The organism is Pseudomonas sp. FW305-28 (assembly GCF_017351395.1).
Classification (GTDB): Bacteria; Pseudomonadota; Gammaproteobacteria; order Pseudomonadales; family Pseudomonadaceae; genus Aquipseudomonas; species Aquipseudomonas fluorescens_AA.
Window position 1 is genome coordinate 1 of record NZ_JACNDD010000051.1, and the last position, 42,382, is coordinate 42,382.

A 42,382-nucleotide genomic window follows, 5' to 3' on the forward strand; every position below is an offset into this window, starting at 1 on the left:
GGGGGCAGAGGTATTTGGCGAGCGGCTCGACCCGGTTCGGCAAGCCCCTTGCAAGTGTCTGGTCGAGGCACCTGGTTGGCTTGATCTGAGACAAGGCCTGCCAGCGTCGATAGCCGATCATTCGAACCCTGGTTTGTCGTACCTCGCTGACGGTTCAGCGAGGCAAAGGAGTGGTGTATGCAAGTGCTTGACCGTCGCAAGGCCATGGCCATCGCGCCGCTGTGGCGCCTGGCGTTTCGGCCGTTTTTTCTGGCCGGTTGCGTGCTGGCGCTGCTGGCCATTCCCTTTTGGCTCGCCGCGTTTACCGGGCGCTTGTCGGCCTGGCAGCCAGCCGGCGGTTGGTTGGCCTGGCACCGCCATGAACTGTTGTTCGGTTTCGGCCTGGCGATCATCGCCGGGTTCCTGCTGACGGCGGTGCAGACCTGGACCGGCACCCCGGGGCTCAGCGGCAAGCGCTTGGCCACGCTGGCGCTGCTGTGGCTGGGCGCGCGGTTGGCTTGGCTGGTCGATGCACCCTGGCCGTTGCTGACGCTGCTGGAACTGGGGTTTGCCCTGGCGGTCGCCGCGTTGATGGGGCTGACGTTGTGGCGTGTGCGGCAGAAGCGCAATTACCCGATTGTCCTGGTATTGCTGCTGTTGGCCGCCGCTGATGGTTTATCCGTGTACGGCCTGGTGCAGCACAACGAGGGCTTGCAGCGCCAGAGCGTGCTCACCGGCCTGTGGCTGGTAGCGGCGATGATGGGTTTGATCGGCGGGCGCGTGATTCCATTCTTTACCCAGCGTGGCCTCGGTCGGGTCGAGGGCGTGGCCCCTTGGCCGTGGCTCGATCGCCTGTTGCTGGCGGGGTCGGCGCTGGTGGCGTTGTTGTATGCCTTCGGCCCGGCACTGGTGGCTAGCGCCTGGGTCGGCCTGTTGTTCGCTGCATTGGCGGTGGGGCATGGGATTCGACTGGTGCGTTGGCATGATCGTGACTTGTGGCGGGTGCCGCTGCTGTGGTCGTTGCACCTGGCCTACGCTTGGCTGGCGGTGGCCTGCCTGGGCATGGCGCTGTGGCACTTCGGCGTGCCGGTGAACCCGAGCCTGGCGGTGCACGGCCTGACCATCGGCGCCATGGCCGGGTTGATCCTGGCGATGATTGCCCGCGTCAGCCTGGGCCATACCGGGCGCGCCCTGGAGCCACCGACGGGCATGACCCTGGCGTTCATCCTGCTGAACCTGGCGTGCCTGAGCCGCGTGCTGTTGGTGCTGCTGTTGCCGTTGGCCGGGCTGTGGCTCGCGGGGCTGTGCTGGACATTGGCGTTCGGTCTATACGCCTGGCGCTACGGGCCGATGCTGCTGAAGGCCCGGGTGGATGGGCATCCGGGATGAGTCGTGGGGGCGCAGGGGATCGATGATGTACGGAGTCTTGCTGGTCACGCACCTGTTGGCGGCCATCGCCTTCATTGGCACGTTGTTTTTCGAGGTTTTTATCTGGCATGCCGCCCGCCGGCCCCTGGTCCAAGGTGTCAAGGACGCCGCCGACCAGGCCATCGCCAAGCGCTCGCGACACGTCCTGCACGGCGTGGTGCTGTTGCTGTACGGCGCCGGCATGGCCCTGGCCTGGCAGCATCGCGGCGCATTGAGCCAGCCGCTGAGCAACAGCTTCGGCCTGCTGCTGAGCCTGAAGATCCTGCTGGCGCTGAGCATCATCGGTCACTATTTGTGGCTGGCGTACTGGCTCAAGAGCGGCCGCCTGACGCCGAACCGAGCCTGCTGGTTGCGCCGCAGTATCCTGGGGCACATGGTGTTGATCGTCGTGCTGGCCAAGGCGATGTTCTATTGGCAGTTTTGAGTAGGGATGAGAGCAACGAATGCCTGTGGGAGCAAAGCTTGCTCGCGATGGCGCAGTGTCAGTCGATATCAATGTTGACTGAACCATCGCTATCGCGAGCAAGCTTTGCTCCCACAGGCGTAATGGGCAATGTTTGAGGGTTAGCGGGTGGGCTTCATCGCATTGACGAACAGCACATTGTTTTCCAGGTGGATGTGCTGCATCAGGTCGTCGCGAAACTCCACCAGCCCGCGATACAGGGCGCGCCAGGTGTTGCAGGCGTCGGCGGGCGGGGTGATCTGGTCGGTCAGGGCGAGCATGGTTTCCAGGGCTTCACCGTGCTGGTCGTGTTCGTAGCGCAGCACCTGGATCGGCGCCGAGGCCCGTTCGCCCAGGCCCTGTTGCAGCATCGGGAACAGCACCTGTTCTTCCTTGAGCATGTGGCCTTCGAGTTCCTGATGCATGTCCTGCAAGTGATCGGCCAGGCCGTTGGGGCAACTGGGCCGCGCACCATGGACCTGCTCGACGCGACGGGCCAGGCGGATCAGTTCCGGCAGTTGGTCGCGATGGCGGGCGTGGTAGCGTTCCAGGATGTGGGCAATCAACAGTGCCTGGGGTTCGTCGCGCCAGTCATGGCCCAGTTCGCCGGCGGCTTGCAGGGTGCGCAGGGCGTCGGCGATCAGCAGCGGGTTCAGGCCTTTGACCAGGGCGGCTTCGCGCAGGGATTTTTGCCCGCCGCAACAGAAGTCGAGGTTGTAATGATGGAAGGTACGGGTGGCACCGGGAATGTCGCAGGCCAGTTGGCCGAGGCTTTGGTCCAGCAATTCGAGGCTCATCATGTTTCCTTGGGTTGAATCCCGGGAGGGACAGACGAGTGGACTTTGCAGCCGGCGTGCCAGATTTAACTGGCTGAAAGTAAACGAATAATTTTTTTCAGGGTGATTGTCACCCTGACTGCGAAGGGTCAAACGAACCCTGGAGGGTCATCACAACCATGCTGCGTGAAAGCCTGGCCGCCGACCTGATCGTCGAGCTGCCCAATGCGGTGCGATTGCAGCGCCTGGTGCAGACCCTGCGCGAATACTTCAACAGTGGCGCCGTGGGGTTGCTGCGCCTGGACGATGACAGCCTCAGGCCCGTGGCGACCGTGGGCCTGGTCCACGAGGCGCTGGGACGGCGCTTCGTGATTGCCCAGCACCCGCGCCTGGCGGCGATCATGGCCTCGCGCGAGCCCACCTGGTTCGAGCCTGACAGTCGCTTGCCGGACCCTTATGACGGCTTGCTCGACAACCACGTTGGTGAACCGCTGCCGGTGCATGACTGCATGGGCGTAAGCCTGTACGTGGAAGGCCGGCTGTGGGGCGCGATCACCCTGGATGCGCTGCACGCCGGCACCTTCGACAGCCGCGCCCGGGAGGAACTCAAGCGCTGTACCTTGCAGATCGAGGCGGCGGTGCGGGTCACTCGACTTGAACAGGAAAACCGTAGCCTGCGGGCATCGCGCAGCGACCAGACGGACCTGCGCTTGCCAGCCGAGGAGGGCGAGATCCTTGGCCGCAGTGAAGGTTTGCAGCAACTGCTCAACGAGCTGGATGTGCTGGCCGACTCCGAACTGCCGGTGTTGTTGCTGGGGGAAACCGGTGTGGGCAAGGAGCTGTTTGCCCGCCGCTTGCATCGCCTGTCCCGGCGCGGTCACAAGCCGCTGGTCCAGGTCAACTGCGCGGCGTTGCCCGAGTCCCTGGCCGAAAGCGAGTTGTTCGGCCACGTCAAAGGCGCGTTCTCCGGGGCGACCACCGACCGCGCCGGGCGTTTCGATGCGGCCAACGGTGGCACGCTGTTTCTCGATGAGGTCGGTGAATTGCCGTTGAGCGTACAGGCCAAGTTGTTGCGCACTCTGCAGAACGGCGAGATCCAGCGCCTGGGGGCGGACAAGCCGCTGCACGTCGATGTGCGGATCATCGCCGCCACCAACCGGCACTTGCCCGACAGCATTCGCGACGGGCTGTTTCGCGCCGACCTGTACCACCGGCTTTCGGTCTACCCGGTACCGATCCCGCCGTTGCGCGAGCGCGGCCACGATGTGTTGATGTTGGCCGGGCACTTTCTCGAACTGAACCGCACGCGACTGGGCCTGCGCGGCTTGCGCCTGTCACCGGCGGCCGAACAGGCGCTATTGGCGTACAGCTGGCCGGGTAATGTGCGGGAACTGGAACACGTGATCAGTCGCGCCGCGTTGAAGCAACTGAGTCGTGGTGCCAGTCGCAGCCTGATCATGACCCTGGAGCCGCAGGTGCTGGACTTGGATGTCAACGCCAATACCGCCACGGTCCATGCACTGCTGGAGGCACCCCTGGAGGCGCCCAATGCACCGATCCAGCCGTTGAGCGAAGCGGTCGATGGTTGCCAGCGACAGGTGATCCTCAACGCCCTGGAGCGTTGCGGGCAGAACTGGGCGGGGGCGGCGCGGCTGTTGGAAGTGGATCCGAGCAACTTGCATAAGCTGGCGCGGCGGTTGGGGCTCAAGTAGCCGTTGATCTGTTGGACCGCGTTGTCTTCATCGCGAGCAAGCTCGCTCCCACAGGGATCTTGTGAACACAGCAGATCACCTGTGGGAGCGAGCTTGCTCGCGATAGCGCCCTACAACTCACCACAAGAACCGGCATTGACAACGATCAAGGCCCGCCAACGCAGTCGACTCCACACTGGCCCAAACCCATAGTGGAGATCACCCTCATGCCCCTTTCCCTGGCCAAAATGCGCCGCCAGTACACCCTCGACGGCCTGGATGAAGCCCAGGCACCGGACGATCCCCTGATCCTGTTCGGGCTCTGGATGCAACAAGCCCGCGAGACCGAAAGCCCGCCGGTGGAAGCCAACAGCATGGCCCTGGCGACGGTGGACGAGCAGGGCCGGCCCCATTGTCGGGTGCTGTTGCTCAAGGGTTTCGACGCCCAGGGTTTTTCGTTTTTCGGCAACTATGAAAGCGCCAAGGGACAGGACCTGGCGACGAATCCCTGGGCGGCCATGACGTTTTTCTGGCCGGGGCTGGAGCGGCAAGTACGCATCGAAGGGCCGGTCGAAAAACTCGATCCGGCGCTGTCGGATGCCTATTTCGAGTCCCGTTCCGCAGGCAGTCGCCTGGGTGCCTGGGCGTCGCCACAAAGTCGCCCACTGGCAGATCGGGCCGCGCTGGCAACCTTGCTGGCGCAGACGGAACAACGCTTCGCCGATCAACCCGTGCCGCGTCCCGACCATTGGGGCGGTTATTGCCTGCGGCCCGAACGCCTGGAGTTCTGGCAGGGCCGCGCCGACCGTTTGCACGATCGCCTCGACTACCGTCTGCGCGATGGCGCCTGGCAGCGTAGCCGCCTGGCACCCTGATACCAAGGGAGGTACCTCCAAGGAGGAATAGGCCCGGCAACGATTGCGGTTCAGGCTGGGCCATCTTTTCTGACAGGACGGCTGATCATGGCCCATCTGACGCAACGCCTCTTTCAACCGCTGAACATCGCGGTCCTTACCATCAGCGATACACGAACCTTCGACACCGACACCTCGGGCCAGACCCTGGCGGACCTGCTGCAAACAGCTGGGCACGTGCTCATCGACCGCGGGCTGGTGAAGGACGATATCTACCAGATCCGCGCCCAGGTCTCCCAATGGATCGCCGACCCCAAGGTGCAGGTGGTGTTGATGACCGGCGGCACTGGTTTCACCCCGCGCGACAACACCCCCCAAGCCGTGGCGCCGTTGCTGGACAAGCAGGTGGACGGTTTCGGCGAGCTGTTCCGCCAGGTGTCGCTGGCGGAGATTGGCATGTCCACCCTGCAATCGCGGGCATTGGCGGGCATGAGCAATGGCGTGCTGGTGTGTTGCTTGCCAGGCTCGCCGGGGGCTTGTCGGACCGGTTGGAAGCAGATCCTGGCCGGGCAACTGGACAGTCGCACCGGCCCGTGCAATTTCACTCCGCACCTCAAGCCCCAGGACGGCATCGCCCCTGCCGCATGCGAGACGCGCTCGTGAGCGGTCGGGTGTGCGACAGCGGCGTGCTGATGCCGGTGGATGAGGCGATCCGGCATTTGCTCGACCAGGCACCGCCGCCACCGCCCGTGCAACGGGTCGGCCTGGACCAGGCCCTGGCGCGTGTGTTGGCTGCCGATATCCTGTGCCCGATGAATCTGCCGGCCTGGGACAACAGCGCGATGGACGGCTATGCCCTGCGGGCCGCTGACCTGCCGGTTGACGGCGGCTACCTGGCGTTGGCCGGGCGCATCGCCGCCGGTGACGAGCCGGGCAAACCGTTGCAGGCCGGGCAGGTCGTGCGGATTTTTACCGGTGCGCCGCTGCCACCGGGGGCCGACACGGTGGTGCCACAGGAGAGCTGCCAGGTCGATGGCGAGAGGGTCTGGTTGCCGTCGGTCAACGGCGGTGAGCATGTGCGCAAGGAAGGTGAGGAGCTGCGTCGAGGAGAGCGGCTGCTTGAAGCCGGCACGCGCCTGCGCGCCCAGGAGTTGGGTTTGCTCGCCGGTGCCGGAGTCCCTCAGGTGGACGTCTATCGCCCCTTGCAAGTGGGCTTGCTCAGCAGCGGCGATGAGCTGCGCGAGCCGGGCGAGCCACTGGCGCCGGGGCAGATCTATAACAGCAATCGCCATAGCCTCGCCGCGCTGTTGCGCGGCTGGGGCGTCGAGGTGCATGACTTCGGGGTCATGCCCGACCAGTTATTGGCCAGTCGGCAAGCGTTGCGCCTGGCCGCGGCCGAATGCGATGTGCTGATCACATCGGGCGGTGTTTCGGTGGGTGAAGAGGACCACCTCAAGCAAGCCATCGAAGCCTTGGGCAGCATCGACCTCTGGCGCCTGGCGATCCAGCCGGGCAAGCCCCTGGCCTTTGGCGATGTGGAAGGCAAGCCTTGGCTCGGGCTGCCGGGCAATCCGTCGGCGGCGTTGATTACCGCGCTGATCGTCGTGCGGCCGTTCCTGTTTCGGGCCCAGGGCATGGGCGATGTCCTGCCGGTGCCGTTGCAACTGCCGGCGGGGTTCGACTGGCTCAAGCGCAACCGGCGTCGACAGTACTTGCGCGCCAGGTTGGTGGCGGATGCCAACGGTCACCTGTGCGTGACGCTGCACCCGCAGCAAAGTTCGGCGATGCTGACGGCCGCGTGCTGGGCCGATGGGCTGGCGGTGGTGGAGTGCGAGGCGCAGTTGCACAAGCACGACAAGGTGCTGTACCTGCCATTCACTGACCTGATGCATTGACGGCAATTGATTGCCGTCAAGGTCGCCGGCCGAGGGCTGGCTAGACTGGCGGCGGCCTTAGTTTTCTCACGAGGATGCCCCATGCAACTGGTTTGCCCGGCAGGGAATCTGCCTGCCCTCAAAGCGGCGGTGCGCCAAGGCGCCGATGCCGTCTATGTCGGCTTTCGCGATGACACCAATGCCCGGCACTTCGCCGGGCTGAATATGGACGACAAACAGTTCGACGCCGCAGTCGCGCATATCCGTCAGCACCAACGCAAACTGTACGTGGCGGTCAATACTTACCCGCAACCCAAGGGCTGGGAGCGCTGGCAACGGGCCGTGGACCGTGCCGCCGATTTCGGCGTGGACGCCCTGATCGCCGCCGACCCCGGCGTGCTCGGCTACGCCAGCCAGCGCCATCCGAAACTGGCGCTGCACCTGTCGGTACAAGGCTCGGCGACCCACGCCGCGGCCCTGGCTTTTTACGCCCAGCGCTATGACATCCGTCGCGCGGTGCTGCCGCGGGTACTGTCCCTGGCCCAGGTGCGGCAGGTGGCGGCGGGCAGCCCGGTGCCTATCGAAGTCTTCGGTTTCGGCAGCCTGTGCATCATGGCCGAGGGCCGTTGCCACTTGTCTTCCTACATCACCGGCGAATCGCCGAACCTGTGCGGCGTCTGCTCGCCCGCCAAGGCGGTGCGCTGGAGCGAGGACGCCCAAGGCCTCAGCGCACGCTTGAGCGAGGTGCTGATCGACCGCTACACCCCCGAAGAACCGGCCGGTTACCCGACCCTGTGCAAGGGCCGCTTCCTGGTGGGTGGCAAACGCTTCCATGCGCTGGAAGAACCCACCAGCCTCGACACCCTCGACCTGCTGCCGGAACTGACCGCCATCGGCGTTGAAGCGGTGAAAATCGAAGGCCGCCAGCGCAGCCCTGCCTACGTTGAACAGGTGACCCGGGTCTGGCGCGCCGCGCTGGATGCCCACCAGGCCGCGCCGCAGCGGTTCCGGGTGCGGGAAGAATGGCGCCAGGTGCTGGCTGGTCTGTCCGAAGGCAGCCAGACCACCCTGGGCGCCTACCATCGATCATGGCAATGAAGGAGGCCAGATGAAACTCAGCCTGGGACCGGTCCTGTTTTATTGGGACAAAGCGCAACTGGGGAATTTCTATGCCGAGATGTCGGCCTTGCCGCTGGACGTGATTTACCTGGGGGAAACCGTGTGCTCGAAGCGCCGGGCGTTTTCCCTGGATCAATGGCTGGGCCTGGGGCGCGAGCTGCAAACGTGTAGCCAGGCGCAGATCGTGTTGTCGAGCCTGACGCTGATCGAAGCGGCCTCGGAGCTTTCTTCGCTACGACGCCTGTGTGACAACGGCCAATTGTTGGTGGAAGCCAACGACATGGGTGCGGTGCAGTTCCTGGCCGAACGCAAGCTGCCCTTTGTCGGCGGCCCGGCGCTGAACCTGTACAACGGCCATGCCCTGGGGCAATTGCTCGACAGCGGAATGATCCGTTGGGTGCCACCGGTGGAGTGCTCGGCGGCGCTGATCGGCGACGTGCTGGAGCAGGTGCGGGAGATGGACCGCGAGGTGCCTGAAGTGGAGATTTTTTCCTATGGTCATCTGCCCTTGGCGTACTCGGCGCGCTGCTTTACCGCCCGGGCCGAAAACCGACCCAAGGACGACTGTCAGTTCTGTTGCATCAACTACCCCGACGGCCTGGCGTTGAGCAGTCAGGAAGGCCAACAGTTGTTCACCCTCAACGGCATCCAGACGATGTCCGGCGAGGTGACCAACCTGCTGGCCGATTACCACGCGCTGCTGGCCTGCGGCGCCGACCTGCTGCGGCTGAGCCCGCGCGCCCAGGGCATGGCCGAGGTGGTCACGGCCTTCGACAAGGTTCGCCAGGGCGAGGCACCTCCGCTGTTCGTCGACGGGTGCAACGGCTACTGGCACGGCCATGCCGGCATGTTGAAGGTAGAGGAGGCGGGCCTGTGCTGAGTCCGAAGAAGTGGGTGCTCAAGGGCGCTGACCGCTTGCTGCCCCTGGTGGGCAAGGTGCCGTTCGTGGTGCAGCGCCTGGCGTTGCAGCAGGCGCTCAATCGCTGCCTGGCCGAGCCGCTGCGCGATGGCGGGTTCGATGTGCTGCGTGGGCGCTGGTTGTGCCTGCGGGTGCCCGACTTGAAATTGTGTTGGTACCTGACTCTGGCGCGGGATGGATTGCGCATCGCCGAGCGCGCCGAGGCCCAGGTCACCATCAGTGGCAACTGGCGCGAATTCCTGTTGCTGGCCAGCCGCCAGGAGGACCCCGATACGTTGTTCTTCCGGCGGCGGTTGGTGATCGAGGGCGACACCGAACTGGGGCTGGCTTTGAAGAACCTGATCGACAGCCTCGACCCGGACGTATTGCCGCCGTGGTTATGGCGCAATCTGGAACGGGCGGGCAAGGGGTTGGCAGCAGTGTGATGAAAGCCCCAAGCGTATTGCCCTTGGTGTACTCCTGTTCCGGTTGTTCCAACGTGGCGCAACTGGCCAACACCGTCGCCCTGCGCCTGGACCGCGCCGGCCTGGCCGAGATGTCCTGCATCGTTGGCGTGGGTGGGCATGTGGCGCCACTGGTCAACAAGGCGCGGTCGGGGCGACGGATCATTGCCCTGGACGGTTGCCCGTTACAGTGCGTGCAGGCGTGTTTGCAGCAGCATGACCTGGAGGCGGATGTGCATGTGATTTTGAGTCAGTTGGGCTGGCGCAAGCGTTTTGGGGTCGATTGCACGCAAGAGGAGGGCGATGCGTTGTTCGAGCGGTTGATAGCGATGATAGGGGGTGATCAAAGCCCCTGAGCCAAACACCGATCCCGTGGCGAGGGAGCTTGCTCCCGCTGGGTCCTGTAGGAGCTGGCGAAGCCTGCGATCTTTTGCTTGAGACTCAAGTGTCTGGGGAAAGATCGCAGCCTCGTTGCACTCGACAGCTCCTACTGCTGGTAAGCCTCCAGCGCCTCTTCGGCCAGGATGCGAATGTTGCGCCGCTCCATGGCGATCAGGCCGCCGTCCACCAGACGATGAAGAATCCGCGAAAAGGTTTCCGGCTGGATCCCCAGTTTGGAGGCCACCAGGCGTTTGGAAACCTGCAGGACCACCTGGCCGTCCCGTGGGTCGCGCTCCTGGAGCAAAAAGTTGATGACCCGCCGACTGGCGCTGGCCAGTGTGAGGTTATCGATGTCCTTGAGACGCTGGTGCAGGTGGATGCTCATGCTCGCCAGGATCGCCAGGCAGACCTTGGGCTGGTCCTCCAGGGCCTTGCGGTAATGGGTGCCTTCGATACTCACCAGCACACTCTCCTTGATCGCCGATGCGCTGACCGGGTAGCAACGGGCCTGGCTGAACAGCAGGGCCTCGGCGAAGGTCTGCCCGGGCTGGATGATTTCCACCAGGTTCTCCTGGCCCTCGCCAGTGACCCGGAACAGCTTGATCTGGCCGCTGACCAGCAAGAAAAACCGCTTGGCCGGATCGCCTTGGTGCATGAGCGTGCTGTTGCAGGCCAGGCGCTTGAGCACGGCGAGGTTGCAGACATCTTCAAAGACCCGCTCCGGCAACTGGCTGAACAGGTGATGACGACGCAACAGTAAAACGATGGAAGGGTGGGTCAGCATGGCGTACCTCCGCGTGCCGTCATGGTAGGGCCCAAGACGCCGCCGGCCTATGCCTCCGCAGGCCTACCTCGGAAGAGGGAGGGCCTCTCGATCAAGGCACAAACCCTGTGGGAGCGAGCTTGCTCGCGATGAGGCCATCCCTGACACAAAGCCATTCAGGGCTTGGCTTCAGCCCGTGGCCCCACCACCACCCACCACCGCGTGTGATGCTCGACCTGCACCGGCAAGGTCGGCAGCAGGGCGGCCAGCGCCAGGTCGGTGTCGTGCAGCGGGAAACTGCCGGTGATGCGCAAATCGGCCACTTGTGGCTCGACGCCCAGGTAGCCGCGACGATAGCGTCCCAACTCGTGGACCAGATCTTCAAGACGCGCGTTATCCACCACCAACATGCCGCGGGTCCAGGCATCGGCGCCGGGGCTCAGGGCAACGGTCGGCCCGAGGCCGTCGCGACGCATCAGCACTTGTTGGCCTTCGCGCAGGATCTGTTCGCTGTCCGTGGCCTGGGGATGCGCCGCCACGGCGGATTTCAACACGCTCAGGCGCGTGCCTTCGTCTTCACGCTTGACCAGGAATCGTGTGCCCAACGCGCGCAGGCGGCCTTCGCGGGTCTCGACGATGAACGGGCGCGGGTCGTCGTGGCCGGTTTCCACCAGGATTTCGCCTTCCTGCAGGACGATACGGCGCTGCTTGTCATCGAAACGCACGTCCAGCGCACTGTGGGTGTTGAGGTTGATCAGCGTGCCGTCGCTCAGGCGCAGGGTGCGTTGCTCGCCTGTCGCGGTGCGCTGATCGGCCAGCCAGTAATCCAGCGGCAGACGTTCACTGGCAAACAACGCCAGGCCGATGACCGCGACAACGCTGGCCAGGCCGCTGCCGATCTTGCGTATCCGTCGACGAATGCTCACCCGCGATTGCAGCAACGCCGCCCGCGCCGGCCCGTTGGCCACGCTGAAGCGCTGGTCGAGCATGCCCAATTGCCGCCAGGCCCGGGCGTGTTCTTCATCGGCGGCATGCCAGCGGGCGAACGCTTCATGCTCCTGGGCGTTGCTCGTGTCCAAAGACAACTGCCAGGCAATGGCGGCATCCAGCACGCTGGCCGAGACCGGTTTGGCATGGGCCTGGCTCATGTCGGTTCACCGTACAGGGCGATGTAGCACTGTCGGATGCCCTGGGCCAGGTACTGCCGTACCCGCGGCACCGAAACCCCCAGGCGCTCGGCGATTTCGGCGTGGCCGAGGCCGTCGAGGCGGTTATAGAGGAAGGCTGCACGGGCCTTGCTCGACAGTTTGCCGAGCAGGCGATCGATGGCCTTGAGGTCTTCCAGGATGATTTGCTGTTCTTCCACCGAGGGCTGCTCGGCCTCGGGGATCAGCATCAGTTCGGTGAGGTAAGCCTGCTCCAATGCCGCTCGACGGAAATAATCGAACAACAGGCCCTTGGCGATGGCCACCAGAAATGCCCGGGCCTCGCGGGGCGTCTTCAGGTCCTCGCGTCCCAGCAAGCGCACAAAAGTGTCCTGGCTCAGGTCTTCCGCCCGGTGCGCACACGCCACGTTGCGTCGCAGCCATGCCAATAGCCAAGCGCGATGGTCACGGTACAACGCACCAACCAAATCACTGTGGGGGCTAGGAACTGACGACACGGAGCATCACCGATGTTTTAAGTAACGAGAATTGTTCGCGATTGTGGCAGAGGCGGGGGCGGGAAAGCAATTGGCGCTGGTCGGGACCCGATCTGTGGGGCCGGCGTGAGTTTGTGGGTCTGCATGAGTCTGTGGGAGCAAGGCTTGCCCGCGATGCAGGCGACTCGGTCAGTCTCTCAATCCCAAGCGATGCCATCGCGGGCAAGCCTTGCTCCCACAGGGAACCACCCTCGGAGCAGAGGATTTAAAGCGAAGGCGCCTGCTGCCGCCGTTTCCACTGGCCCAGGCGCTGTTGCAGGTCAAGCGGGCTGTGGATCTGTTGCTGGCGGGCGCGGCTGAACAGGATCAGCGCCAGTTCCGCCGTGGCCAGGGCGTCGGCGCTGGCGTTGTGGCGGTCGAAGACTTGCAGCTTGAACCAGTCGATCCACTCGTCCAGGCCGGACTTGCGCAGGTTGGCTTGTGGACAAAGCATCGGGGCCAGGTCCGCCACGTCGAGGAACGGATGCTGCAGGCGATAGCCCAGATGGTCTTTCAAGGCGCGCCCGAGCATGTGGGAATCGAACGGCGCGTGAAAGGCCAGCAGCGGGCTGTCGCCCACGAACGCCATGAACGCCAGCAGCGCCTCGGCCGGGTCGCTGCCGGCGGCGATGGCACTGGGCGCCAGGCCATGGATCAACACACTGGGCCCGAGCTTTTGCTGATTGCACTGCAAGGTACGTTCGAATTGCTGGCTGAAGTCGATGGCACCGTCTTCGATGACCACCGCGCCGATGGACAGCACCTGGTCCTTGTTCAGGTTCAACCCGGTGGTTTCCAGGTCCAGGACGACCCAGCGTTGCGCCCGCAGGTCGCCTTCGCCCAGTGGCGAGGGCGCGGGCAGGCGCTCCAGGCGCTGTTGCAGTGCGTCGGGCAATGTCGGCTGGGCCGGGCGCAGCCAGGAAAACAGGTTCACAACTGGTACCTCAGCGTCAGGCTGCTTTGCAGGCGTTGGGCCTGGCGCAGGGATTCGCGCAGGATGCGTCGGTCCAGATGGTTGAGGCTGTCGGGGTCGACGCGGTTGGAATAGGGCAGGTTCTCGCGAGTTTGCAGTTGGTGTTGCTGCATGCGGGTCTGCTGGATGAAGTGATAGGCCTCTTCATAGGCCGCGCCATCGAGCGGTTCGATCACTTCCTTGACGACCAGTTGCCGCAGGCGTTCCAGGGTATTGTTGGCTTCGATGCCGTTGGCCAGGGCCAGCAGGCGGGCGCCGTCGACGAAGGGCGTCAGGCCCTGCACTTTCAAGTCCAGGGTCGCCTTTTCGCCATTCTTGCGGCTCAGCACGAAGTCCCTGAAGCGTCCCACCGGTGGGCGATGACGCAGCGCATTCTCGGCCATCATGCGCTGGAACAGGCGATTGTCGGCCACTTGACCAAGGATCTGCTGGCGCAACTGCTCGCAACCTTGCTCATCGCCCCAGACCACCCGCAAGTCGAAATAGATGCTCGAGCCCAGCAGGTTTTCCGGCGTCGCTTCGCGAATGAATGACGCGAAGCGCCGGGCCCATTCGGCGCGGGACAGGCACAGCTCGGGGTTGCCGGCCATGATGTTGCCCTTGCACAAGGTGAAGCCGCACAGGGCCAGGCTCTGGTTGATCTGTTGGGCGATGGGCAGCAGCAGGCCGCGGATCTGCGCGGCATGGGCGGCGTCCCGGGCTTCGAACAATATGCCGTTGTCCTGGTCGGTGTGCAGGGTTTGCTCGCGCCGGCCTTCACTGCCGAAACACAGCCAACTGAACGGCACACCCGGGTCGCCTTTGTCGGCCAGGGTCAGCTCGATGACGCGGCACACCGTGTGGTCGTTGAGCAGGGTGATGATGTGGGTGATCTGGGTCGACGACGCACCGTGGGCCAGCATGCGCTCCACCAGTTGGCCGATCTCGCCGCGCAGGGCCACGAGGTTTTCCACCCTGGGGGCGTTGCGGATGGTCCGGGCCAGGTGCACCAGGTCGACGCGCTGCAAGGAAAACAGATCGCGCTCCGAGACCACGCCACACAGGCGCTGGTCCTTGACCAGGCAGACGTGGGCGATGTGGCGCTCGGTCATGGCGATGGCCGCGTCGAAGGCGCTGTGGTCCGGCGAAAGGAAGAAGGGGGCCTGGGTCATGTGGCCTGCGATGGCCTGGGAAAAGTCCCCGGAACCATCGGCCACCACCTGCCGCAGGTCGCGCAAAGTGAAAATTCCCACCGGCGCCTTTTGCTCATTGACCACCACGATGCTGCCGACCTGCTGCTCGTGCATCAGTTTCACGGCTTCGCGCAGCGGCGTGTCCGGGCTGCAGCTCACTGGATGACGCATCGCCAGTTCACCCAGCCGCGTATTGAGGGAGTACTGGGTGCCCAGGGTTTGCGCGGATTTCTGCTGGACCTGTTGGTTGACCTGGTCGAGCAGGCTGCTGACCCCGCGCAGGGCGAAATCGCGAAACGGGGCGGACAGGGCGAAGAGCTTGATGAAGGCCAGTTTGTTCAGTTGCAGGCAGAACGTGTCTTCGCCGGCCCGGTGTTCGGTGCGCGTGGCCCGCTCGCCCAGCAGCGCGGCCAGGGGGAAACATTCGCCGGTGGTGATCTCGAAGGTGGTCTCGGTGCCACCCTTGGCCGAATGCGGGCGTTCGCCCACCACCCGGCCCTGCTTGACGATGTAAAAGTGCTCCACCGGGCCGTCGGCCGGTTTGATGATGGTGTCGCCCGGGGCGTAGAAACGCAGCAGACATTGCTCCACCAGATAGGCCAGGTGGGCATTTTCCATTTGATTGAACGGCGGAAAGCGCTGGAGAAACTGCAGCGTCCCCTGGATGTTTTGCAACACCGCGGTTTTCCCTGCCTGGATGAAGGCGTCCGCTTTTTTCATAACCATTACGCAGTCTTATTCGAATTGTTGTGGTCGGATCTGTTCTCCATGGTCGGCCCCTCAGCGCGGGGTGCCCATTGGACGTAAGTCTAGGTCGCGGCCTAAGGGCCGGACTCACAGAAAAGTCTTACGCCAAGCGTCAGAAAAATCTTCATTGAATGTTCTTGGAAAAAAATCCGACGAAGTGCACATTGAAGCGCCGCAGAACGATGTCTGACCACTGTGCCAGGGGATCGATTTAAAGAACGTAGAGAGCACCATGTCCGACCACGATATTTTGAGTGACGCCGAGCGCGAGGCGCTGAGTGCCGTCATGTTGGAACCTGACTTGCCGCCGCAGCGCGTCTTGATCGTTGATGACGATAAGGACGCCCGTGAGCTGTTGTCGGAGATCCTGGCATTGGACGGGATTCACTGCATGACCGCCGCCAGCGGCGAAACGGCACTCAAGATGCTGGAAACCAAGCCGTCGATCGGCCTGCTGATCACCGACCTGCGCATGGGCAATGTCGATGGCCTGGAACTGGTCCGCTTGGTGCGCGAGTCCGAGCGGGCAGCGCTGCCGATCATCATTGTGTCAGGCGATGCCGACGTGAAGGACGCCATCGAAGCCATGCACTTGAGCGTGGTGGACTTTCTGCTCAAGCCGATCGATACCGACAAACTGCTGGGGTTGGTCAAGCATGAGTTGGGGATGGATCTTTAAGACCGTCCGCCGAGGACTGGCGTCATTCAAATGTGGGAGCGAGCTTGCTCGCGATGGCGGCCTGACATTCAACATCTCCATTGACTGCCACACCGCTATCGCGAGCAAGCTCGCTCCCACAGGGGCATGAAAAAGCCCTGATCTTTCGATCAGGGCTTTTTTTGTGCCGCGTCTACCGCTCAATCACAAGCCATTGGCGGCCTTGAACTCGCGACGGCGACGGTGCAGCACCGGCTCGGTGTAGCCGTTAGGTTGCTTCGTGCCTTCGATCACCAGTTCGACCGCCGCCTGGAAGGCGATGTTGCTGTCGAAGTCTGGCGCCAGTGGACGGTACAGCGGGTCGCTGGCGTTCTGGCGGTCGACCACTGGCGCCATGCGCTTGAGGCTTTCCATCACCTGGTCTTGCGTAACGATGCCGTGGCGCAGCCAGTTGGCGATGTGCTGGCTGGAGATACGCAGCGTCGCACGGTCTTCCATCAGGCCGATGTCGTTGATGTCCGGCACCTTGGAGCAGCCGACGCCCTGGTCGATCCAGCGCACCACGTAGCCAAGGATGCCCTGGGCATTGTTGTCCAGTTCGTTCTTGATCTGTTCCGGCGTCCAGTTCGGGTTGACGGCCAGCGGGATGGTCAGGATGTCGTCCACCGAAGCGCGAGCACGCTTGGCCAGTTCGGCCTGGCGAGCGAACACGTCGACCTTGTGGTAATGCAGCGCGTGCAGGGCGGCGGCGGTCGGCGAGGGAACCCAGGCGGTGTTGGCACCGGCCAGCGGATGAGCGATTTTCTGTTCGAGCATCGCGGCCATCAGGTCCGGCATCGCCCACATGCCCTTGCCGATTTGCGCGCGACCTTGCAGGCCGGTGCTCAAGCCGATATCGACGTTCCAGTTTTCATAGGCGCCGATCCACTTCTCGGCTTTCATGTCGGCCTTGCGCACCATCGGGCCGGCTTCCATGGAGGTGTGGATTTCATCGCCGGTACGGTCGAGGAAGCCGGTGTTGATGAACACCACGCGTTCGCTGGCGGCCTTGATGCAGGCCTTGAGGTTGACCGTGGTACGGCGCTCCTCGTCCATGATCCCGACCTTGAGGGTGTTGCGCGGCAGGTTCAGCACGTCTTCGACGCGACCGAACAGCTCGTTGGTGAACGCGGCTTCTTCCGGGCCGTGCATCTTCGGCTTGACGATGTACACCGAGCCGGTGCGGCTGTTGCGGCGCGAGGTGTTGCCGTTGAGGCTGTGGATCGCCGCCAGGCTGGTGACCAGGCCGTCGAGGATGCCTTCCGGCACTTCGTTGCCGTGCTTGTCCAGGATCGCGTCGATGGTCATCAGATGGCCGACGTTACGCACGAACAGCAGCGAGCGGCCGTGCAGGGTCACGCCCGAGCCGTCGACGGCGGTGTAGACACGGTCAGGGTTCATGGTCCGGGTAAACCTCTGGCCGCCCTTGGCGACTTCTTCCGACAGGTCGCCCTTCATCAAGCCGAGCCAGTTGCGATAGATCACCACTTTGTCATCGGCGTCGACGGCGGCGACCGAGTCTTCGCAGTCCATGATGGTGGTCAGCGCGGCTTCCATCAGGATGTCTTTGACGCCGGCGGCATCGGTCTGGCCGACGGGCGTGCTGGCATCGATCTGGATTTCGAAGTGCAGGCCGTTGTGTTTCAGCAGCACGGCGGTCGGTGCCGAGGCATCGCCCTGGAAGCCGATCAACTGGGCATCGTCACGCAGGCCGCTGTTGCTGCCGCCCTTGAGGGCCACGACCAGTTTGCCGTCGACGATTTTATACGCGGTGGAGTCGACATGGGAGCCGGCCGCCAGGGGGGCCGCTTCGTCGAGGAAGGCGCGGGCGAAGGCGATGACCTTGTCGCCACGCACCTTGTTGTAGCCTTTGCCTTTTTCCGCGCCATCGGCTTCGCTGATGGCATCGGTGCCGTACAACGCGTCGTACAGCGAACCCCAGCGGGCGTTCGAGGCATTGAGGGCGAAACGGGCGTTCATCACCGGTACCACCAGCTGTGGACCGGCCATGCGGGCGATTTCGTCATCGACGTTCTGGGTCGTGGCCTGGAAATCCGCCGCTTCTGGCAGCAGATAGCCAATGTCTTGCAGGAAGGCTTTGTAAGCCACGGCGTCGTGGGCCTGGCCGGCACGGGCCTGGTGCCAGGCATCGATCCGCGCCTGGAAATCATCGCGTTTGGCGAGTAGGGCTTGGTTCTTCGGGGCCAGGTCGTGGATGACCTTGTCGGCACCGGCCCAGAATGCGCCGGCGGTGAGGCCGGTTCCGGGAATGGCTTCGTTATTCACGAAGTCGAACAGGACTTTGGCGACCTGCAGGCCACCGACTTGAACGTGTTCAGTCATTGCTTGCCTCACTCTGCTCAGCTATTTCGCTTTTCAGCTCTTCGATTTTGACAATGAAGCCTCGGGACATTTAAACCACAAACCCCGGAACCAGTACATGCCATCGCTGGCGGCTGGGTATTCAAGCCTTGCTGACGGGGCTTTTCAGGGATGCGACTGGCCTTAAGCAGACATCGGTACAACAGGGGTATCACGATTATGTAGTGCGCGCTGCGGCATACTACATGATCAATTGCGGTTGTGAAAATTAGACTAATTGCGTCGTTCCGCGACCGACTAAAGCAGTACAGTCACGGCGCGGCTTCTGATGTTCTCAAAAAAACTGTGGATTGTTCCAGATAAATATTAAAACTTGTACACGATTGGCGTGAGCACACAGCACTTGCGCGTCCTGCCTATACTGTTCCTTCCACCACAAGAGGACTGCGCCATGGACCACCTCGTCATCACTGTTTTCGCCCCGGACAAGCTCGGGCAGGTCGAGCGCATCGCCGAGTGCATTGCCGAACATGGCGGCAACTGGCTGGAAAGCCGCATGGCGCACCTGGCCGGGCAATTTGCCGGGATCGTGCGCTTCAGCGCCCCGGCCGAGGCCCATGAAGAATTGATCGAGGCCTTGCAGGGGCTGGCAGCCCACGGCATCCACGTATTGATCGCTGAAAGCGCCGTTGAGGAGTCCTGCACCTGGAAACCCATCACCATGGAGTTGGTGGGCAACGATCGTCCCGGTATCGTACGGGACATCACCCGGTTGTTGAGCGAGCAGGGCGTCAATGTCGAGCGTCTGGTGACCCATGTCCGGCCGGCACCGATGAGCAGTGAGCTGCTGTTTCATGCCGAAGCGATCCTGGGCGTGCCTTTGACCTTGTCCCTGGAGACCTTGCAGGAACGTCTGGAAACCTTGGCCGATGAGTTGATGGTGGAGCTCAAGCTCAGCGACGAAGTGTAATGAAGGTTATCCAAGGAAAAACTGCGCCTGCCTGTGGATAACCTGTAGAGACCCAGCTCCAGCCCAGGCCCGCCGGGGCTCAGCGGCCAATGATCAAAAAATCACCAGTTTTCAAGGGCTTGTGCACAAACGGCGGGGATCACGCTGTGGATAACCTTGGGAAGGATAAGCGCAGGCCACGGCGCACGTGGCCTGTAGAGGGTTGTGCGTTTTTTGATCAGCTGCGCCGGCGCATGCTGATCACCGCATCGACGCTGTACACCGCCAGCCCGGCCCAGATGAACAGGAACGCCACCAGCGTGCTGGACGACAGGTGCTCACCGAACAGCAGCACGGCGAGCAACAGCACCAGCGTCGGTGCGATGTACTGGAGAAACCCCAGGGTGGTGTAGGGCAAATGCCGGGCCGCGGCGTTGAAGCACACCAGTGGAACCAGTGTCACGGGGCCGGCCGCCACCAGCCACCAGGCTTCGGAGGTGGTCCAGAACGCGGCCTGGGCACTGGTGGCCGTGGGATTGAACAGCAACCAGGCGATGGCGATCGGCACCAGCATCCAGGTTTCCACCACCAGCCCCGGCAATGCCTTGACCGGCGCTTGTTTGCGGATCAACCCATAGAAACCGAAGGTCAGCGCCAGTACCAGCGACACCCACGGCAGGCTGCCCACTTGCCAGACCTGCTGCGCCACGCCGACGGCCGCCAGCCCCACCGCCAGCCATTGCATGCGGCGCAGGCGCTCGCCGAGGATCAACATGCCCAGCAACACATTCACCAGCGGGTTGATGTAGTAACCCAGGCTGGCTTCGAGCATGCGTTCGTTGTTCACCGCCCAGACGTAGGTCAGCCAGTTGGCTGCGATCAGTGTCCCGCTCAGGGCGAGAATCGCCAGGCGCTGTGGATTGTCACGCAGTTCGCGCCACCAGCCCGGGTGCTTCCAGACCAGCAGCAATGCCGCACCGAACAGGGCCGACCACAGCACCCGATGGATGATGATTTCCACTGACGGCACGCTGGCGATGGCCTTGAAGTAGATCGGGAACAGACCCCAGATGATGTAGGCACTCAGGCCCAGGATATACCCGCGACGCGGGTTGGCGGCTTGCATGCAGAATCCTTGCTTAGGCAGCTAACAAAGGGATGATTGTAAGGAGATTTGTCTGGTTGTGCTGTGAACCTTTGTGAGCGTTCCAGCGCAAATCCCTTTGTGGGAGCGAGCTTGCTCGCGATAGCGATGTGTCAGTCGACAGAGGTGTCGAGTGTTCGATCGCCATCGCAAGCTCGCTCCCACAGGGGGACCCGCTGTAGGTCAGAACAGCTTCAACGGCTCTTCATTGAGCGCCGCCAATTGCTCGCGCAATGCCAGCACCTGGTCGCCCCAGTAGCGTTCGCTGCCGAACCACGGGAAGCTGCGGGGGAACGCCGGGTCGTCCCAGCGCCGCGCCAGCCAGGCGCTGTAGTGCATCAGCCGTAGGGCCCGCAGCGGTTCGATCAGCGCCAGTTCACGCGGGTCGAAGTCGTGGAACTCACGGTAGCCGTCCATCAGTTCCGACAATTGCCCCAGGCACTCCTGGCGATCGCCGGCGAGCATCATCCACAAGTCCTGCACCGCCGGGCCCATGCGGCAGTCGTCCAGGTCGACGATGTGAAACACCTCGTCGCGGCACATCATGTTGCCGGGGTGGCAATCGCCGTGCATGCGGATGTTCTGGTGGGGCGTGGCGGCGTAGACCTCTTCGACGCGCTTGAGCAAGTCCCGGGCGACCGACTCGTAGGCCGGCAGCAGGCTGCGGGGAACGAAGCCGCTCGCCAACACGGTGGCCAGTGAATCGTGGCCGAAATTTTTCACGCCCAGGGCTTCGCGATGCTCGAACGGCCGGGTCGCCCCGAGCGCGTGCAGGCGTCCGAGCAATTGTCCCAGGCGATAGAGTTGGTCGAGATTGCCCGGCTCTGGCGCCCGGCCACCGCGACGAGGAAACAGGGTGAAACGAAACCCTGCGTGTTCATGCAGGCTGGCGCCGTTGTGGATCAGCGGCGCCACCACGGGCACTTCGTATTCGGCCAGCTCGAAGGTAAAGCTGTGCTCTTCCAGGATCGCTTCGTTGGTCCAGCGCTGGGGACGATAGAACTTGGCGATCAGCGGCTCGGAATCTTCGATGCCGACCTGGTAGACGCGGTTCTCGTAGCTGTTGAGGGCCAACACGCGGGCGTCGCTGAGAAAGCCGATGCTTTCAACGGCATCGAGCACCAGGTCGGGCGTGAGGGTTTCAAACGGATGGGACATGCTGACTCCTGCGCAGCGGCAGGGCTGCCGCGTCCGGCACAGCATGGTAGCGCAGACAGAGGCAGATAGGTGGCGGCTGTGCTGACGTTATCGCCAGCAAGCTCGCTCCCACAGGGATAGCGGATCCATTGGACTGACTCCAAAAGCCAGATGGGTGTCCAACTTTTTGGGGGCAGTCCAAATTGTGGGAGCGAGCTTGCTCGCGATGAGGCCCTGTCAGGCGCCGATGACCCCGCCATCGTCCCGGGTAATCACCATCACCGAAGACCGCGGCTTGCCGTTGGGCAGGTGCTCAGGGAAGGTCGAACCACCGTTTTCCCCTGGATGCTGGATCCCGACGAACAAGGCTTTCTGGTCCGGGGCAAAACTGATCCCGGTCACTTCGCAGCCCACCGGTCCGACCATGAAGCGGCGGATTTCGCCACTGCTAGGGTCGGCGCAGAGCATCTGGTTGTTGCCCATGCCGGCGAAGTCCCCGGCGTTGCTGGAGTCGCCGTCGGTGAGAATCCACAGCCGGCCAGCCTTGTCGAAGCCCAGGCCGTCGGGGCTGTTGAACATGTTCTGCGGGTTGATATTGGACGACCCGGCTTTCGGCGTGCCGGCGTGTACCGTTGGGTTGCCGGCGACCACGAACAGATCCCAGGAGAAGGTCTTGGCGGCATGATCGTCGCGGTCGGTGCGCCAGCGCAGGATCTGCCCGTAGACGTTCTTGGCCCGAGGGTTCGGCCCGTCCACCGGTTGGCCGTCCTCGCCGCGCTTGGAGTTGTTGGTCAGGGTGCAATAGACCTGGCCGTCTTTCGGGCTGACCACGATCCACTCAGGGCGGTCCATGCGGGTGGCACCCACGGCGCTGGCGGCCAGGCGCGCATGGATCAGCACCTCGGCCTGGTCGGCGAAGCCACTGCTGGCGTCGAGGCCGTTCTTGCCGTGGGTCAACTCGATCCACTGGCCCTTGCCTTTGGGATGGTCCGGGTTGCCGTCGCCGGCATCGAAGCGCGCCACGTACAAGGTGCCGTGGTCCAGCAGGTTGCGGTTGGCCTTGGCATTGCGATGATTGATGCGCTCGCGGCTGACGAACTTGTAGATGAACTCGCCGCGTTCATCGTCGCCCATGTACACCACGGCGCGACCGTCGTTGGTTTGTGCCAGGGCGGCGTTTTCGTGTTTGAAGCGGCCCAGGGCGGTGCGTTTCACCGGCGTGGATTCTGGATCGAACGGATCGATTTCCACCACCCAACCATGGCGATTGAGTTCGTTGGGGTTCTTCGCCAGGTCGAAACGCGGGTCGTACAGGTGCCAGTTGATCTCGCGGCTGGTGACGGTGGCGCCGTAGCGCTTTTGCGCCTCATCGAACTGCAGGTCGGTCTTGCTGCTGCCGAAGCAGTCGGTGAAGTTTTCTTCGCAGGTCAGGTAGGTGCCCCACGGCGTCATGCCGTTGGCGCAGTTCTGGAAGGTGCCCAGCACTTTCTTGCCGCTCTTGTCGGCACTGGTTTTCAGCAGGTCGTGGCCGGCGGCCGGACCACGCAGGCGAATCGGCGTGTTGCCGTGGATCCTGCGGTTGTAGCGCGATTCCTGGACGAACTGCCACTGGCCGCGACGACGCTGGACCTCGATCACCGACACCCCTTCGCTGGCCTGGGCCTTGTGCACGTCTTCGGCCGACTGCGGCTGGCCGCCGTGGGGGAAGAGGTAGCGGTAGTTGGTGTATTCGTTGTTGATCGCCATCAGCGCCCGGTTCTTGTCGCCGGGGAATTCGAACAGGCTCATGCCGTCGTTGTTGTCGCCAAACTGCACTTCCTGTGCACGGGCTGTTCCATTGCCACTGGGATCGAACGCCGGTGCATTTTTCTGCAGCGGCTGGCCCCAACTGATCAGCACCGAGGCCTTGTAGCCCGGCGGCAGCGTGATGGTGTCGGCCGTGGCGGCGGCGATGCTGTTGAAACCCAGCAGCCGGCTGTTGCCTTCGCTCACGGCGGCGGCCAGCACGCTGCGGCTCAGCAGGTTGCCGCCCAGGAACATCGCCGCGCCGCACAGGGCGCCGGCGCTGATGAAACTGCGCCGGCTCAGGCCGACGATCTTTTCCAGGTCGGTGGATTGGTTTTCTTCTAATAGGCTCATCATCAGGCTCCCTGCTGGTTTTGGCAGTCACCTTAAAGCGGGTCGATGAAGCTATTGTTGCAGCGCGCTACAGCGGTGTGCCGAGCAGCACATTTGTCGCTGAAAACGTCACTTGCACCGGTGAGCCGGCTGCCAGGTCCTGCGCTTGCAACTGAAGCGGGTCGGCCAGGGCGCACAGTGTCTGGCCGTTGGGCAGGCCGATGCGCACTTCGCTGGGGCCGTCTTCGGCGGCGTCGACCTGCTCGATCAGGCCGCGCAGCGTATTGATCCCCGGTTTTTCCGCTTGTTCGACGGGGTGCAATTCCAGCCAGCCGGCCTTGATCAGCGCCACCACATCGGTGCCGACAGCCAGCTCCAGGCGCAACGTGCTGTCATGGGTGATCCGCGCTTCGATGACCAGGCCCCGGGCCAGTTCCAGGCGTACCCGGTCGTTGTGCCCCTGGGCCTCGATGCCCAGGACCTTGCCATGCAATTGATTGCGGGCACTGGTGCGCAGCATCAGGCGACTGAGCAGGCCCAGGTCCCCGGCGTCTTCGCTGGCTTCCAGCAGTTGCGCCTGCAGCGCTTGCAGGCGCTGATACAGGCGCAGCACGCGTTGGCCTTCCTGCGACAGCCTCGCGCCGCCACCGCCCTTGCCGCCGACGCTGCGTTCCACCAACGGATGGTCGGCGAGGTTGTTCAACTCATCGATGGCATCCCATGCCGCCTTGTAGCTCAGGCCCGCGCTCTTGGCGGCGCGGGTGATCGAGCCCTGTTCGGCGATGTGCTGCAACAGGGCGATGCGTTGTGGTCGCCGGACGATGTGTTGGGTCAGGAGCGTGGGCAATGACATGACGGCAAACTGCGTGCAAAAGTCGATGAGCGGACGTTGGCGCCTTGGGCGCGGCACGTCAAGCCGGTTCACCGGGTTTCGGCGTGCGGGCCAGGCAATACACATCGACCCGCGCCGCGCCGGCATCGAGTAACAGGGCGGCCAGGGCCTGGGCGGTGGCGCCGGTGGTGAGCACGTCGTCGACCAACGCCAGGTGACGATTGCGTAACGTCGCCTGGGGCGCGAGGGCAAAGGCCTGGCGCAGGTTTTGGCGCCGGGCCCTGGCGTCGAGGGCCTGTTGGGCGGGCGTGTCCTGGGTTCGTCGCAGCAGGTTTTCTTCGCAAGGGATCGCCAGCGGCCCACTGAGCCAGCGGGCCAGCAGTGCCGCCTGGTTGAAACCGCGCTGGCGCAAACGCCGGGTTGCCAGTGGCACCGGTAGCAGTGCGTCGGGCCGTTCCAGCCCTTCGTCGAAATGATGTTGCAGCGATTGCGCCAGCAGTTCGCCCAGCAGCCGGCCAAGGGGCCATTTCGCCTGATGCTTGAAGCGGGTGATCAGGGTGTCTACCGGGAAGTCGTAGGCCCAGGGCGCCAGGACCCGCTCGAAGGCCGGCGGCCACGAGGCACATTGGCCGCAACGCAGTCCGGCCATGGGCAGTGGCAGGGCGCAAATGCTGCATTGATCGCCGAGCCAGGGCAGCTCGCTTTCGCAGGGGGTGCAGATGGGTTGTGGGGTATCCGTGCTTTCGCCGCACAGTAGACAGGATTGCTTGTTTTTTAACCAGATGTAAACCGGCCATTTGTATCGTGGTTGACAGCGCATGACTCTTCCTTAAATATGCCGAACATCCGTGTCGCGCCTGTGGGTATTGCATGCCCCAGGCGCCAGCCAAGCATAATCAAGGAAATGCCCATGAGCGCCAGCACCACTGCCAACCTGCGTCATGACTGGTCTTTGGCCGAAGTCAAAGCACTCTTTGTCCAGCCATTCAATGACCTGTTGTTCCAGGCGCAGACCGTGCACCGCGCGCACTTCGACGCCAACCGCGTCCAGGTTTCCACGCTGCTGTCGATCAAGACTGGTGCTTGCCCGGAAGATTGCAAATATTGTCCGCAGTCCGGTCACTACAACACCGGTCTGGATAAAGAGAAATTGCTCGAAGTGCAGAAGGTCCTCGAAGAGGCTGCGCGGGCCAAGGCCATCGGTTCGACCCGTTTCTGCATGGGCGCGGCCTGGAAACATCCGTCGGCCAAGGACATGCCGTATGTGCTGGAAATGGTCAAAGGCGTGAAGGCCATGGGCCTGGAAACCTGCATGACCCTGGGCCGCCTCGACCAGGAACAGACCGAAGCGTTGGCCCAGGCTGGCCTGGACTACTACAACCACAACCTCGATACCTCGCCGGAGTTCTACGGCAGCATCATCACCACCCGTACCTACAGCGAGCGCCTGCAAACCCTGGCCTATGTGCGTGATTCGGGGATGAAGATCTGCTCCGGCGGCATCCTGGGCATGGGCGAGTCCCTGGACGACCGCGCCAACCTGCTGATCCAGTTGGCGAACCTGCCGGAGCACCCGGAATCGGTGCCGATCAACATGCTGGTCAAAGTCGCCGGCACGCCGCTGGAGAATGCCGAAGACATCGATCCGTTCGATTTCATCCGCATGCTTGCCGTGGCGCGGATCATGATGCCCCAGTCCCATGTGCGCCTGTCCGCTGGTCGTGAAGCGATGAACGAGCAGATGCAGGCCCTGGCATTTTTTGCTGGCGCCAACTCGATTTTCTACGGCGACAAGCTGTTGACCACCGCCAACCCGCAAGCCGACAAGGACATGCAATTGTTCGCACGCCTGGGCATCCAGCCCGAAGCCCGGGAAGAACATGCCGACGAAGTGCACCAGGCGGCGATCGAACAGGCGCTGGTGGAGCAGAAGAGCAGCGAGCAGTTCTATAACGCCGCTGTCTGATTGCTCACCGATCCCCTGATTGGAATGCAAGACCTTGTGGGAGCGAGCTTGCTCGCGATGGCGGTATAACAGCCGACAGAGATGTTGAATGTCATGGCCTCATCGCGAGCAAGCTCGCTCCCACAGGGGATCTCACTCCGTCCATAAATGGTTCACCCCGAGGCCTGCATGCCCTTCGATCTCGCCGCACGCCTGGCTGCCCGTCGTGCCGACAACCTCTACCGCCAGCGCCCGCTGCTCGAAAGCCCCCAGGGCCCGGAAGTGGTAGTGGACGGCCAGCCGTTGCTGGCGTTCTGCAACAACGATTACCTGGGCCTGGCCAATCACCCGCAAGTGATCGAGGCCTGGCGCGCCGGCGCGGCGCGTTGGGGCGTCGGGGGCGGCGCCTCCCATTTGGTGATTGGCCACAGCAGCCCTCATCACGCCCTGGAAGAAGCGTTGGCCGACCTGACGGGGCGTCCGCGGGCGTTGCTGTTCACCACCGGTTACATGGCCAACCTCGGCGCGGTCACCGCGCTGGTGGGGCAGGGCGATACGGTGCTGGAAGACCGCCTCAATCATGCTTCGCTGCTCGACGCCGGGCTGTTGTCCGGTGCGCGTTTCAACCGATACCTGCACAACGATGCCCAGAGCCTGGCCAGTCGCCTGGAGAAAGCCACTGGCAATACCCTGGTGGTCACCGACGGCGTGTTCAGCATGGACGGCGACATTGCCGACCTGCCGGCCCTGGCCCGTGAGGCAAAGGCCCGGGGGGCCTGGCTGATGGTCGACGATGCCCACGGCTTTGGTCCGCTGGGGCCCCATGGTGGCGGTATCGTCGAACATTTCGGCTTGAGCCAGGACGATGTGCCGGTGCTGGTCGGCACCCTGGGCAAGGCCTTTGGCACCGCCGGGGCCTTCGTCGCCGGTAGCGAGGAACTGATCGAAAGCCTGATCCAGTTCGCGCGTCCCTACATCTACACCACCAGCCAACCGCCGGCCCTGGCCTGCGCAACGCTCAAGAGCCTGGAACTGCTGCGCGGCGAGCATTGGCGGCGTGAACACCTGCAGGTGCTGATCCGCCAGTTCCGCCAGGGTGCCGAGCAGATCGGCCTGCAATTGATGGACAGCTTCACGCCGATCCAGCCGATCCTGGTGGGCGATGCGGGTCGGGCCATGCGCTTGTCGCAGATGCTGCGTGAGCGCGGGCTGATGGTCACGGCGATCCGCCCACCCACCGTGCCGGCCGGCAGCGCTCGTTTGCGCGTGACCCTGACCGCCGCCCATAGCGAGGCCCAGGTGCAGCTATTGTTGAATGCACTGGCCGAGTGTTTTGCCCTGTTGGGACCGGAGCCAAGCCATGCGTGATCGACTGATTTTGCTGCCCGGTTGGGGCTTGGGCGTTTCACCGCTGGAACCGCTGGCGGCGGCCTTGCAAGGGCTCGACGAACACCTGCGGGTGGAAATCGAGCCGTTGCCGGCATTGCTATCGAGCGACCCCGATGAATGGCTCGAAGAATTGGACGCCACCGTGCCTCAGGACACCTGGCTGGGCGGTTGGTCCCTGGGCGGCATGCTGGCCTCGGCGCTGGCGGCGCGCCGGGGTGAGCGCTGCTGTGGCCTGCTGACCATGGCCAGTAATCCGTCCTTTGTCGCCCACGAGCAATGGCCGAGCGCGATGGACGGCCAGACGTTCGATGGCTTTCTCGCCGGCTGTGGGGCCGACCCACGCCAGACCCTCAAGCGTTTCAGTCTGCTGTGTGCCCAGGGCTGCAGCGATCCACGCGGGTTGTCGCGGTTGTTGTTGGCCGGGGCGCCAAGCACTTCGCCCGAAGTATTGATGGCCGGGCTCGAACTGCTGGCGCGATTGGACACCCGCGCTGCGTTGCAGAGTTTCCGAGGCCCGCAACTGCATCTGTTTGCCGGGCTCGATGCCCTGGTGCCGGCCGAAGCGGCGGGTGATTTGCTGGTCTTGCTGCCGGATGTCGAAATCGGTCTGATTGAACAGGCCGGCCACGGATTCCTTCTGGAAGACCCTCACGGTATAGCGGCGGCGATCCAGGTTTTTTTGCATGAGTCCGGCGATGACTGATTTGTCTCTCCCTCTATTGCCCGGTGCCTTGCCCGACAAACGCCAGGTAGCGGCTTCGTTTTCCCGGGCAGCGACCAGCTATGACAGCGTGGCCGAGCTGCAGCGCGACGTGGGGCAGCAATTGCTCGGTCGCTTGCCGCCTTCTTTCACGCCGCAACGTTGGCTGGACCTGGGCTGCGGCACCGGCTACTTCACTCGGGCCTTGGGTGCGCGTTTTGGTGCGACCACCGGCCTGGCGTTGGATATCGCCGAAGGCATGCTCAACCATGCGCGTCCCCAGGGTGGCGCCGCGTATTTTGTCGCCGGTGATGCCGAGCGGCTGCCTTTGCAGGCGGCGAGCTGCGACCTGGTGTTCTCCAGCCTGGCGGTGCAATGGTGCGCGGATTTCGCCACGGTGCTGAGCGAGGCCCATCGGGTGTTGAAGCCGGGTGGGGTGTTGGCCTTCACCAGCCTCTGCGTGGGCACTTTGTACGAGTTGCGCGACAGCTGGCGTCAGGTGGATGGCTTGGTGCACGTCAACCGTTTCCGTGCGTTCGAAACGTATCAGCACCTTTGCGCGGCCAGCGGGCTGAATGTCATCAGTCTTGAAATCCGTCCGCATGTGCTGCATTACCCTGATGTGCGCAGCCTGACACATGAATTGAAAGCTTTGGGTGCCCACAATCTGAACCCTGGTCGCCCCGGTGGCTTGACGGGCAGGGCGCGGATTCTCGCGCTGGTTGAGGCCTATGAGCAGTTTCGTCAGGCCCAGGGGCTGCCGGCAACTTACCAGGTGGTCTACGCCGTTTTGGAGAAACCGCTATGAGCAAGGCCTATTTCATTACCGGCACCGACACCGATGTAGGCAAGACCACCGTCGCGGCGGGCCTGCTGCATGCTGCGCGACAGGCTGGGATGAGCACGGCTGCCGGAAAACCCGTGGCCTCTGGCTGCGACGTGACGCCCAAGGGCCTGCGCAACGCCGATGCCTTGGCCTTGCTGGCCGAATGCTCGATACCGTTGACGTATGCACAGGTCAATCCGGTGGCGTTCGAACCGGCAATAGCGCCGCACCTGGCCGCCCGGGAAGCGGGCGTTGCCTTGACGGTGCAGTCGCTACTTGGCCCGATGCGCGAAGTGCTGGCGCTGAACGCTGATTTCACCCTGATCGAGGGCGCAGGTGGTTGGCGGGTACCGCTGGCCGGCCAGGACAATCTTTCCGATCTGGCGATCGCGCTGGGCTTGCCGGTGATTCTGGTGGTGGGCGTGCGCCTGGGTTGCATCAGCCACGCGTTGTTGACCGCCGAGGCTATCGCCCGTGATGGCTTGCAGCTTGCCGGTTGGGTCGCGAACATCATCGACCCGGCCACCTCGCGCCTGGAAGAAAACCTGGCAACCTTGGCCGAGCGACTTCCGGCGCCGTGCCTGGGCAGGGTGGCGCGGATCCAGAGTGTGACGGCCGAAGCCGTGGCCGGACACCTGCAACTGGATCTGCTGGACTGAGCCCCCGCCAAGGTTTTGCCTATGACACGGCACTGTGCCATTAGTGTTTTTGTCGGGCCTTTTCCCTGGGCTTCTGATTCAATGGCCACTGTGGACCCTTCAAGAAGACGAGCTCTGCCATGGAAATCTCAGGAAGTACCGCGTTCTATGCCGGTCTGAGCACGATTCAGACAGGGCAGAACCGCGTCGATCAGGCCTCCGGCCAGATCGCCAACAACACGATCGAGCGTTCGGTCACCAGCCAGTCGTCCGAAGTCCAGGTAGATCGCCTGCGTTCGGTGGATCGTAGCCAGCAGTCGGACCAGGCCGCCAACATGGTCGAAATGGCCCAGGGCAAGTTCCAGGTGCAACTGGGTGCCAACGTCGCCAAGGCATCCGACGAAATGCTCGGGACATTGATCGATACCTTTGCCTGATCCTGTTCTTCAGATTTGCCAAAACGCCGCGATTATTCGCGGCGTTTTTGTCTCTAACGTCTTATTGCTCAACTAATCTTTTCCTACGCGCATCGCGGATTCTTCAGGGCGATGGGTTTCCTGTGTCCGACATTTTTCTCAGGCTGATGACGAACGGCAAAAGATCGGCGCTTGACAAGATTTGGGCGTAAACGTATGTTTCAAACAACTGTTTGACCGCCACAACAAATCCACGCGGTCGTTCATTCCCGGTTACATCAGCAGAGGTTTATCGCTATGCCTGACTACAAGGCCCCCTTGCGTGATATTCGCTTCGTTCGTGACGAACTGCTTGGCTACGAAGCGCATTATCAGAGCCTTCCGGCTTGCCAGGATGCAACTCCGGACATGGTTGACGCCATTCTCGAAGAAGGCGCCAAGTTTTGTGAGCAGGTGCTGGCTCCGCTGAACCGTGTGGGCGACATCGAGGGTTGCACCTGGAGCGAGTCCGGCGTGAAAACCCCGACCGGTTTCAAGGAAGCCTACAAGCAATTCGTCGAAGGCGGCTGGCCGAGCCTGGCCCACGACGTCGAGCATGGCGGTCAAGGCCTGCCGGAATCCCTGGGCCTGGCGGTCAGCGAGATGGTCGGTGAAGCCAACTGGTCGTGGGGCATGTACCCGGGCCTGTCCCATGGCGCGATGAACACGATTTCCGAGCACGGTACGCCCGAGCAGCAAGAGGCCTACCTGACCAAGCTGGTTTCCGGTGAATGGACCGGCACCATGTGCCTGACCGAACCGCATTGTGGTACCGACCTGGGCATGCTGCGCACCAAGGCCGAGCCTCAGGCCGACGGTTCCTACAAGGTTTCCGGTACGAAGATCTTCATTTCGGCCGGTGAACACGACATGGCCGACAACATCGTCCACATCGTACTGGCACGCCTGCCGGATGCACCGGCTGGCACCAAGGGCATTTCGCTGTTCATCGTTCCAAAATTCCTGCCTAACGCCGACGGCTCCATCGGCCAGCGCAACGCGGTGAGCTGTGGTTCCCTGGAACACAAGATGGGCATCCACGGCAACGCCACTTGCGTGATGAACTTCGACGCGGCCACCGGTTACCTGATCGGCCCGGCGAACAAAGGCCTGAACTGCATGTTCACCTTCATGAACACCGCACGCCTGGGTACTGCGCTGCAAGGCCTGGCCCATGCCGAGATCGGCTTCCAGGGCGGCCTGAAATATGCCCGTGATCGCCTGCAAATGCGCTCCCTGACGGGCCCGAAAGCGCCAGACAAGGCCGCCGACCCGATCATCGTGCACCCTGACGTGCGTCGCATGCTGCTGACCATGAAGGCCTTCGCCGAAGGTAACCGGGCGATGGTGTACTTCACCGCCAAGCAGGTCGACATCGTCAAGTACGGCGTGGACGAAGAAGAGAAGAAAAAAGCCGATGCGCTGCTGGCGTTCATGACGCCGATCGCCAAGGCCTTCATGACCGAAGTCGGTTTCGAATCGGCCAACCATGGCGTGCAGATCTACGGCGGCCACGGCTTCATCGCCGAGTGGGGCATGGAGCAGAACGTTCGCGACAGTCGTATCTCGATGCTGTACGAAGGCACCACCGGCATCCAGGCCCTCGACCTGCTGGGCCGTAAAGTGCTGATGACCCAGGGCGAGGCACTCAAGGGCTTCACCAAGATCGTCCACAAGTTCTGCCAGAGCAACGAAGGCAACGAAGCGGTCAAGGAGTTCGTCGAGCCCCTGGCTGCGCTGAACAAGGAATGGGGCGAGCTGACCATGAAGGTCGGCATGGCGGCCATGAAGGATCGTGAAGAAGTGGGCGCGGCATCGGTGGACTACCTGATGTACTCCGGTTACGCGTGCCTGGCCTATTTCTGGGCCGACATGGCGCGCCTGGCAGCGGAAAAACTCGCCGCCGGCACCACCGAAGAAGCCTTCTACACCGCCAAGCTGCAGACCGCGCGCTTCTACTTCCAGCGCATCCTGCCGCGCACCCGTACCCACGTGGCAACCATGCTGTCGGGCGCGAACAACCTGATGGACATGAAAGAAGAAGACTTCGCGCTGGGTTACTAAGCCTTACGCGGTTCTTTGAAAAAAGCCGCTGCTTCTTCGGGAGCAGCGGCTTTTTTTTGCGCCGCCGACAAACACGCGCCTCAAGCACCAGCAGGCTTCAAGTCGCCGAATTTCCCACTGTGGAAATCCAGCCTCGTGCTTCAAATTCCGTCACCTGTCCCTGCAACGCGTCGAAACGGTCCATAGCGGCCCATTTGTTGTGGTTTTTGGAATAGATAAGTCAATTTCATCCCGTTTATTCACAGACGGTCAATCGACATCATGGGGTTGTGGGCTGACAACCTTCGCTCCATGTGGGTCGGCCGGTGCCGATCCCGTGAAACCAGCTTTATCGCACGTACCGGAAAGGAATTGACCATGAACGTGAACACCACTCTTGCGGCCTGGCGCCTGATCGCCATTGGCGATCGCTTCCTGCGTCGTATCGCCCTGTCTGGCCTCTTGACGTCACGGCGGGTACTTGCGACCCGGGAGGTGAGTCATGGCCAATAATGCATTTTTCACTCATCTGAAGGTGGTGGTGGGGGAGTCGGTCATTGCGTCATTCGCCGCCACCCTGAGCGTGATGGCGCTGGAGGTTCCGGTGTGGGCCATGTTTGTCGGGTGGATTTCATTCTTTACCCGCGGGCTCAACCTCAAGCAAGGGGCGATCAACCTGGCCTGCGTGCTGATCGGCGTCATTCTGGGGATCGGTGCGGCCCAGGCCATGGCTGCCCTGACGCCTGTTCTGGGCAGCTATGCCATCAGTGCAGTGGTGTTCGCCATCACGGTCATTGCGCTGTCTTTGGCCAAGGCGCCGGTGTTCAACAATCTGCTTGGTTTCTTCCTAGGGCTGGTGGCGTATTTCGCTTCGCACCAACCCCCGTCGCTCACAACCTTCGGGATGCTGGCCCTGGCCGGGACGCTGGGAGCGACAGCGGCCCTGCTGGCGCATTCGCTGCAAAAGCGGGTTCGCCAGGGCGCTGGTCATTGACGCGGGGAGTCCAGCATCTCGCCAGCAAGTGCCGGCCGCGTTAGCGGGTGGCTCTGAAAACCTCATTCACAAAAAGGACTACCGAGATGGACACGTCACAACGTAAATCCGCGATGACCTCCATGGAAACCACCGCCTCCCAAGAGCGCCTGCTGTTTCCGGCGCTGGATGGGCTTTACACCCGTGCGGAGCCCGTTTTGTATGCAGTGCTGCGGTTTGCGTTCGGCGTTGTCATGTTCACCCACGGCCTTCCAAAAGCCCTGGGGATATCCCACGGTTCCATGGCGGATCCCATGGCGGGCTCCATCAACCTGATCCAGAACGTCATGGGCCTGCCGTTCGCCGCGCAATGGGCGGTTCTGGTCATGCTTCTTGAAACGGTCGGTGCGGTCATGCTGGCTGTCGGTCTGTGGGCGCGCCCGGTCGCGTTCATGATGGCGGTGCAAATGGTGGCTATCAGCTACGCGCTTGGCCCCACTTGGCCGTGGATCGATCGCGGCATTGAGTTTCCCGTATTGATGGGATTTCTTGCGCTCTATATTGCCGTGCGCGGTAGCGGCCGCTTTGCCGTGGATCGCAAGCTCAGGTTTTCCATCTGAGCAGGCGCAGTTGTTTGCATGAAAATTCTGTAACAACAATTGCTCCGACAAAGCCTTAAGAAAACCTCCCGCCCTGCCGTTACAGCGATGGCAGTGTGACATCTGTCACATCTCGCGTGCCTTACTGTTCCAATTGCAGGCACAATGCCATCTTTGATCAGCCGGGTCGGAGCTTTACCCTTGCCGCGTTCTTCCGCTGTACGTTTGAGCCATTTCCTACCGTCGTTGCTGTTGTTGGTGGCGGGGCTTGCGGCTGCCTACGTCAAGGATCTCAACGTTTTCTTCACCTCGCTGTTCAACGTTCTCCCGACGCTGGTGCTGTTGCTAGGCGGGGCGTATTGCGCGGTCTACCGACGTCAACGTGAACTGTTTCTGATGGTCACGGTGTATATCGCCTACTTTCTCTTGGATACCCAAACCGACTTTTATCGCGATAACGGCAAGGTGCGCGAAGACGCGGCGGTGGTGTTCCATCTCGTCTGCCTGTTGTTGCCGCTGTTGTTCGGGCTGTTCGCCGCGTGGCAGGAGCGCACCCACCTGTTCCAGGACATGGTGGCGCGGTTTGCGGTGTTGCTGGTCTTTGGCAGTGTGGCGCTGGCCTTGGAGCAGAGTTTCCCCCAGGCCTTGTTGTTGTGGCTCTCGGAGATCCGCTGGCCCGCGTTGCACGGTGCCTGGATGAGCCTGATCCAATTGTCCTACCCGATGTTCGCCGCCGCGTTCCTGCTGTTGGCCTGGCAATACTGGCGCAATCCCCGGCCATTGCACGCGGCACAACTGGTGGGTTTGCTGGGGTTGTTCTGGATGCTGCCCAAGACCTTTATCCTGCCGTTCACCCTGAACATCATGTGCAGCCAGGTCATGTTGATGATCGCCGCGGCGGTCGCCCACGAGGCCTATCAGATGGCCTTCCGTGACGAACTCACCGGCCTGCCGGGCCGGCGGGCACTGAACGAACGCATGCAGCGCCTGGGGCGCAACTATGTGTTGGCGATGAGTGACGTGGACCATTTCAAGAAATTCAACGACACCCATGGCCACGACGTGGGCGATCAGGTGCTGCGCCTGGTCGCCAGCAAGTTGTCGAAGATCGGCGGTGGCGGTAGGGCGTATCGCTACGGCGGTGAGGAATTTGCCCTGGTGTTCGCAGGCAAGACCATCGACGAGTGCATGCCCCATCTGGAAGTCATCCGCCAGTCCATCGAGACGTATGCCATCCAGCTGCGCAATCCCGATAGCCGTCCCCAGGACGATCAGCAAGGCCGCCAGCGTCGCTCCGGCGCGGGTGCTTCCAGCGTATCGGTGACGGTCAGCATCGGTGTCGCGGAGCGCCTTGAGCAGCGCACGCCCGAAGAAGTGCTCAAGTCCGCCGACCAGGCGCTGTACAACGCCAAGGGCGCGGGGCGTAACTGTGTGGTTGCCTTCGGCCAGAACCGCCGCGGCGCGGTGCGCATGGAAGCCGCCGCGGGTTGAGTGATGACGGCGCATTCAGCGTCTGGACTGTGATTGTGGGCCAGGGTGGCCGGCAGTAGGTTGGAACGATCTGCTACCGGAGAAAACCACCATGCCCGAGTACAAAGCCCCCCTGCGCGACATGCGCTTTCTGATCGATCACGTCTTCGATTTCCATGGCCGTTATGCCGAGCTGGGTGCCAGCGATGCCAGCCCGGACATGGTCAGCGCGATCCTCGAGGAAGGCGCCAGATTCTGTGAAAATGTGCTGGCGCCGCTCAATCGCTCCGGTGACGAAGAGGGCTGCCATTTCGACAACGGCGTGGTCACCACGCCTACAGGCTTCAAGCAGGCTTTCGCACAGTACGTGGAAGGCGGCTGGCACGGCTTGGCGGCAGATCCGGCGTATGGTGGCCAAGGCTTGCCCAGCTCCCTGGGCCTGGTCATCAGCGAGATGATCGGTTCCAGCAACACGTCCTGGGGCATGTACCCGGGTCTGACTCACGGTGCCATGTCGGCCATTCATGCCCACGGCACTGAAGAGCAGAAACAGGCCTACCTGAGCAAACTCACCGCCGGCCAGTGGACCGGCACCATGTGCCTGACCGAAGCCCACTGCGGCACCGACCTGGGCATCATCAAGACCCGCGCCGTGCCCCAGGCCGACGGCAGCTACGCGATCTCCGGCAGCAAGATTTTCATCTCCGCCGGCGAACATGACATGAGCGATAACATCATCCACCTGGTGCTGGCCAAGCTGCCGGACGCCCCCGCCGGGACCAAGGGCATCTCGTTGTTCATCGTACCCAAGTTCCTGCCCGAGGCCAGCGGTGAGGCGGGGGGGCGCAATGGCGTTTCCTGTGGCTCGATCGAACACAAGATGGGCATCAAGGCCTCGGCCACTTGCGTGTTGAATTTCGATGGGGCCAAGGGTTTCCTGATCGGCGAGCCGAACAAGGGCCTCAACTGCATGTTCACCATGATGAACCACGCCCGGCTTGGCACCGGCATGCAGGGCCTGTGCCTGGGGGAGGCGAGCTTCCAGGGCGCGATCAAATACGCCAACGAGCGTCTGCAGATGCGCGCGCTGACCGGCCCCAAGGCACCGGAAAAAGTCGCGGACCCGATCATCGTCCATCCCGATGTGCGCAGGATGTTGTTGACCATGAAGGCCTTCAACGAAGGCAACCGGGCGCTGACGTATTTCACCGCGCAACTGCTCGATACCGCCCACCTGAGCCCGGACGACACCGCGCGCCAGGAGGCCGAGGACCTGCTGGCGTTTCTTACCCCGATCTGCAAGGCCTTCATGACCGACACCGGGCTGGAGGTAACCAACCACGGCATGCAAGTGTTTGGCGGCCACGGCTTCATCCGCGAGTGGGGCATGGAGCAGTTGGTGCGCGACTGCCGCATCGCGCCGATCTACGAGGGCACCAACGGTATCCAGGCCCTGGATCTGCTGGGGCGCAAGGTGCTGGGTAGCCAGGGCAAGTTGTTGCTTGGCTTCACCAAGATTGTCCATAAGTTCTGCGCTGCCAATGCGCAACATCCGCAGCTCAAGGAGTACGTCGCGCAACTCGACGGGCTCAACCAGCAGTGGGGCGAGCTGACCACTCGGGTTGGCATGGCCTCCATGAAGAATCCGGATGAAGTGGGTGCCGCCTCGGTGGACTACCTGATGTACAGCGGCTACATCATCCTGGCCTATCTGTGGTTGCGCATGGCCTTGGTGGCCCAGGCGCAACTCGACAGCGGCAAGGGTGACGGCGATTTCTGCCAGGCCAAACTGGCGACCTGCGAGTTCTACTTCAAGCGCCTGCTGCCACGTACGACCGCCCATCGGGCTGCGGTCGAGGCCGGGAGCGAGTGTTTGATGAAGCTGCCGGCAGCGTTGTTTGCCCTCTGACGGAACCGTGGCGAGGGCGCTTGCTCCCGCTGGGCTGCGCAGCAGCCCTTTTTTTGTGAGTGCTGCGCACTCGAGCGGGAGCAAGCTCTCTCGCCACGGTTAATCTCTAAAATCCTGCGGTGACTAAAAATAACAAAACAGTCATGGGTTGACCCTATGTGTCGCAAAAGTTGTTGAGGTACACTCGGGTCATTGCGAAACCGTCTTTTACGAACCCAACTGTTTAGATCCTGCGAGGTTTGCCATGGCTGACTACAAAGCGCCCCTGCGCGATATGCGCTTCGTCCTCAATGAAGTGTTCGAGGTCGCGAAGCTCTGGGCCCAATTGCCGGTACTGGCCGACACCGTGGACGCTGAAACGGTCGAAGCGATCCTCGAAGAAGCCGGCAAAGTCACCAGCAAAAGCATCGCCCCCCTCAGCCGCGCCGCTGACGAAGAAGGTTGCCACTGGGCCAACGGCGCCGTCACCACGCCGGCAGGTTTCCCACAGGCCTACCAGACTTACGCTGAAGGCGGTTGGGTCGGTGTCGGTGGTGATCCGGTGTACGGCGGCATGGGCATGCCCAAGGCCGTTTCGGCCCAGGTCGAGGAAATGGTCAACTCCGCCAGCCTGTCCTTCGGCTTGTATCCGATGCTGACCGCCGGCGCCTGCCTGTCGATCAATGCCCATGCCAGCGAAGAACTGAAGGCGGCGTACCTGCCGAACATGTACGCCGGCGTCTGGGCCGGTTCCATGTGCCTGACCGAGCCTCACGCGGGTACGGACCTGGGGATCATCCGCACCAAGGCCGAACCTCAGGCCGACGGTTCCTACAAGGTCAGTGGCACGAAGATTTTCATCACCGGTGGCGAGCACGACCTCACCGAAAACATCATCCACCTGGTGCTGGCGAAACTGCCAGATGCACCGGCGGGCCCCAAGGGTATCTCGCTGTTCCTGGTGCCCAAGTTCATGGTCAATGCCGACGGCAGCCTGGGCGCGCGCAACGCGGCCAACTGCGGGTCGATCGAACACAAGATGGGCATCCAGGCGTCCGCCACCTGCGTGATGAACTTCGACGAAGCCGTGGGCTACCTGGTGGGTGAGCCGAACAAAGGCCTGGCGGCGATGTTCACCATGATGAACTACGAGCGTCTGGGGGTTGGCATCCAAGGCCTGGCCTCCGGCGAGCGTTCCTACCAGAACGCCGTCGAATATGCCCGTGACCGCCTGCAAAGCCGTTCGCCCACTGGTGCGCAGAACAAGGACAAGGTCGCTGACCCGATCATCGTCCACCCCGACGTGCGTCGGATGCTGCTGACCATGAAGGCCTCGAACGAGGGTGGCCGGGCATTTTCCACCTACGTGGCGATGCAACTGGACACCGCCAAGTTCAGCGAAGACCCGGTCACCCGCAAGCGCGCCGAAGACCTGGTGGCGTTGCTGACCCCAGTGGCCAAGGCATTCCTGACCGACCTGGGCCTGGAAACCACGGTCCATGGCCAGCAGGTGTTCGGCGGCCATGGTTACATTCGTGAATGGGGCCAGGAGCAACTGGTGCGTGACGTGCGCATCACCCAGATCTACGAAGGTACCAACGGTATCCAGGCGCTGGACCTGGTAGGGCGCAAGATCGTCGGCAGTGGCGGAGCGTTCTACCGGTTGTTCGCCGATGAAATCCGCCATTTCACCGCCACCGCGAGCAGCGACCTGGCGGAGTTCACCAAGCCACTGAACGATGCGGTCGGTACGCTGGATGAGTTGACCGATTGGTTGCTGGACCGGGCGAAGAACAACCCGAACGAAATCGGCGCCGCTTCGGTGGAGTACCTCCAGGCGTTCGGCTACACCGCTTACGCTTACATGTGGGCGTTGATGGCCAAGGCGGCTTTTGGCAAAGAAAACCAGGATGATTTCTACGCGAGCAAACTGGGCACGGCGCGGTTCTATTTCGCTCGCCTGCTGCCGCGCATTCACTCCCTGAGTGCTTCGGTGAAAGCTGGCAGCGAGTCGCTGTTTCTGCTGGAGCCCGGGCAGTTCTAAAAACTGACATTGTGTAAGCAAAAGCTTACACAATGTGCTGGCGTTTTCCCTCTATCGGCAGATTGGATCCAGGGCTAATCTACTTCACATGGACGCCGCGCAGGACGCGCAAAAGTAACAACATGGACACGTAGGATTCTGCCAGGACGGCGGAGTGAAATGGATGTCAGGGAAACAGTCTGCAAAGCCCCGCTTCGGCGGGGTTTTCTTTTGCCTGGATTTTTTGTTCCTTGGCAGCGCGCCCTACTCCGGGCTGCTTCTGCTTGCGTTTCACTGAACCCTGACGAGCGGCTTGAGGTCAATGAGCTATGTGGCAATTTGGCCATCGTCGATCAGGGAGTCATCCATGGATTTCATTCGCATTATTATCGCCATCCTGCTGCCGCCACTGGGGGTGTTCCTGCAAGTCGGTTTCGGCGGGGCGTTCTGGCTGAATATCCTGCTGACGCTGTTGGGTTACATCCCTGGCATCGTGCATGCGGTGTACATCATCGCCAAGCGCTGAATTCATCGGTCATAAAATCCCCCTGTGGGAGCGAGCTTGCTCGCGATAGCGGTGTGTCAGTCCACGGAAATATCGACTGGACTACTGCTATCGCGAGCAAGCTCGCTCCCACAGTTTGTCTGGCGTCCTACAGATCGCCATCCATCACCTTGCGATAGAACAACCACTCATGTTCCAGCGCATGCGCCTGGTTCGCGGCTTTGCGAAAACCGTGGCGCTCATCCGGATAGTAGTGCGCCTCGACGGCCACGCCGTTGGCCTGTAAGGCACTGACCATGTCGCGGGTTTGCTGCGGCACCACCACGGCGTCCAGTTCACCCTGGAAAAAGATCACCGGCACACGGATGTTCCCGGCGTGCAGCAGCGGCGTACGGGCGCGGTAGCGTTCGACGTCCTGTTGCGGATCGCCGATCAGCCAGTCCAGGTAATCACCTTCGAACTTGTGCGTGGCCCGGCCGAGGGCGACAGGGTCGCTCACGCCATAGAGGCTGGCGCCGGCACGGAAGACCTCATGGAACGCCAAGGCGCAGAGGGACGTATAGCCGCCGGCACTGCCACCCCGAATGAACGCATGACGGCCGTCGATCAGGCCTTGTTCATCCAGGTAGGCGACCACCGCGCAGGCATCCTCGACATCCACCACGCCCCAGTTCAAATGCAATGCCTGCCGATAGGCCCGGCCATAGCCGCTGCTGCCGCGGTAATTGAGATCGGCAACGGCAAAGCCACGCTGGGTCCAATACTGGATACGCGGATCGAACAGGGGATAACAGGCCGAGGTGGGGCCGCCGTGAATGAACACCACCAGGGGCGGCTTCGCCTGTACATTCATGGCCGGGTAAAAGAACCCGTGGGCCTCACCTGACCCGGATGGATAACGCAGGGTGCGAGGACGGCTGATCTGTTCGACGGGCAATGGCGCGACGCCGCCGGCCAGCACCGCCACGTCATGACTATGCCGCTCGATGGCAATGACCGCCGACGGGCCGGTCGGCGAGGCGGCAATGGCGTAGATGAACCGCTCATCCAGCGCCAGGCTGCGAAAGCGGGTATAGGTGCCGGTAAAGTCATCGCTGGCGTGGTCTTCGCGACACAGGCCCAGGCGCCCGAAACCCGCTTCGGTCCAACTCGCCAGGTACGTGTGTTCATCCTGCGGCAGCCAGGTACAGCCACCCAGTTGCCATGGCGCCGGGGCGTGATCGGCTTCGGCGGCGGGCAGTGGTTCCAGGCCTTGGGCCGACTCCTTCCAGGGCTGCCAATAACCACCGCGATCACTCAGGCAATAAAGGCGACCGGCCGCGTCGAAGCGCGGTTGCTGAATGGACTCTTGCTCACCCTCGCCGGCCACACAGCGTGGCTCGCCCCAACCCGAAGCATTGCGTTCGGCCAACATCAACCGCGTGGCTGTCCAGGGTTGATGCGGGCGGCTCCACTCAACCCAGGCGAGCCGCTGGCCGTCCGGGCTCAGGGTCGGCGAAGCGTAGAAATCGGCGCCTTCAACCAGTAGATGCCGTTGATGATCCGCCAACCCGATCGACACCAGGCGATGCTGGTTGGCTTGTTCTTCCACCGCCAACACCTGGCCACCGGCAAAGCCGAGGTCCCCGTAGCGGCACTCACCGGAGGTCAGCGCCACGGGCTGCCCGTCGCTCAGCGATTGGTGGTACAACTGCTGGTCGGTCTCATTGACGAACAGCACGCCGTCACGGCTCAGGCAGAACGACCCGCCGCCGTATTCATAGACCCGGCTGCGCGCGCTGAACCCGTCCGGCGTCAAACAGCGGGCCTGGGCATCTTGCCAATGCCAGATCCGGCAGGCGCCGTCCGCGGGGCGGTATTCATTCCAGAACAAGCCCAAGGGCCCGACCTGCAGTTCGGCGAAGTCAGTGCCGGCGGCAACGGCCTGGGCGGCGCTGAAAGGCTCAGCCTTTGGCGATGAGGCGCGAGTTTCGTTCATTGCGAAAGGCCAACTGTTCAATGGTTTGCGTGGCGTGCTCGGCGTCTTCACGGGCCTGGAGAATCACCCCGTGGTGTTCGGACTTGCTGCACACCGGGTCGGCGTTACTGGCGTCCCCCGTGAGCATGAACGCCTGGCAGCGGCAACCGCCGAAGTCCTTCTCTTTTTCATCGCAGGAGCGGCACGGTTCGGGCATCCAGTCATAACCGCGGAAACGGTTGAAGCCGAACGAGTCGTACCAGATGTGCTGCATGCTGTGGTCGCGCACATTGGGAAACTGCACCGGCAGCTGTCGGGCACCGTGACAGGGCAATGCCGTGCCGTCCGGCGTGACGGTGAGGAAAATGCTGCCCCAGCCGTTCATGCAGCCCTTGGGGCGCTCTTCATAGTAGTCCGGCGTGACGAAGATCAGCTTGCACGGATTGCCTTCGGCTTCCAGCTTGGCGCGGTATTCATTGGTGATGCGCTCGGCGCGCACCAGTTGCTCCCGGGTGGGCAGCAGGCCGACA

General features: G+C 62.7%; 40 protein-coding genes. 26 read left to right on the forward strand and 14 right to left on the reverse strand.

Going from position 1 to position 42,382, the window contains the following annotated elements; all coding sequences use genetic code 11:
- The first annotated feature begins 177 nt into the window (after positions 1-177).
- Both J4E53_RS13825 and J4E53_RS13830 read left to right on the forward strand, forming a co-directional pair.
- Positions 178-1,368: an NnrS family protein gene (locus tag J4E53_RS13825; protein WP_103309895.1), complete on the forward strand. Its 1,191-nt coding sequence runs from the start codon at positions 178-180 to the stop codon at positions 1,366-1,368.
- A gap of 25 nt (positions 1,369-1,393) precedes the next feature.
- Entirely contained in the window at positions 1,394-1,831 is a 438-nt protein-coding gene (locus J4E53_RS13830) for a hypothetical protein (protein WP_103309897.1), read from the forward strand.
- A 140-nt stretch (positions 1,832-1,971) separates the two neighbouring features.
- On the opposite strand, the gene ytfE is transcribed toward J4E53_RS13830, so the two are convergent.
- Positions 1,972-2,646, reverse strand: a complete 675-nt coding sequence (gene ytfE / locus J4E53_RS13835) for an iron-sulfur cluster repair protein YtfE (RefSeq protein ID WP_103309899.1) — start codon at positions 2,644-2,646, stop codon at positions 1,972-1,974.
- Between the two features lie 158 nt (positions 2,647-2,804).
- Here ytfE and norR point away from each other — a divergent pair, with 158 nt between their 5' ends.
- The 8 genes from norR (at position 2,805) to J4E53_RS13875 (ending at position 9,881) form a co-directional block, all read left to right on the forward strand.
- The gene (gene norR / locus J4E53_RS13840) at positions 2,805-4,337 is read left to right on the forward strand and encodes a nitric oxide reductase transcriptional regulator NorR (RefSeq protein WP_103309900.1); all 1,533 of its coding nucleotides are present in this window, start codon (positions 2,805-2,807) and stop codon (positions 4,335-4,337) included.
- Between the two features lie 206 nt (positions 4,338-4,543).
- Entirely contained in the window at positions 4,544-5,191 is a 648-nt protein-coding gene (gene pdxH / locus J4E53_RS13845; protein ID WP_103309902.1) for a pyridoxamine 5'-phosphate oxidase, read from the forward strand.
- Between the two features lie 87 nt (positions 5,192-5,278).
- Complete coding sequence (gene moaB / locus J4E53_RS13850) at positions 5,279-5,833, forward strand: molybdenum cofactor biosynthesis protein B (protein ID WP_103309904.1); 555 nt, start codon at positions 5,279-5,281, stop codon at positions 5,831-5,833.
- On the forward strand, positions 5,830-7,065 hold the full coding sequence (gene glp, locus J4E53_RS13855; RefSeq protein WP_103309922.1) for a gephyrin-like molybdotransferase Glp: 1,236 nt from the start codon (positions 5,830-5,832) through the stop codon (positions 7,063-7,065). Before moaB ends, glp begins: the two co-directional genes overlap by 4 nt.
- Before the next feature lie 81 nt (positions 7,066-7,146).
- Positions 7,147-8,142, forward strand: coding sequence for a peptidase U32 family protein (locus tag J4E53_RS13860; protein WP_060742089.1), 996 nt, complete (start codon positions 7,147-7,149; stop codon positions 8,140-8,142).
- Positions 8,143-8,152: 10 nt separating this feature from the next.
- Entirely contained in the window at positions 8,153-9,043 is an 891-nt protein-coding gene (locus J4E53_RS13865) for a U32 family peptidase (RefSeq protein ID WP_103309906.1), read from the forward strand.
- Positions 9,037-9,507, forward strand: a complete 471-nt coding sequence (locus tag J4E53_RS13870; RefSeq protein WP_060742091.1) for an SCP2 domain-containing protein — start codon at positions 9,037-9,039, stop codon at positions 9,505-9,507. The genes J4E53_RS13865 and J4E53_RS13870 overlap by 7 nt, the downstream gene beginning before the upstream one ends.
- Complete coding sequence (locus J4E53_RS13875; RefSeq protein ID WP_103309908.1) at positions 9,507-9,881, forward strand: putative zinc-binding protein; 375 nt, start codon at positions 9,507-9,509, stop codon at positions 9,879-9,881. The genes J4E53_RS13870 and J4E53_RS13875 overlap by 1 nt, the downstream gene beginning before the upstream one ends.
- A 131-nt stretch (positions 9,882-10,012) precedes the next feature.
- On the opposite strand, the gene J4E53_RS13880 is transcribed toward J4E53_RS13875, so the two are convergent.
- From J4E53_RS13880 to J4E53_RS13900, 5 genes are all read right to left on the reverse strand, one after another.
- Positions 10,013-10,690: a Crp/Fnr family transcriptional regulator gene (locus J4E53_RS13880; protein WP_060742093.1), complete on the reverse strand. Its 678-nt coding sequence runs from the start codon at positions 10,688-10,690 to the stop codon at positions 10,013-10,015.
- 155 nt (positions 10,691-10,845) lie between these two features.
- Positions 10,846-11,817: a FecR family protein gene (locus tag J4E53_RS13885; protein ID WP_103309910.1), complete on the reverse strand. Its 972-nt coding sequence runs from the start codon at positions 11,815-11,817 to the stop codon at positions 10,846-10,848.
- A complete protein-coding gene (locus J4E53_RS13890) occupies positions 11,814-12,332 on the reverse strand; it encodes an RNA polymerase sigma factor (protein ID WP_103309911.1) in 519 nt (172 codons plus the stop codon). The genes J4E53_RS13885 and J4E53_RS13890 overlap by 4 nt, the downstream gene beginning before the upstream one ends.
- A 244-nt stretch (positions 12,333-12,576) precedes the next feature.
- The gene (locus J4E53_RS13895) at positions 12,577-13,284 is read right to left on the reverse strand and encodes a PolC-type DNA polymerase III (protein WP_060740317.1); all 708 of its coding nucleotides are present in this window, start codon (positions 13,282-13,284) and stop codon (positions 12,577-12,579) included.
- Complete coding sequence (locus J4E53_RS13900; protein ID WP_305882487.1) at positions 13,281-15,215, reverse strand: putative nucleotidyltransferase substrate binding domain-containing protein; 1,935 nt, start codon at positions 15,213-15,215, stop codon at positions 13,281-13,283. The genes J4E53_RS13895 and J4E53_RS13900 overlap by 4 nt, the downstream gene beginning before the upstream one ends.
- 259 nt (positions 15,216-15,474) lie before the next feature.
- On the opposite strand from J4E53_RS13900, the gene J4E53_RS13905 reads away from it, so the two are divergent.
- Positions 15,475-15,921, forward strand: coding sequence for a response regulator (locus tag J4E53_RS13905; protein WP_060740319.1), 447 nt, complete (start codon positions 15,475-15,477; stop codon positions 15,919-15,921).
- Positions 15,922-16,104: 183 nt separating this feature from the next.
- On the opposite strand, the gene J4E53_RS13910 is transcribed toward J4E53_RS13905, so the two are convergent.
- Positions 16,105-18,282 carry a malate synthase G gene (locus tag J4E53_RS13910; protein ID WP_103309913.1) on the reverse strand — a complete coding sequence of 726 codons (2,178 nt, stop codon included), beginning with the start codon at positions 18,280-18,282 and terminating at the stop codon, positions 16,105-16,107.
- Positions 18,283-18,712: 430 nt separating this feature from the next.
- On the opposite strand from J4E53_RS13910, the gene J4E53_RS13915 reads away from it, so the two are divergent.
- Complete coding sequence (locus J4E53_RS13915; RefSeq protein ID WP_103309914.1) at positions 18,713-19,231, forward strand: glycine cleavage system protein R; 519 nt, start codon at positions 18,713-18,715, stop codon at positions 19,229-19,231.
- A gap of 217 nt (positions 19,232-19,448) precedes the next feature.
- Here J4E53_RS13915 and rarD read toward each other — a convergent pair whose 3' ends face one another.
- The 5 genes from rarD to J4E53_RS13940 form a co-directional block, all read right to left on the reverse strand.
- On the reverse strand, positions 19,449-20,336 hold the full coding sequence (gene rarD, locus J4E53_RS13920) for an EamA family transporter RarD (protein WP_103309916.1): 888 nt from the start codon (positions 20,334-20,336) through the stop codon (positions 19,449-19,451).
- 201 nt (positions 20,337-20,537) lie between these two features.
- Positions 20,538-21,512: a serine/threonine protein kinase gene (locus J4E53_RS13925; RefSeq protein WP_060740323.1), complete on the reverse strand. Its 975-nt coding sequence runs from the start codon at positions 21,510-21,512 to the stop codon at positions 20,538-20,540.
- Positions 21,513-21,728: 216 nt separating this feature from the next.
- A complete protein-coding gene (locus J4E53_RS13930) occupies positions 21,729-23,630 on the reverse strand; it encodes a PhoX family phosphatase (RefSeq protein ID WP_103309917.1) in 1,902 nt (633 codons plus the stop codon).
- A gap of 67 nt (positions 23,631-23,697) precedes the next feature.
- Complete coding sequence (locus J4E53_RS13935) at positions 23,698-24,462, reverse strand: TOBE domain-containing protein (protein ID WP_103309919.1); 765 nt, start codon at positions 24,460-24,462, stop codon at positions 23,698-23,700.
- 58 nt (positions 24,463-24,520) lie between these two features.
- The gene (locus J4E53_RS13940) at positions 24,521-25,261 is read right to left on the reverse strand and encodes a ComF family protein (protein ID WP_103309920.1); all 741 of its coding nucleotides are present in this window, start codon (positions 25,259-25,261) and stop codon (positions 24,521-24,523) included.
- A 90-nt stretch (positions 25,262-25,351) separates the two neighbouring features.
- On the opposite strand from J4E53_RS13940, the gene bioB reads away from it, so the two are divergent.
- The 14 genes from bioB to J4E53_RS14005 all read left to right on the forward strand — a co-directional run bounded on the left by bioB (position 25,352) and on the right by J4E53_RS14005 (position 39,916).
- Positions 25,352-26,407 (forward strand): biotin synthase BioB, encoded by a 1,056-nt coding sequence (gene bioB, locus J4E53_RS13945; protein WP_014340550.1) that lies wholly within the window; start codon positions 25,352-25,354, stop codon positions 26,405-26,407.
- Positions 26,408-26,575: 168 nt separating this feature from the next.
- On the forward strand, positions 26,576-27,754 hold the full coding sequence (gene bioF / locus J4E53_RS13950) for an 8-amino-7-oxononanoate synthase (protein WP_103310487.1): 1,179 nt from the start codon (positions 26,576-26,578) through the stop codon (positions 27,752-27,754).
- Positions 27,747-28,478, forward strand: coding sequence for an alpha/beta fold hydrolase (locus J4E53_RS13955; RefSeq protein ID WP_103310488.1), 732 nt, complete (start codon positions 27,747-27,749; stop codon positions 28,476-28,478). Before bioF ends, J4E53_RS13955 begins: the two co-directional genes overlap by 8 nt.
- On the forward strand, positions 28,471-29,283 hold the full coding sequence (gene bioC, locus J4E53_RS13960; protein WP_103310490.1) for a malonyl-ACP O-methyltransferase BioC: 813 nt from the start codon (positions 28,471-28,473) through the stop codon (positions 29,281-29,283). Before J4E53_RS13955 ends, bioC begins: the two co-directional genes overlap by 8 nt.
- On the forward strand, positions 29,280-29,960 hold the full coding sequence (bioD, locus tag J4E53_RS13965) for a dethiobiotin synthase (protein WP_060740330.1): 681 nt from the start codon (positions 29,280-29,282) through the stop codon (positions 29,958-29,960). Before bioC ends, bioD begins: the two co-directional genes overlap by 4 nt.
- A gap of 119 nt (positions 29,961-30,079) precedes the next feature.
- Positions 30,080-30,376, forward strand: a complete 297-nt coding sequence (locus J4E53_RS13970) for a hypothetical protein (RefSeq protein WP_060740331.1) — start codon at positions 30,080-30,082, stop codon at positions 30,374-30,376.
- A gap of 276 nt (positions 30,377-30,652) precedes the next feature.
- A complete protein-coding gene (locus J4E53_RS13975; protein WP_092202715.1) occupies positions 30,653-32,458 on the forward strand; it encodes a phenylacyl-CoA dehydrogenase in 1,806 nt (601 codons plus the stop codon).
- 357 nt (positions 32,459-32,815) lie between these two features.
- Complete coding sequence (locus J4E53_RS30775) at positions 32,816-32,950, forward strand: hypothetical protein (RefSeq protein ID WP_256587242.1); 135 nt, start codon at positions 32,816-32,818, stop codon at positions 32,948-32,950.
- A complete protein-coding gene (locus J4E53_RS13980) occupies positions 32,940-33,431 on the forward strand; it encodes a DUF1097 domain-containing protein (protein WP_103310492.1) in 492 nt (163 codons plus the stop codon). The genes J4E53_RS30775 and J4E53_RS13980 overlap by 11 nt, the downstream gene beginning before the upstream one ends.
- Positions 33,432-33,517: 86 nt before the next feature.
- Complete coding sequence (locus J4E53_RS13985) at positions 33,518-34,030, forward strand: DoxX family protein (protein WP_256587243.1); 513 nt, start codon at positions 33,518-33,520, stop codon at positions 34,028-34,030.
- Between the two features lie 180 nt (positions 34,031-34,210).
- Positions 34,211-35,500, forward strand: a complete 1,290-nt coding sequence (locus J4E53_RS13990) for a GGDEF domain-containing protein (protein ID WP_060740334.1) — start codon at positions 34,211-34,213, stop codon at positions 35,498-35,500.
- A 91-nt stretch (positions 35,501-35,591) separates the two neighbouring features.
- Positions 35,592-37,388 carry an acyl-CoA dehydrogenase C-terminal domain-containing protein gene (locus J4E53_RS13995; protein WP_103310494.1) on the forward strand — a complete coding sequence of 599 codons (1,797 nt, stop codon included), beginning with the start codon at positions 35,592-35,594 and terminating at the stop codon, positions 37,386-37,388.
- A gap of 244 nt (positions 37,389-37,632) precedes the next feature.
- Positions 37,633-39,411, forward strand: a complete 1,779-nt coding sequence (locus tag J4E53_RS14000) for an acyl-CoA dehydrogenase C-terminal domain-containing protein (protein ID WP_103310495.1) — start codon at positions 37,633-37,635, stop codon at positions 39,409-39,411.
- A 346-nt stretch (positions 39,412-39,757) separates the two neighbouring features.
- Positions 39,758-39,916, forward strand: a complete 159-nt coding sequence (locus tag J4E53_RS14005) for a YqaE/Pmp3 family membrane protein (protein WP_003177654.1) — start codon at positions 39,758-39,760, stop codon at positions 39,914-39,916.
- Between the two features lie 127 nt (positions 39,917-40,043).
- On the opposite strand, the gene J4E53_RS14010 is transcribed toward J4E53_RS14005, so the two are convergent.
- Together J4E53_RS14010 and J4E53_RS14015 are read right to left on the reverse strand one after the other, a co-directional pair.
- Positions 40,044-41,873, reverse strand: coding sequence for a S9 family peptidase (locus J4E53_RS14010; protein WP_103310497.1), 1,830 nt, complete (start codon positions 41,871-41,873; stop codon positions 40,044-40,046).
- Positions 41,839-42,382 (reverse strand): SPASM domain-containing protein (locus J4E53_RS14015; RefSeq protein WP_207268151.1); only part of this gene is annotated, 544 nt, incomplete at its 5' end. The genes J4E53_RS14010 and J4E53_RS14015, both read right to left, overlap by 35 nt.

Excerpts from the sequence above, each read along its gene's own strand:
- J4E53_RS13955 (WP_103310488.1), top strand. The coding sequence starts at position 27,747 with ATGCGTGATCGACTGATTTTGCTGCCCGGTTGGGGCTTGGGCGTTTCA.
- J4E53_RS13940 (WP_103309920.1), bottom strand. The coding sequence starts at position 25,261 with ATGCGCTGTCAACCACGATACAAATGGCCGGTTTACATCTGGTTAAAA.
- J4E53_RS14000 (WP_103310495.1), top strand. The coding sequence starts at position 37,633 with ATGGCTGACTACAAAGCGCCCCTGCGCGATATGCGCTTCGTCCTCAAT.
- J4E53_RS14010 (WP_103310497.1), bottom strand. The coding sequence starts at position 41,873 with ATGAACGAAACTCGCGCCTCATCGCCAAAGGCTGAGCCTTTCAGCGCC.
- J4E53_RS13860 (WP_060742089.1), top strand. The coding sequence starts at position 7,147 with ATGCAACTGGTTTGCCCGGCAGGGAATCTGCCTGCCCTCAAAGCGGCG.
- J4E53_RS13875 (WP_103309908.1), top strand. The coding sequence starts at position 9,507 with ATGAAAGCCCCAAGCGTATTGCCCTTGGTGTACTCCTGTTCCGGTTGT.
- rarD (WP_103309916.1), bottom strand. The coding sequence starts at position 20,336 with ATGCAAGCCGCCAACCCGCGTCGCGGGTATATCCTGGGCCTGAGTGCC.
- J4E53_RS13975 (WP_092202715.1), top strand. The coding sequence starts at position 30,653 with ATGCCTGACTACAAGGCCCCCTTGCGTGATATTCGCTTCGTTCGTGAC.
- J4E53_RS13825 (WP_103309895.1), top strand. The coding sequence starts at position 178 with ATGCAAGTGCTTGACCGTCGCAAGGCCATGGCCATCGCGCCGCTGTGG.
- bioB (WP_014340550.1), top strand. The coding sequence starts at position 25,352 with ATGAGCGCCAGCACCACTGCCAACCTGCGTCATGACTGGTCTTTGGCC.
- J4E53_RS13985 (WP_256587243.1), top strand. The coding sequence starts at position 33,518 with ATGGACACGTCACAACGTAAATCCGCGATGACCTCCATGGAAACCACC.
- J4E53_RS13865 (WP_103309906.1), top strand. The coding sequence starts at position 8,153 with ATGAAACTCAGCCTGGGACCGGTCCTGTTTTATTGGGACAAAGCGCAA.
- J4E53_RS13885 (WP_103309910.1), bottom strand. The coding sequence starts at position 11,817 with ATGAGCCAGGCCCATGCCAAACCGGTCTCGGCCAGCGTGCTGGATGCC.
- J4E53_RS13915 (WP_103309914.1), top strand. The coding sequence starts at position 18,713 with ATGGACCACCTCGTCATCACTGTTTTCGCCCCGGACAAGCTCGGGCAG.
- J4E53_RS13905 (WP_060740319.1), top strand. The coding sequence starts at position 15,475 with ATGTCCGACCACGATATTTTGAGTGACGCCGAGCGCGAGGCGCTGAGT.
- J4E53_RS14005 (WP_003177654.1), top strand. The coding sequence starts at position 39,758 with ATGGATTTCATTCGCATTATTATCGCCATCCTGCTGCCGCCACTGGGG.
- norR (WP_103309900.1), top strand. The coding sequence starts at position 2,805 with ATGCTGCGTGAAAGCCTGGCCGCCGACCTGATCGTCGAGCTGCCCAAT.
- bioF (WP_103310487.1), top strand. The coding sequence starts at position 26,576 with ATGCCCTTCGATCTCGCCGCACGCCTGGCTGCCCGTCGTGCCGACAAC.
- J4E53_RS13930 (WP_103309917.1), bottom strand. The coding sequence starts at position 23,630 with ATGAGCCTATTAGAAGAAAACCAATCCACCGACCTGGAAAAGATCGTC.
- J4E53_RS13900 (WP_305882487.1), bottom strand. The coding sequence starts at position 15,215 with ATGAAAAAAGCGGACGCCTTCATCCAGGCAGGGAAAACCGCGGTGTTG.
- J4E53_RS13995 (WP_103310494.1), top strand. The coding sequence starts at position 35,592 with ATGCCCGAGTACAAAGCCCCCCTGCGCGACATGCGCTTTCTGATCGAT.
- J4E53_RS13880 (WP_060742093.1), bottom strand. The coding sequence starts at position 10,690 with ATGCTGACCCACCCTTCCATCGTTTTACTGTTGCGTCGTCATCACCTG.
- J4E53_RS13925 (WP_060740323.1), bottom strand. The coding sequence starts at position 21,512 with ATGTCCCATCCGTTTGAAACCCTCACGCCCGACCTGGTGCTCGATGCC.
- moaB (WP_103309904.1), top strand. The coding sequence starts at position 5,279 with ATGGCCCATCTGACGCAACGCCTCTTTCAACCGCTGAACATCGCGGTC.
- J4E53_RS13910 (WP_103309913.1), bottom strand. The coding sequence starts at position 18,282 with ATGACTGAACACGTTCAAGTCGGTGGCCTGCAGGTCGCCAAAGTCCTG.
- J4E53_RS13970 (WP_060740331.1), top strand. The coding sequence starts at position 30,080 with ATGGAAATCTCAGGAAGTACCGCGTTCTATGCCGGTCTGAGCACGATT.
- bioC (WP_103310490.1), top strand. The coding sequence starts at position 28,471 with ATGACTGATTTGTCTCTCCCTCTATTGCCCGGTGCCTTGCCCGACAAA.
- bioD (WP_060740330.1), top strand. The coding sequence starts at position 29,280 with ATGAGCAAGGCCTATTTCATTACCGGCACCGACACCGATGTAGGCAAG.
- J4E53_RS13980 (WP_103310492.1), top strand. The coding sequence starts at position 32,940 with ATGGCCAATAATGCATTTTTCACTCATCTGAAGGTGGTGGTGGGGGAG.
- J4E53_RS13935 (WP_103309919.1), bottom strand. The coding sequence starts at position 24,462 with ATGTCATTGCCCACGCTCCTGACCCAACACATCGTCCGGCGACCACAA.
- pdxH (WP_103309902.1), top strand. The coding sequence starts at position 4,544 with ATGCCCCTTTCCCTGGCCAAAATGCGCCGCCAGTACACCCTCGACGGC.
- ytfE (WP_103309899.1), bottom strand. The coding sequence starts at position 2,646 with ATGAGCCTCGAATTGCTGGACCAAAGCCTCGGCCAACTGGCCTGCGAC.
- J4E53_RS30775 (WP_256587242.1), top strand. The coding sequence starts at position 32,816 with ATGAACGTGAACACCACTCTTGCGGCCTGGCGCCTGATCGCCATTGGC.
- J4E53_RS13830 (WP_103309897.1), top strand. The coding sequence starts at position 1,394 with ATGTACGGAGTCTTGCTGGTCACGCACCTGTTGGCGGCCATCGCCTTC.